The sequence below is a fragment of the Mycolicibacterium llatzerense genome (assembly GCF_000878195.1).
GTDB classification, from domain to species: Bacteria; Actinomycetota; Actinomycetes; order Mycobacteriales; family Mycobacteriaceae; genus Mycobacterium; species Mycobacterium llatzerense.
The window spans coordinates 1-41,156 of sequence record NZ_JXST01000049.1; the positions used below are offsets into that span (position 1 = coordinate 1).

39 protein-coding genes are annotated in these 41,156 nt (G+C 65.3%); 20 read left to right on the forward strand and 19 right to left on the reverse strand.

Going from position 1 to position 41,156, the window contains the following annotated elements:
- The 3 genes from TL10_RS31805 to TL10_RS25440 all read right to left on the reverse strand — a co-directional run.
- On the reverse strand, positions 1 to 260 hold a 260-nt coding region (locus TL10_RS31805; protein ID WP_234711538.1), incomplete at its 3' end, for a hypothetical protein.
- Between the two features lie 50 nt (positions 261 to 310).
- The gene (locus TL10_RS25435; RefSeq protein ID WP_079481877.1) at positions 311 to 952 is read right to left on the reverse strand and encodes a cadmium resistance transporter; all 642 of its coding nucleotides are present in this window, start codon (positions 950 to 952) and stop codon (positions 311 to 313) included.
- A gap of 138 nt (positions 953 to 1,090) precedes the next feature.
- Positions 1,091 to 1,480, reverse strand: a complete 390-nt coding sequence (locus TL10_RS25440; RefSeq protein ID WP_005148625.1) for a heavy metal-responsive transcriptional regulator — start codon at positions 1,478 to 1,480, stop codon at positions 1,091 to 1,093.
- 56 nt (positions 1,481 to 1,536) lie between these two features.
- Between TL10_RS25440 and merA the strand changes: the two genes are divergently transcribed.
- From merA to TL10_RS25465, 5 genes are read left to right on the forward strand one after another with little or no spacing between them, the layout of a single operon-like run.
- A complete protein-coding gene (gene merA / locus TL10_RS25445; RefSeq protein ID WP_005148655.1) occupies positions 1,537 to 2,940 on the forward strand; it encodes a mercury(II) reductase in 1,404 nt (467 codons plus the stop codon).
- A 26-nt stretch (positions 2,941 to 2,966) separates the two neighbouring features.
- Entirely contained in the window at positions 2,967 to 3,608 is a 642-nt protein-coding gene (merB, locus tag TL10_RS25450; protein WP_005148656.1) for an organomercurial lyase MerB, read from the forward strand.
- Between the two features lie 32 nt (positions 3,609 to 3,640).
- Entirely contained in the window at positions 3,641 to 3,931 is a 291-nt protein-coding gene (locus TL10_RS25455) for a mercuric ion transporter MerT (protein ID WP_005148657.1), read from the forward strand.
- A 46-nt stretch (positions 3,932 to 3,977) separates the two neighbouring features.
- Positions 3,978 to 4,478: a TlpA family protein disulfide reductase gene (locus tag TL10_RS25460; RefSeq protein ID WP_225433764.1), complete on the forward strand. Its 501-nt coding sequence runs from the start codon at positions 3,978 to 3,980 to the stop codon at positions 4,476 to 4,478.
- A complete protein-coding gene (locus tag TL10_RS25465) occupies positions 4,475 to 5,323 on the forward strand; it encodes a cytochrome c biogenesis CcdA family protein (RefSeq protein WP_024444598.1) in 849 nt (282 codons plus the stop codon). The genes TL10_RS25460 and TL10_RS25465 overlap by 4 nt, the downstream gene beginning before the upstream one ends.
- Before the next feature lie 136 nt (positions 5,324 to 5,459).
- On the opposite strand, the gene TL10_RS31810 is transcribed toward TL10_RS25465, so the two are convergent.
- The 4 genes from TL10_RS31810 to TL10_RS25485 all read right to left on the reverse strand — a co-directional run bounded on the left by TL10_RS31810 (position 5,460) and on the right by TL10_RS25485 (position 10,148).
- The gene (locus TL10_RS31810; protein ID WP_226522004.1) at positions 5,460 to 6,005 is read right to left on the reverse strand and encodes a hypothetical protein; all 546 of its coding nucleotides are present in this window, start codon (positions 6,003 to 6,005) and stop codon (positions 5,460 to 5,462) included.
- Positions 6,006 to 6,303: 298 nt separating this feature from the next.
- On the reverse strand, positions 6,304 to 7,332 hold the full coding sequence (locus tag TL10_RS25475) for a TniB family NTP-binding protein (RefSeq protein WP_005148661.1): 1,029 nt from the start codon (positions 7,330 to 7,332) through the stop codon (positions 6,304 to 6,306).
- A complete protein-coding gene (locus tag TL10_RS25480) occupies positions 7,320 to 9,284 on the reverse strand; it encodes a TnsB C-terminal domain-containing protein (protein WP_005148662.1) in 1,965 nt (654 codons plus the stop codon). Before TL10_RS25480 ends, TL10_RS25475 begins: the two co-directional genes overlap by 13 nt.
- A 123-nt stretch (positions 9,285 to 9,407) precedes the next feature.
- A complete protein-coding gene (locus tag TL10_RS25485) occupies positions 9,408 to 10,148 on the reverse strand; it encodes a TnsA-like heteromeric transposase endonuclease subunit (protein WP_011894084.1) in 741 nt (246 codons plus the stop codon).
- A 366-nt stretch (positions 10,149 to 10,514) separates the two neighbouring features.
- Here TL10_RS25485 and TL10_RS25490 point away from each other — a divergent pair, with 366 nt between their 5' ends.
- From TL10_RS25490 to TL10_RS25505, 4 genes are all read left to right on the forward strand, one after another.
- A complete protein-coding gene (locus TL10_RS25490; RefSeq protein WP_016895040.1) occupies positions 10,515 to 10,721 on the forward strand; it encodes a hypothetical protein in 207 nt (68 codons plus the stop codon).
- A complete protein-coding gene (locus TL10_RS25495; RefSeq protein WP_016895041.1) occupies positions 10,712 to 11,137 on the forward strand; it encodes a PIN domain-containing protein in 426 nt (141 codons plus the stop codon). Before TL10_RS25490 ends, TL10_RS25495 begins: the two co-directional genes overlap by 10 nt.
- Positions 11,138 to 11,400: 263 nt before the next feature.
- Entirely contained in the window at positions 11,401 to 12,693 is a 1,293-nt protein-coding gene (locus tag TL10_RS29825; RefSeq protein WP_052506537.1) for a PPE domain-containing protein, read from the forward strand.
- A gap of 5 nt (positions 12,694 to 12,698) precedes the next feature.
- Positions 12,699 to 12,992: a hypothetical protein gene (locus TL10_RS25505; protein ID WP_131630808.1), complete on the forward strand. Its 294-nt coding sequence runs from the start codon at positions 12,699 to 12,701 to the stop codon at positions 12,990 to 12,992.
- Between the two features lie 127 nt (positions 12,993 to 13,119).
- Here TL10_RS25505 and TL10_RS25510 read toward each other — a convergent pair whose 3' ends face one another.
- From TL10_RS25510 to TL10_RS25520, 3 genes are all read right to left on the reverse strand, one after another.
- Positions 13,120 to 13,425 carry a hypothetical protein gene (locus tag TL10_RS25510; protein ID WP_043987852.1) on the reverse strand — a complete coding sequence of 102 codons (306 nt, stop codon included), beginning with the start codon at positions 13,423 to 13,425 and terminating at the stop codon, positions 13,120 to 13,122.
- Between the two features lie 21 nt (positions 13,426 to 13,446).
- Positions 13,447 to 14,265: a hypothetical protein gene (locus tag TL10_RS25515; RefSeq protein WP_131630809.1), complete on the reverse strand. Its 819-nt coding sequence runs from the start codon at positions 14,263 to 14,265 to the stop codon at positions 13,447 to 13,449.
- Between the two features lie 200 nt (positions 14,266 to 14,465).
- Complete coding sequence (locus tag TL10_RS25520) at positions 14,466 to 15,080, reverse strand: hypothetical protein (protein WP_131630810.1); 615 nt, start codon at positions 15,078 to 15,080, stop codon at positions 14,466 to 14,468.
- Between the two features lie 609 nt (positions 15,081 to 15,689).
- Between TL10_RS25520 and TL10_RS25525 the strand changes: the two genes are divergently transcribed.
- The 5 genes from TL10_RS25525 (at position 15,690) to TL10_RS25545 (ending at position 20,542) form a co-directional block, all read left to right on the forward strand.
- The gene (locus TL10_RS25525) at positions 15,690 to 17,606 is read left to right on the forward strand and encodes a hypothetical protein (RefSeq protein ID WP_043987854.1); all 1,917 of its coding nucleotides are present in this window, start codon (positions 15,690 to 15,692) and stop codon (positions 17,604 to 17,606) included.
- 152 nt (positions 17,607 to 17,758) lie between these two features.
- Positions 17,759 to 18,466, forward strand: a complete 708-nt coding sequence (locus TL10_RS25530; RefSeq protein ID WP_131630811.1) for a hypothetical protein — start codon at positions 17,759 to 17,761, stop codon at positions 18,464 to 18,466.
- Positions 18,466 to 18,786, forward strand: coding sequence for a hypothetical protein (locus tag TL10_RS25535; protein ID WP_043987856.1), 321 nt, complete (start codon positions 18,466 to 18,468; stop codon positions 18,784 to 18,786). The genes TL10_RS25530 and TL10_RS25535 overlap by 1 nt, the downstream gene beginning before the upstream one ends.
- Before the next feature lie 299 nt (positions 18,787 to 19,085).
- On the forward strand, positions 19,086 to 19,880 hold the full coding sequence (locus TL10_RS25540; RefSeq protein ID WP_043987857.1) for a hypothetical protein: 795 nt from the start codon (positions 19,086 to 19,088) through the stop codon (positions 19,878 to 19,880).
- Positions 19,877 to 20,542 carry a hypothetical protein gene (locus tag TL10_RS25545; RefSeq protein ID WP_043987858.1) on the forward strand — a complete coding sequence of 222 codons (666 nt, stop codon included), beginning with the start codon at positions 19,877 to 19,879 and terminating at the stop codon, positions 20,540 to 20,542. Before TL10_RS25540 ends, TL10_RS25545 begins: the two co-directional genes overlap by 4 nt.
- Positions 20,543 to 20,662: 120 nt before the next feature.
- On the opposite strand, the gene TL10_RS32055 is transcribed toward TL10_RS25545, so the two are convergent.
- From TL10_RS32055 to TL10_RS25580, 7 genes are all read right to left on the reverse strand, one after another.
- A complete protein-coding gene (locus TL10_RS32055) occupies positions 20,663 to 26,770 on the reverse strand; it encodes a helicase-like domain-containing protein (protein ID WP_110789218.1) in 6,108 nt (2,035 codons plus the stop codon).
- 257 nt (positions 26,771 to 27,027) lie between these two features.
- Complete coding sequence (locus TL10_RS31820) at positions 27,028 to 27,636, reverse strand: hypothetical protein (protein WP_234711539.1); 609 nt, start codon at positions 27,634 to 27,636, stop codon at positions 27,028 to 27,030.
- A gap of 193 nt (positions 27,637 to 27,829) precedes the next feature.
- Positions 27,830 to 28,759 carry a hypothetical protein gene (locus TL10_RS25560; RefSeq protein ID WP_131630812.1) on the reverse strand — a complete coding sequence of 310 codons (930 nt, stop codon included), beginning with the start codon at positions 28,757 to 28,759 and terminating at the stop codon, positions 27,830 to 27,832.
- Positions 28,760 to 28,919: 160 nt separating this feature from the next.
- On the reverse strand, positions 28,920 to 29,585 hold the full coding sequence (locus tag TL10_RS25565) for a Fic/DOC family protein (protein WP_052506540.1): 666 nt from the start codon (positions 29,583 to 29,585) through the stop codon (positions 28,920 to 28,922).
- Positions 29,586 to 29,609: 24 nt separating this feature from the next.
- On the reverse strand, positions 29,610 to 29,846 hold the full coding sequence (locus TL10_RS25570; protein WP_043987860.1) for an antitoxin VbhA family protein: 237 nt from the start codon (positions 29,844 to 29,846) through the stop codon (positions 29,610 to 29,612).
- 91 nt (positions 29,847 to 29,937) lie between these two features.
- Positions 29,938 to 30,648 carry a hypothetical protein gene (locus TL10_RS29830; protein WP_052506541.1) on the reverse strand — a complete coding sequence of 237 codons (711 nt, stop codon included), beginning with the start codon at positions 30,646 to 30,648 and terminating at the stop codon, positions 29,938 to 29,940.
- A gap of 9 nt (positions 30,649 to 30,657) precedes the next feature.
- Positions 30,658 to 31,572: a ParA family protein gene (locus TL10_RS25580; RefSeq protein ID WP_052506542.1), complete on the reverse strand. Its 915-nt coding sequence runs from the start codon at positions 31,570 to 31,572 to the stop codon at positions 30,658 to 30,660.
- A 2,004-nt stretch (positions 31,573 to 33,576) separates the two neighbouring features.
- Between TL10_RS25580 and TL10_RS29835 the strand changes: the two genes are divergently transcribed.
- On the forward strand, positions 33,577 to 34,437 hold the full coding sequence (locus TL10_RS29835) for a hypothetical protein (RefSeq protein ID WP_131630814.1): 861 nt from the start codon (positions 33,577 to 33,579) through the stop codon (positions 34,435 to 34,437).
- A 17-nt stretch (positions 34,438 to 34,454) separates the two neighbouring features.
- Entirely contained in the window at positions 34,455 to 35,060 is a 606-nt protein-coding gene (locus TL10_RS25590) for an RES family NAD+ phosphorylase (RefSeq protein WP_157850394.1), read from the forward strand.
- A gap of 62 nt (positions 35,061 to 35,122) precedes the next feature.
- Here TL10_RS25590 and TL10_RS25595 read toward each other — a convergent pair whose 3' ends face one another.
- Positions 35,123 to 35,581 (reverse strand): hypothetical protein, encoded by a 459-nt coding sequence (locus tag TL10_RS25595; protein ID WP_082068087.1) that lies wholly within the window; start codon positions 35,579 to 35,581, stop codon positions 35,123 to 35,125.
- Positions 35,582 to 35,837: 256 nt separating this feature from the next.
- Between TL10_RS25595 and TL10_RS25600 the strand changes: the two genes are divergently transcribed.
- Positions 35,838 to 36,134 carry a hypothetical protein gene (locus TL10_RS25600; protein ID WP_043987863.1) on the forward strand — a complete coding sequence of 99 codons (297 nt, stop codon included), beginning with the start codon at positions 35,838 to 35,840 and terminating at the stop codon, positions 36,132 to 36,134.
- 56 nt (positions 36,135 to 36,190) lie between these two features.
- Here TL10_RS25600 and TL10_RS25605 read toward each other — a convergent pair whose 3' ends face one another.
- On the reverse strand, positions 36,191 to 38,158 hold the full coding sequence (locus TL10_RS25605) for a hypothetical protein (RefSeq protein WP_043987865.1): 1,968 nt from the start codon (positions 38,156 to 38,158) through the stop codon (positions 36,191 to 36,193).
- Between the two features lie 761 nt (positions 38,159 to 38,919).
- Between TL10_RS25605 and TL10_RS25610 the strand changes: the two genes are divergently transcribed.
- From TL10_RS25610 to TL10_RS25620, 3 genes are all read left to right on the forward strand, one after another.
- Complete coding sequence (locus tag TL10_RS25610; protein WP_043987866.1) at positions 38,920 to 39,369, forward strand: hypothetical protein; 450 nt, start codon at positions 38,920 to 38,922, stop codon at positions 39,367 to 39,369.
- A gap of 68 nt (positions 39,370 to 39,437) precedes the next feature.
- On the forward strand, positions 39,438 to 39,752 hold the full coding sequence (locus TL10_RS25615) for a hypothetical protein (protein ID WP_043987867.1): 315 nt from the start codon (positions 39,438 to 39,440) through the stop codon (positions 39,750 to 39,752).
- A gap of 9 nt (positions 39,753 to 39,761) precedes the next feature.
- A partial coding sequence (locus TL10_RS25620; protein WP_043987868.1) for a hypothetical protein occupies positions 39,762 to 41,156 on the forward strand: 1,395 nt, incomplete at its 3' end.

The window sequence follows — 41,156 nt, forward strand, 5'->3', positions numbered from 1 at the left end:
ACCCTGCTTCCGCGCCCGGCTGCGAGCGCAGCAGGGTAGCCGGAATGGTCTCCTGTCGATTCCGTTGGCTCGGGTACGTCTTCGGTATAACTACTGTGATCGTGTCTCTCGTGACACACGATCATGATTCTGTGGTGCGCTCGCTCGTGTTGGTAGTTCGGGTGCCGGCTGCGGCCTTTGAGCACCTTGGCCACCGCCCGTTTTAGATTGTCATAGCGGATACGGGCCGGGACATCACCAAAGTGGTTGAACGCCAACACATGCCGATGCAGGAGCGCCTCCTGGCCCTGAGTGGTGAAGTTGCTCCGAGCTAGAGGGCGAACGCTCCGCCTTTGATGAGGATGAGGGCCCCGATTGTGATCAGTGCAACGGGCAGAACGATGTGGCCCCAGCGTGAGAGTGCTTTGGCGATGATCGGGTGGGAGGCGAAATATCGGCCGGCCGCGCACCAGATGGCCACACCGATGAGGAACACGATGATGTAAACACCGATGGTGGCGATCGTTGAGACGGCGAAGATCGGAACGTACACGCCGATGTTGTCGCCGCCGTTGGCGAAGGTGATGACTGCGACCTGCCAGGTGCCAGGCGTCAACAGTGTTGCGGGATCATCGGTCGGCGCCGGTTGGGTGCGGCGATCCCGCCAGGCCAGCCATGCCGCCCGCAGCCCCAACACGATGGGCAGCAGCCCGAAGTACGGCAGTGCGGCTGGAGGAAGCAGCGTGGCACCCAGGAGTGCGCCGCCGACCGAAACTGCCAAGATGGCGGTGAAGCCGAGGTACTGACCGGCGGTCACTCGGATGGCTGCGCCACGATGACCGGGCGCCTGGCCGAACATCACCGCGAGGACCACGATGTCGTCGATATTGGTGATGGCGAAGGTGGCGATCGCCTGAACGAGTGTGGCTGGGCTCAGCACGGCCAATGCGACCAGCTTCGAGTGAAATCCCACCGCATCGGGTGAGCCTACTGCTCAGCAGGCCCCGCGCTCCCGCGCACCAACGACCTCCAGTGGGGCGGAAATTCATGACGACTGCCGGGGTCAACGGACTTGACGAAATACATGCCTCCGGTGCCACGGAGGTGGCTCCTAGAGGTATCGACATACGTCATCGGCGCTGCATGATTCCGGGTCGACGCTTTCGGCGCCCTGCCGCAGCCGGGCGATGGTCTCGCGCAGTGCCACCAGTGCGCTGATCTGCTCGTCGAGGTCGGTCAGTCGGATGTCGAGCAGGTCGCGCACGTGCGTGCACGGCGCGTGGCCGCTGTCACGGATGTCGAGGATCTGCCGAATCTGGGCGAGGCTGAACCCGGCGGCCTGTCCCCGTCGGATGAAGCCGACCCGGGCGATCGTGTCGGCGGCATAGTCGCGATACCCCGCCGGGGAACGTTCGGCGGGCGGGAGCAGGCCTTCGTCTTCGTAGTAGCGCAGCGTCGCGGTGGTGGCCCCGGTCGCCTCGGCGAGCTTCCCGATTCTCACGATGTCTCCTCAGAACACTTGACCTTCAAGCCTACTTGAAGGTCAAGGATGGGTGCATGAGTCAGGGATTGGACCTCGCGGTCATCGGTTCCGGCGGCGCGGCGATGGCCGCGGCGATCCGCGCTACCGCGCTCGGCAAGTCCGTCGTCATGATCGAGCGCGGCATCTTCGGTGGCACGTGTGTCAACACCGGCTGCGTGCCGTCAAAGGCCCTGATCGCAGCGGCCGAGGCCCGGCATACCGCAGCCGACACTGCCCGGTTCCCGGGGATCGCCACCACGGCCGGCCCGGTGGACATGGCGGCCCTGATCGCCGGCACGCACGATCTGGTGGAGTCGCTGCGCTCAGAGAAGTACCTCAACGTGGCCGAATCGTATGGCTGGCAGCGCATTCAGGGCCAAGCGCGGTTCGCCGGAACCCCGGACGCGCCCGTCATCGAGGTCGGCGATGCCACCATCGAGGCCGAGCACTACCTGATCGCCACCGGCGCGAACCCAGTCATCCCGCCCGCATTCGAGGGCGTCGCCTACCTGACCTCGACCACCGCGATGGAAGTCACCGAGGTCCCGGAGTCGCTGCTGGTGATCGGCGGCGGCTACGTCGCGTTGGAGCAGGCGCAACTGTTCGCCCGGCTCGGGTCAACGGTGACGGTGCTGGTCCGCTCCACGCTGGCATCGAAGGAAGAGCCGGAAGTCGGCATGGCGCTGCTGGAGGTGTTCGCCGACGACGGCATCCGGGTGGTGCGCCGCGCCACGGTGAGCGAGGTCGAGCAGGCCGACGATCAGGTCACGGTCACCGCGACCATCACCGGCGGAACGCAGCAGTTCCGTGCCGCGAAAGTCCTCGTCGCCACCGGCCGCCGTCCGAACACCGACGGCCTGAATCTCGAAGCGGTGCAGGTCAAAACCGGCGAGAACAACGAGGTCGTGGTGAGCGACGGGCTGCAGTCGTCGAACCCACGGATCTGGGCGGCCGGCGACGTGACCGGGCACCGCGAGTTCGTCTACGTCGCCGCCCATCACGGCGCGATGGTCGCCGACAACATCTTCACCGACGCCGGCCGCAGGGTCGACTACCGCCATCTGCCCCGCGTGACGTTCACCAGCCCCGCGGTCGGTGCGGCCGGGACGACCGAGGCCGAGCTCCTCGCCGCCGGGACACGGTGCGACTGCCGGGTGCTGCCGCTAAAACATGTGCCGCGTGCGGTGGTCAACCGAGACACCCGCGGTTTCATCAAACTCGTCGCCGACGCCGGCACCGGCCGCATCCACGGCATCACCGCCGTCGCCAAGGATGCTGGCGAGATCGCCGCCGCCGCGGTCTACATCCTCGACGCCGCGATGACCGTCGACCAGGTCGCCGGGTCCTGGGCCCCGTATCTGACCATGGCCGAAGGCATCAAAATCGCCGCCCAGTCCTTCAGCGCCGATATGTCCCGACTGTCCTGCTGCGCATCCTGACGCATGGCTCACTCGAAAGGTTCCTGATGCCCAATTTCCTTGACCGCCTGACCATTCCGGAAGAGTCCGGGCTCGACCCGACGATGCTGGTGCCGTTGCTGCGGCTGCTCGCCGCCGGCGAGCCGGTCACCGTGGAGGCGCTCGCCGCGGCCGTCGGCCTCCCGGTTGACGAGGTGACCCGGCGTCTGGCCGCGGTACCCGACACCGAATACGACGAGCAGGGCCGCATCGTCGGCCAGGGCCTGACCCTGCGCCCGACCCGCCACCGATTCACCGTGGCCGGCCAAGAGCTCTACACCTGGTGCGCCCTGGACACCCTCATCTTTCCCACCATCCTGGACCGGCCCGCCAGCATCGAATCCGAATCACCCGTCAGCGGGCACCCGATCAGGGTCTCGGTCGGCGAAAACGGTGTCACCAGCGTGCAGCCCGAGACCGCGGTGGTCTCGCTGGTCAACCCCGACGACCTCACCTCGATCCGGTCCTCATTCTGCAACCAGGTGCACTACTTCACCTGCGCGCAGGACGCCGCGCCGTGGCTCGCCGAGCACCCCGAAGGTCAGATCGTCAGCGTCGCTGAGGCCCACCAACTCGGCGCAGCCCTGACCACACAAATCCTTACCCAGCTCCATACCCCGCCAACTGCCCACCCCGGCTGCTGCAGCTGACCAGCCGCACCCAACCTGATGAGGAGAAATCAATGAATCAACGTCCACGAAGAAATCCCGTGCTGCTGGGTGCGGCAGCGGTGCTGGTGACGGCCCTGTGTTGCGCCGCGCCAGTCCTGATCGCCGGCGGCGCGCTCGCCGCCGTGTGTGGACTGCTCGAGAATCCATGGGTCATCGGGGCAGCCGTCGCGCTGCTGCTGGCGGCTGTGGTCGCCTTCGCCCGCCGCGGTCAACGCGGCGATCACTGCTGTCCCGCCGACAGCCATTCACCCGCGACGCACACGCTCGACGACCTGACGAAAGGAAGCATCGACAATGTCTGAAACGCGTTCGTTTACACCCCACAGGTGGGCGGGCGTTACGGCTGTGATGCTGGCAGCGGGCGCGCTGACCGCGTGCGGCCAATCGGCCACAACCAGCAATCCGACCTCACCGCCACACGCCAACGCCACAACCCAGGCGACGGCGGCGACACTGACCACGGTGGACGGCAAAACCGTCGAACTGCCCGCTGCCGCCCCGACCGCGATCCTGTTCTTCTCCTACGGGTGCGGCGAATGCGTCGGCGGCGGTAAATCCCTGGCCGCTGCTCGGGCGGCCGTGGAGAAAGCCGGAGGCAGCGCCAAGTTCCTAGCCGTCGACATCGTCCCCACCGAGAAACCCGCCGATGTTCGCCACTTCCTGGACCAGATCGGCGGCACCAGCCTGCCCGCGGTCGTCGATACTAACGGGGCCCTGACCAGCCGCTACCAGGTGACCGCGCCGACCACCGCCCTCGTCATCGACCCGTCCGGGCAGATCAGCTACCGCGGCCACGCCCCGTCCCAGGATCAGATCCTGGCCGCCCTCGGCAGCAGCGCCGCACGGTGAACCTGCTCGCGCTCGCGTTTACCGCTGGCATGCTCGCCCCGGTCAACCCCTGCGGGTTCGCGCTGCTACCGGCGTGGATCACCGGCACCATCGCCACCGGCGGCACCGATGCGGTGCTCGTGCGGCTGGCCCGGGCACTGCGCACCGGGGCCGTCCTGACCATCGGGTTCACCGGCACCCTCACCCTCGCCGGTATCGCGATCAGTGCCGGTGCCCGGACCCTGGTGACGGCTGCTCCCTGGCTCGGGATCACGATCGGGCTCACCCTGGCCATCTTGGGCGGCTTCATGCTCACCGGCCGCACCATCGGTCTGCGTATGCCTGCCCGGACGCGTCATCGGCCGGACTCCCCAACAGCCGGTGGTGTGCTCGCGGCCGGAATCGGCTACGCCCTGGCGTCACTGTCCTGCACCTTCGGGGTACTGCTCGCGGTGATCGCCCAGGCCCAGGCCACCAGCGGATGGGGCGGTCTGCTGGCAGTGTTCACCGCATACACAGCCGGTGCCGCCACCATCTTGATGCTGGTCAGCGTCGGCACCGCCATCGCCGGCACGGCCCTGACCCGGCATCTGGGTATCCTCGCCCGCCACGGGACCCGCGTCACCGCCGTTGTCCTCATCGCCACCGGCGCCTACCTCGCGTGGTACTGGCTGCCCGCGGCCACCGGGCACACCGCCAGCGGCGGCAACCTGCTCACCGGCTGGTCGGCCACCGCGACCGGATGGCTGCAGGACCACGCCCTCCCGGCCAGCGTCATTGCCGCCTTCGCTGTGGTGGTCAGCGCGGTGGCCGCGTGCTGGACCACCCACCGCCGGCCAATCACCGGCAAGCAGCGCCGCCGGTGATGATTCACCGGCCGATACACCCAGCCAGATACCACTGTCCCTAACGATTAGAAAGCCGATAGATACAACCGTCGGACACAGTCAGATGCACACCACAAGTGCCTTACTGATAAGGCACATTCAAGACTGCCGACCCCTAAGCGCGACACGCCAGTTCTGCGCCGTCTGAGCGTGTCGTCAATACGGCAGTGGCGAATAGGCGTCGGTACTGCGCCCATTGCTCGACGGGGGTGGCGTCGGCATGGTGGGCGCCGGTGCGTTCGTTGATGCGGTCGAGCAGTAGCGTCGGCCAGGCGGGTTCCGTTGGCGTCCTGGGCTGTTCAACCCGAGGGCGAGCTGTGAGCAATGTTGCGGCTACGGCGATCACATCGGGGTAGGCCACCACGTGCGCTTCTAGGCCATTCTGCAGAATCCCCGCCGCCACGTGACGCTCTGCGTGAGCCCAGAAGACCAGGATGTGGCGGGCGTCGCCCAAGGCGTCATGAAGGTCGACCTCTGAATACTGACGGGCCAAGCGCCGATGCGTGCGCCCGGCACTGAGCACCGTGGGCCGGTCACGAAGATCCACCTGGTCGTCAAGAACGCGCGTTGGTGAACCGATCCAGCGTCGGTGACGGTGGCATACGGAGACATGTGCAGGCAGGTAGCAGTAGACGGGTTCGTGTATTCCCTTGCGTGCCATACATCTTTGACACAAAGGGCGGCGGAGATATTGCTTGAGCGCGGTGGGGTCGCCAGCAAGCCCGCAGAGACGGGACCGGATTACCTGCTCAGGTTGGCCGCTGACGACGGCCAACCAGTCCGGTCGCGGCCGGGCTGCGCATGATTCGGCGACATGGCCGCGCAGTGTGGAGACGCCGATATGGTTGGCGCGGGCCAGCCTGTCGATGTAGGACGATACGGCTTCCCAACGGAACGGTGCGATCGTTCGCGGGAGCCGCTGGCGTGGTCCGCGCGGCCACGGCCTGACAGTTGCCACGTCAGCTGGCCGTGCGGGCCGCGGCCGTGTGGGCGGCGTAGTCGATCAAAATATCGTCCATGGCCTCGCGGGTGATGTGCTCGGTGCCGTCGAGCATCGCTTGGATTGCTGAAGCCCGGATCAAGTGGGCCAGGCTGCCGATCATCCCGCCGGTGCGGCGGTGCAGGTAACGGGCCTGGGCGACAAGGCTTCCCGGTTCGTGTCGATGCAGACGCAAGGTACCTTCCATGGCGGCGACGAGTTGTCGCCACTCCTTGGCGTCGGGGAATGCGCTGGTGTGGATCACCCCGCAACGGCCGGCCAACTGCCGTCCCCGCGTGCCGGTGAACAGCCCCGAGCGTTCCACTTCGATCCCGGCGTAAACGAATGTCGCAGGCAGATGCTCGGTGAAGTATTTGAGGTGGTCGGACAGTTCTTCGCCGGCGCGGGTGTCGAGGTTGAGGTTGTGGATTTCATCGACCACCACGATGTCGGTACGGGCATCGATGAGCACCTGGCACACGGCATCGGAAATATCGGTCACGTTCATCCGCTGATTGAGCGTGGGAAGCCCCAGAAACCGTGCGAACTCCATCGCCAACTTGCGGGGCGACCCTTTCGGCGGGGCCGTCACATACACCACCGGAATCCGGCTCTCATCGCCGGGAAACCGTGCACGGGTGCGCAATTCGTGAAACCGACCCAGTTGCTTGATCGCCGTAGTTTTCCCCGTCGCTGCCCCGCCGGAGATGATCAGCCCGCGCCGGGCCCCGATCTCGCGCTGGTTGAGCAATGTCAACAGCCGGCCCTGATGGGTGATCGCTTCGATCGCCGACGTGGTGACCACCACCAGCTCCGAATGATGCGCAACCCGGGCCTCGTTGTAGGCCGTCCGCTCGTCCTCACCGAGGCTGGCCCACTCGTCGTCGGCGAGCAACGTGAACTCCGGCGGATCGGCATCAACAAAACGCCGCCAGCCCTCCAGCGTCGTGGTCGGCTGGCGGCGATCCTCTAACTGACCCACCGCCGCAATCTCGGTCACAGTCGCCACGTTTGGGCCTCCTTGCGTGCATCAAACACCGGCAGGGGTATGACCTCCGCCATCTCGCCGTCATCGTCGAAAGTCTCGTTGTCGGCGGCCCGTTCCGACGGTGACGGGCCATGATGTTCGGATGATTCCGTCGGGTCCGGCCAGTCCCGGCCGGCGCTCGCGGCGCTGGTCCGTCCAGTCACTCGGCGCTCGGCTTTCGTCTGCTGCTGCGGCCCAGCGGCGGCGCGGTCCAGCAAGTCCTCCGCGATGGCCGCAATCTCCGCTTCCTGGGTCTTCTGGGCCCCTCTGCGGTCGGCTACGGAGCGGGCGTGGCGCCACAGTGTCTCGCCGAACGGCACCGGCGAGGACCGAAGGTGCGTCCACGTCGCGGCCAGCCATCCGTCTTCGTGGTGATTGCGCACCCAAATCCTCGACACGTCATACGGGTCGTAGTGCACTTCCCACTGTCCGTTACGGGCATCGACCCCGGAATGCTGGCGCCGGTATGGGTTGAGCGCCTTGGCGTCATAGGTGCGATGGTTGATCCGGACCCCGTAACTGTTGATTGTGCGCCACTGCACGGGAAGCAATTCGATATAGTCGTCGGCGTCCAGTGGGACCGGTACATAGCCAGCCACCTCAACGAGGGCAGTGTATTTCTCGTTGGGAGACAACGCTTTCCCCGGCGTCACCGGATCCCGCAGGCCATCGTGGGGGCGGTTCTGCCACACCGCGATGATCCACTCGTCCAGCAGCGCCTGCAGCTCAATCATCGACCACACCGCGTCGTCCTCGGCGTTTTTCCCACGCCGCTCCACCGATGAACCGACGTAACCGGCCACGTACTGTGCGAACAGGGTGCCCACCGACTGCAATGTCCGCTCGATCTTCGGCTTATCGGTCGGGCAGTCGGGATGAGCCGGCTGCAGATTGATCCCCAATGTGCAGCACGCTTGCCGAAATGTTTGGGACAGATACGCTTTCCCGTGATCGCAGACGATCGTCTCGGGAGCGATCACCGGCCTGGCCGCAGCATCGGCCAGGCGCTGATCGACACTGGTCAGGCTGTGGTGCGGAAGTACCGACCGGGACATCCGCAGCGCATCGGCCCATCCCGGGCGCATCGGTTCGGGCGTCAATGCCCGCGCCAAGAGCAGTGACGCGTCCACTGCTTTGGTCGTCGGTCGCAGCACCGCGGCCGGGATGGACCGCGTAGCGTTGTCGACCATCGCAGTCAGCTCGACTCGGTCTACCATGCCGTCATCGAGCACTACCCGTACATCCAGAAGGGTTGAATCGATTTCCACCATCTCGCCGGGGCGCACCACGGTGATCGACCCGAATGGGCCATCGGGCTGCTTGGACAGCGATCGCCGCGTCCGTGCTGACCCGAACGTGTGCCGTCCTTCCGCGAGGCGCTTGACCAGCCGGTAGAAGGTGGGCTGCGACGGCATCGCGGGCGCGTCGTCGGCACCATAGGTGGCCACCAGCGTCTTGGCGACCCGCCGTTGCAGACGCTGCACCGTTCCCGTTGACAGGTCGGTCTCGCCCTCGATCGCATCCCGCACCGCGGCGACGACACGGTCGTCCACACGGCCGAATACCGCGCGCCGCCGATTATGGCGCCCGTCAACCACTCCCAGGAGCCCGTCCCGTTCGTAGGCAAATCGGCGACGCTGCAACGCATTCCGACTCACGTCGTGGCCGGCGGCACGCAGCTCGTCCAACTTGGCCAGCTCACGCTGCCGCAGAGATCGTTTCGCCGTGTCGAACTCTGGGCGGGGACGAATGCCCGCGGCCGTCCCAGGCGGGCGGCCGCTGAGGATCTCCACGATGTGGCGCTCCCACCACCGTGCTTGCTCGACGGCTGCCTCGGGAATGCCAGCCAGCATTTCCTCAGAACACAGTGGCGGTCGCGACCCCGACACCAATTCCAATGCCGGATCAACCATCAGCTGCGAGAGCGGCACCACAATCTGCTCGCCGACAGCGTCAACCAGTCGAGCTGATCCGCCCGACAGGGTTACGACGGTGAAAACACCTGCTGATAAACGGATTTCGTCTCCCTCTCGGACGACACCCGTTCGCACGTCAGGTCACCACCCGGTCCCGAGGCCAATCGCCGTGTCGTCGCCAAGTGCCGCTCCTTGCAGATCGGCAACTAAACGGCCGTGCCAGAGCAGATGAAACAGTACGGGCAGCACCACCAAAGGAGTCCCGACCGCGTGCACACCAGCCATCAACGGACGGACCCGAGCGAAGACCTCCGCCAGTTGATCAGCCAAACCGATCTTCAATACTCGCGGATGCCGATAACCCGACAACCAACGTAGATTCGCCCGCAGCACTGGATCGAGGGAACCGACACGCAGGTAATCCCAACCGACCATCGCGCACGTGGCGGCAGACCGATCGAACACGTCCCGATCAGCGTCAGAGATCCGGTCGTCCTCACGAACGTCGACTACGACGACAGATCCATCGCGGCGCCGCACGAAGTAGTCAGGAGCATGCCGCGTGCCGTCACGCCAATGAATCCAAAATGGTTGCGACAGAACACCAACAACATCCGGATCGGCATCCAACGCCATCAACTGGTCACGTTCTACCCAGGACTCGTGACCTACATGTGCGCCGGTTGTGGCGAACCACCACAGCCCGGGAAAGTTACGCTGACCTCGAAACGAGGGGAAATTCCGCACTGGTGAACAGTCCAACTCAAACCGGGTTGCAGCACATCGGTCCAGCGATTGCCGCGTGCATCCCTCGCGGGTGTTGAACTCCAAGTCCACTGCACTCGCTACACCTGGCCCAGCCGAAACAGCCGACGTCAGCACACATAAACGCTAAGCCTCGTGCCCCAGATTCAATGAGAAAGACACGCACTTACCCCAGATTCAATGAGAATGCCCCAGAATCAATGAGAACGGACAATCAACTGCGGACTCCTGTTCCCGAGGATGATGACGATCGGCGATCGATGTGCCCCTGTCGATCAGGTGTGCGGGTCGACCAGGAGTGGATTGGTGATGGGTGTCGGCCCCTGGTCGGACGACAGTGGACTGTGGCCGTTGGCGCACAGGGACGCCCGCAGAAACGTCACTGTGACGAATCGGTGCCCGCCCGAGGATCGGCCGCTAGCCCGACGCGCTACCACGCTATATACTTATTTGACATTCGATATATACCCTTGAGGCTGGCTGATGACGAAACGCTTGATCGACTTAGACGACGACCTTCTGGCGGCAGCGCAGAAGGAGCTGAAGACGACCGGCGTGTCTGACACGGTCCGGGTGGCATTACAGCAAGCCGCAGCTCGGGCCGCCCGTGCGCGCCAGGTGGCTTGGTTGAGATCTGGCGGTCTGGACGAGATGGCCGGCACCGAACAGCGAGGCGACGTGTGGCGCTGATCGCGCGTTACATGGTCGACACCAGTGCCGCGGCGCGGATGAAATCGCCCACGGTGGCTGCCCGATTGGCACCGCTAATCGAGGCTGGGCTGGTCGCCACGACGGCCCAACTCGACGCCGAAGCCCTGTACAGTGCACGCAATCCGGCTGAGTACGAACAACTTTGGGCGGACCGGAGACTGGCCTACGAGTACCTGCCAACAGAAGACGAGCACTGGCAGACAGCGTTGGGTGCGCAGCGAGAGTTGGCGAGGGCCGGCCGGCACCGCGCTGTCGGCATGGCTGACCTTCTTATCGCCGTGTTGGCAATCGCCCATGACCTGACGCTGATCCACTACGACTCCGATTTCGACATCGCATCCGATGTTCTGCCGCTGCAGCACCGTTGGGTGGTCGCACGTGGCGTTGTTGATTAGGTATCCACCAAGGTTGACGTCCTCTCCTGGCTGAAGCCCGGAGAGGACGTCAATGGCTCCTAGCTGCAACCGCACCGCATTTGCCGTCGGTTCGGGTGCAACAGCGGCGATACGATCGTGGGGACCAAGGGGGCCACCACATGAATGTTCGCGTCGACACGGCTGCGCTCGCTGCGGCCGCTGGACAGCTGTCAGCGAGCGGCCAGTCGCATGCGCCTGTAGTCGCTCAACCGCCTGGCGTTGATGCGACATCAGTCGCCGCTGTGGCGCAACTGAATACCGGGTCTGCGGCGCTGGCGGCGCTGCTGGATCACGGCAGCGCGTTGCGCACTGTCGGTGGCCTGGCTGTGGCCAATACCGCAACGTTTCTGGAGGGCCAGGACGACGCCAACGCAACCGCGATCCGTAGCGGAAAGTCCCCCGATTCCGCTACCGGGCTTGCCTCATTGCCGACGGTCTCCCAACCGCAGGTGCCCGCCATCCCTGCCCTTCCACCGACGGCGCCAGCCATGCCGGGTGAAGCCCACGCCCGGGCGCTGTACGGCGGGCCGGGTACTCAGTCGTTGTACGCGTTCGCTGATCACTGGTCGAGCATGAGTGGGCAGCTACGCGAGCTGTCGGCAACGGTGTCAAGCGCAGCGCACGCGATCGACGACGGTTGGGAGGACGGCACCCAGCAGGCCGGCGCTAACACACGCAACCACGCTCAGTGGGTGTCAGATATGGCGGACCACGCCAATGCCATGGCGCGCCATGCCCGCGACGTGGCGGCCGAGTTCGAGTCCGCGAAAGCGAACACACCTAGCCCCGAGGAGTTTGCGCGGAGCCGCGAGAATCTGGCAGCTGCGATGCGGCGTTTCGCGGCTAGCCGTGGGGCTAACGCCGTAGAGGTGCAGCAGTGGACGCAAGACCTGGCGACCAAACAAGCACAAGCCACTTCGTCAGCAATGGACTATCACGCCGGCGTGACAGCAGCGACCTGGCAGTCGATGAACTCGACGTTCAAAACTGCCCCGGCGATCGCCACGGGGGGCGGCCCTGACGACACGATCGTCGGCCCACATCAGGGTCCGCACGTGCAGTTGGTGGACAACGACAACGGTGTGAAGTTCTCCGACGACCCTGGTAAAGCCCCCCAGATCGGGCCATTTCCCGTCCCGCCGGAGATCGCAAAGGCGGCCGAGAATATGCCCTTGGTGCCACCGGACAATCCGCTCAACAGGACGCTGCTGCCGACCATGCCGGCGCCGTTCACCATCCCCGGCGGCGCTCAAAAGTTCTACGACGAGCTCACCGCGATCATCAATCAACACGGCCCGGGTGACGCGGCGCTCGAGGAGGCGCGCCAGGCGCGCCAAATCGCCGAACAGGCGCTGCACCAAGGCTGTAGCACGCTGACCTGGACGGGAAACTCGTTGGCATTTGTCGGAGCCTCCGGGGCGTTTCTGCTGACGCTCCCTGTCGACTGGACCCCGCCAGGCATCGCGGCTGCGCTGGCCACGGGGACCGCCGCACTCGGCTCTGGTGCGGTCCTAGCCGATTGCTTCGCAAAGTGATCAGTGTGGGTAAGTACAGGCTTGTGTGGCTGGGCTTTCTAGTGTTAGGTCTCGTCGTCGGAGTCGGATTCTGGTTTCTTGTGACCTTTGTCCTCGCCGCCGCGGGATTCTCCTTTTATGCCCTGCATATCGGCTCTTATGTCGCATTAGTGCTGTGGCTGATTGCGGGTCCGTTGATCTACATCCGCGTCAACAGGGCTCACCCTCACACCGCCACCTACCGGATCGCGCCCCTGCTCCTAGGGATGGGTCTGGTGGTCACCTACTTCGCCGTCGCCTGGGCAATCTCTCACGGCTAAAACCGCACCGGGTGAGCCAGGGTGCTCGCGCGAGTACCTGGGCGTGGTTGTCCATCGTGCCGACCATTCGCGAACGCTCTATTTCGATGGCGTTACGGCTCAACCAATCTCAACGAGACAAGGGCAACTAGGCGGTGCTGCCGTACATCTGGTTGACGTCGATAGCTTGTTGAACCACGCACCACATGCCCCACATGTGGGGCTGAATGTACACGTTTGTCGCGTGAATTTGGTTTGTGAAACGCACTGGTATGCAGACGAATTCACCGGGTTGTGCAGCTTTTAGCGCCGCTTCAACCGCCTTGGCGGATTCGTCGCTGTCTTCGGCCAGCGCGTAGATAAGAAAGTCGTTGCCCCTGGATGTCGGGTGCTGCAGCGCCACCGACCAGCACAGCACTGTTCCGCCGGCCATGGCACCGTCCAGTATCCCCATATGCGGTTCTCCTTGCCGTAGTTATGGACGGCTTAGCGTCTGACTTTCGGTGCGTAACGCGTCTGTGACACCGGGCCACGTAGTCAAGTCAAGGTCGCCGATCATTGTTCTGATCGCATCCGCCCATTGCGTTCCGTGGATGCCTTCTCCTGCGGTGATGGCCGCGGTGAGTGCATCAACGTCGATGTTCTCGTCAATCTCCGATTCAGGGAACACTGTGGCGGGGTCGGCATTCTCCGAACCCGAATGGGTCTCGATGATCCACGTGGGCCAACCCTGGCACAAGTTGCGGCCGAGCAGCTCACGCCTCAGTGCCACAGCGAGTTTCGCTTTGGCCTCGTCGGACAGTGGGGTGACCGCTGCGATCGTCTGATTGACCCAGTGGGAGCCAACGAACCCAGACGCCCCCCTGTGTGGCACGCAGTCGACCCAGATGGTCTCGCCTTCGGCGTTGCAACCGATCGGGATGCGCAGGTACTCGGGTTGCGCCGTGGGTGTCAGGCGTGTAATGACTTCGTGCAGCAGTGGTGTTGTGTCGCATGCGCGCAGGCCGATCCACCAGTTGGGGTGTTCGAGCCGTAGTCGCCACGTCTGGTATCGATTGTCGTCGCTCATCAGCGGGATGAGGTCGGCGCGACTGTGGTGGCTTTCAACCAGGGCTGAGGCCACGGGGTCGGACATGTCCATGTGGAGGTGATAGTGGAACCCGGGATTGCCGTCGGTGAGTCTGGCGTAGCGGGAGATGAGCAGATCGGCTCTGCGTTCTGCTTCCGACGGCACGGGTGAATCGGTAGCAGGGTCCCCTTGACCGCCACCAAATCTGTTGTGCGACATGCCCATTGTCCCCTCTGTTGATGTCGCGGGTTACGCCACGATCCCTATAATGATGCCGAGCAAGATTGATCCGGGGATCACCCAGGCCTGCGGGAGCGAGATGCCCGATAGCGCAAGGCATATCACCACCAGGACACCGATGATTCCGGCCCCGATAGATTTCGCCAATACCTGGCCCATTGTGGTTTCTCCTTACGAGTCTCGGCTTACGTAGTGATGGCCTGCGCCGGCGTGCCCTGCGCGGGAGTCAGGAGTGGCCGCAGGCGAGCGTCGTTGACCCACGCCGGGCCGTAGATCGCGTGCGCGCACCAGAGTGCGATGGCCGGCGCAGTGGGACCGTCCAGGCGCAGCGGGGAGCAGCGATCCCCGAAGGCGAACGTCACGGATCGGGCCATCAGATCGGGGTAGAACTCGGTGACGTACTGAAACCAGAAGTCGACGAGGGTGCCGTCGGACCCGCTGCACATGATGCGTTCGTCGGTGACGACAACGGTTGCCTGACGCGGGTCGCGCCATTGTGCGACGAGGTCGCGCTCGGCCTGCTTGCGGCGTCGGCGGTTCATAACGCCCTGGGCGGCAAGCATTCCGAACATGAGTCCGGGGCTGCCCATCAGGAAGCTGGACGATCGGCGGTAACTCCCGTCGCCGGCGATGAGTCGGCTGGCCACCGCGGACGTGCACAGTCGAGCGACCTCGCCGTCTTCGAGCACGGGGCCGTACACCTGCGCGGCTGGAGCCGGCTCCCCGCGATACAGGGCAACGGCGCACGCACGTGCGTAATCCCACCAGGGATCGCCGCCGGGAAAAACCTCGATGCTCATCGTGTCCACCCCCGTGGATGTAGCTGATGTCCTGACCGTACCGCGACGGTATGACAAGCGCCGAAACTGGCGTCACGGGCGGAATCCGCGAAGCGGGGAGAGTGCCCAGCGGCATAAGGGTCAGGGGGTGAGACCCGTCCGCCCGTGACGGCCACCCCGACGATAACACCGTCGGTGCACAGTTTCGGCGAATTTGGATCGCGACCCCATGAAGCTATAGGTGAACAGCAGACAGTCGCACCATTCTGTTCCAGTGGCAGCAGCATATCCGCGCATGTTCTCCAAATGCGCCGCGTCACACTGGCAGATATGGTCATCACCCGAAAGTGTAACAGGACTGTTCACGGATTGCATGATCTGATGTATCATCCGAACCAGAAAAATTGGTGCCGCCACAACCAGCAAACCGGTTGAAGGGCACTGGACACTCGGGGGCTCTATGGGCGGCGGTGCACGGCACGCGACAGCGCGCCTCTCGTTGGTCGCCTTCCCCTACCCGTGGCGCGCCATTGCGCCTCTCAGACCGACGCATCACGACCGTTGTCCGGGTTGCGTCACGCCATAAACGCTCCAAATCCCCTCTACCCCACTGCTATTCGGAAGGCCATCATGGAAATCACCACACGCCCGTATCTGAATGCCGGCCTGGCGATGTCGTCAGCGGTGCTCATCGCAGTCACCCCACTCACCGCCGCGGGGAACGGCGCCGCTCCCCCGATCCACACCCCGCACATCGCCACCACGAACGTGCACTTGTCCGCACTCGTCACACAGGCCGACGTCGACGCACTGGTGGCGAACCTGGACACTGTGCTGCACTCTGTCGACTCGACGCTGGCCTCGATCGCGTCGGTACCAGGTACTACCCTGCAGGATGCGCTCAATACGGCTGCGACGCTGAACAATTCGTTCTGGACGGGTTTGATCGGTGCCACAAACAACTCCGCACTGTCGGCTCTGCTGGCGGGGCTGCGCGCATCGTCGAACGGGGGCCTCACCAGCCTCGCGGCCACGGCGGGATCGCTGTCGGGGACGCTGACGTTGACCACCGGCCAAGTGGCAACCCTGCTGACCTCGGTGCTGACCGGCTCGGCCGGGACAGCCGCCCAAGCGGTCGCCTCCGTCGTCAACAACCCGCTGGCACTCTCGAGCTACACGAACCTGGTGAACGTGCCGCTCAACCTCGTGGGCCTGGCGGCGAACGCCGCAATCACCGCGGCCGATCAACTCGGTGACAACGCACTAACGGCGGCCAACACCCTGGTCCACGGCGTGACCGCGCAGATCAGCAATCTGCTGTCCGTGGTCAACGGGGTGGTGAACTCTGCCGAGGCTATCGCGGACAACAACATCATCGACGGCTTTCTTACTGCCGCTCAAGGCATCGTGATCGCACCCACCTCGGCGGTTGTTGAACTCGTCAACGGGGTGTCCTCGGTGCTCACCACGTTCGGCACCACGGTGCTGGACAAGGTCGCCGCCGGAGCATCGGCCATTGCGACCGATTGGGTGGGCAACGGAACCGTGCCGGGCGCCTTGCAGAACGTCGTCACCGCCATCGGCACCAATCCCCTGTCCCCCGTGAGCTACACGACCGCCGTCGGAGCCCTTGTCAATGCGGCAGTGGACACCGGCTACCGGGTGATCACCACCGCAGGCTCCCTAGTCGCCGCACCGATCTACGCGACCGCCACGGCCACAATCGCGGCCGCCAAGGTCGCCGGGGCGTTCATCAACGGCGCGGCGTACGTCGCGTCCGGCCTGTTGACGATGCTCGGAACGCCGCGCTTCATCTCCAACCTCCCCCATGACCTTGCCGGCACGGTCATCACGGCCATGAACCTCACCGCGCACGCTGTCGCGGCCGCCATCAACGGTGTGGGCAACCTGGTGAGCACCGGGGTCTCGGCCGCAAACGCGCTGGCCGCCACAACAATTCCCGCCACCACGAAGATCATCTCCGCAGCGGCGGCCACGCCGGTAGTCTCATCGGCCGGAGCATCGGGGGCGAAGGCGAAGGCGATCACGGCGACCGAGAGCCCGTCGAAGACCGCCGCGGCGGCTCCCGGCGCGGCGGGAGAGTCCGGCGCAACGACGACCAACCCCGGTCACAGCGCGGTGGGGTCCTCGACGAAAACGCAGGAACCGGCGGTCAGGGTGAACCCATCCAAGGCTGCCGCACCGGCCTCGCCCACAGGACCAGACGCCACAGCAACGAGCAAGTCCACAGAGCAGTCCGGGGGCACCGCAGCGCCTGGTAAGTCAGCACCCGGCAGCCATGTCGGTGGTAACCAGACCACCCGGCACGATGCCGACGGCAAGGCGTCGACCGTGAGCCGCGCCCCCGCCGACAGCGGCACGGGCAAGCATCGGGCGCCGGCGAGCGCATCCGCCAGCAGCTCCGCAGCGGTCGTATCGTCGGAGTCGGGTGGGCGGCACCGTCGCAACGAGAGCCCCTCCCGGCCGACGTCCGGAGGGGGCGTCAACGCGGCGCACGGGCATACCTCCGAAGGTGGTACCCGGTGAGCGGCTGCTGGTAGGACCGGGCCCTGGGTGTGGCAGCGCCGCCAGTTGGACGGCAGCTGCCACACCCAGAGACCTTTCCAAGTGGGGACCAGATGGTCTGGACGGCAACGCTTTTGGCGACCGGAGAAGACGTTCAAAGGGGATGGGACGTGATGGATCAGTGGACACGGTACTCGCGGTGGGCTTACCGGGACATGTACCCGCAGCTGGTAGCTGACCTGTTCGACATCAGCGTCGAAACTCTGTTGCGGGACGTCGCGGCGGGCTCACCGGTCTATCCACGTCCGCGGGAGGTCGGGTTGGGTAAACCCATATGGTCTGAGCTGGCGGTGTTCAGCGCGATCTGGGATCGCTTCCCCGCGCTGGACGCTCGTATTCCTCGGCTGTTCCCTGATCCTGGGTCAAGCAGTGCCGCAAAATTCATCGGCACACAGGTCCTGGGCGGCGGGCGCAATGTGCACCGCTACGCCGTCCACCTGTGGTTGCCCGGGGATAGCCGGGGCGCGGTGGCCGTTGCGTATCGGGCCGGCGTCGACGACGTGCCCGCCCCTGCTGGCCGGCTATTGCGCCAGTTGCCGACGGTCAGTGCGGTCATCATCCCCGAGGTGCGGGCGATGACGATCCCCGGAGGTCAATTCGGGGACCACCAGCCTTCGGTTGAGGTGGCCGAGCGCGGGACCTCTCCGCTGAGTGCGTGGGCATGGTTCGACGTGGTCGCCCTGCTGCGCACGGACATTCCCTGGTTCGCTGATGCGGCCGACCTCGACGCGATCGTGTCCTGGCGCCCTGGCGGGCCGACGAGGCCTTCCCGAGTTCACGAGGTCGGATGTTCGACCCTGATCACGACGGTCAGTGCCTGATGAGTGAGAGCCCGCGCCGACGCGGCAGCCAGCCGTTCGACGAGCTGGACACCGTGTTCGTGCTGCCGGGCCGTCTACCGATCCGGGTCGGTCGCTGTCTGCTCCTGGCTGCGTTGTTCGCTGGTGGGATGTGGAATCTTGCCACTGGTGCCGGCGGCTGGGACACGGTTCCGGCCATCGTGCGCATCCTTGGGGTGATCGTGTGTGCTGGGCTGGCGCAAAGCTGCGTGCGCGGTGCGTTCGGCCTTTGGCAGGCTCGCGGGCGAGATGGCCTGGGGCCGGCTGCCGAACGCATCGACTCGCCCGACACTTTGTACTGACCGACCGATGTGCGCGAAATCGAGAGTCCATCGTGGTAGTGGCGCGGTTGTGCTGTGCGGCAGGCGAGTTCGCGAACGCGCCACGCGGATCATCAACAGGTCAGGATGCCGGATCCGTGTTGTACGCTGGGAGATGGCATTCGCGGGTGCCACGAATCTCGACATCCGGCTGCACCGCCCACATCGGTCAGTCACCTTCACGATCGAGACAAGACCTCTGGTTTCCGCACCACCCAACGAAGATCGTTCTGCGCAGATGTGGGCTGGCAGAACACTCTCTTTGAAGGGATCGCCCTGTAATGCGTAATGACGAATCGTCCTATCGGGCCGCTCGGCAGTATCAGGCCGACCATCCAGGGGTGTCGTACACCCGGGCCAAGCGGATGGTCACGGCCGCCACGTCCTCCACTCGCGCGCCTCTGGTCGCGTCTTTTCCCGGCGAAGACGGTCAGCCCGTCGCGGTGAACTTGGAGTGGGCGTCCGGTCCGCACGCTTTGCTGATCGGGGCCGACGCGCCGGCGTTATTGCCAGCGCTTGCGGACACGTTGTCGGCTGAACAAGACGAGCGTGACCTCGAAATCATCTACAGCACAGCACAGTTTCCGGGGTACCGCATACGTGCTGAGCACACGCATATCCCCCATCGGCAGCTCGTCGACCATGTGGACAGTCTGGCGTGCACGCGCCAGAGCATGCTGAGGGAATTCGATGTCCCTGACATCGAAAAGGCCCGCGCCCACGGGCACCGCATCCCGACCGTGGTCGTTTTCATCGACCGTCCTGACCTGGAGTTGACGGAAGCTATTCTCGGCTGGTCTCGGATAGGGCGATCGCTGGGCATCGACTTCGTGGTGGCCGGCGCTGCGGCTCCAGTCCCAGAGGGTGCCGGTGACGTGGCTGAGGGCGATCGGTACTGCGGCAATCTCGATCGGGCGGTACCGGAGATGGACTATCTGCGTAAGAGCGGCATGTTTCGGGTGATCGTTTCCGTCGTTAGCGTCGGCCGGGCCGCGCTGGTTATCGATGACACCCGTCCCGGGGCCGACAGGGTCATACGGGAATTCCGGTATGGATCGGCGGTTGCACGTCCATGAGCGCCGGCGAGCGCACCGTCACCGGGGCGAAATTGGGTGCCGAGCCCTCCCACGCCGACATCATCGTCGCGGAAAGGACTGGGCACCTACGCGATTGCACTCTGATCGCCCGGTCGGGCGGCGTCGCGATCTGGCGCACCGACAAGTCAGCGGCCTGCGCCGTGCCGCTGTGGTTGCCGCCATTTGGGTGGGAGGCACCGCTCGGGCTGTATCGCGGCTTCGGTGCCGACGCGTTGGGTGACGTCCTCGAGCATGGCCTCGACGTTCCTCCAGGGTCCGCGTTTTTCGCGACTGGGCATGCCGACAAAGCTTGGGAGTACCCGCCCACGAGGAGCATCGCTGCGATGCTCGTGCTCGACAGCACCCAGGCCAAACCCAGTTACGTGTGCACGCCTTCCGGCACTGACGACGCGTGGCGACCCGATAAATCGTTATACCCCAACGAATATGTCGATGACGGACGGCGAGTCCACACGCGATTCGACGCTGACCGCGGTACCCGGTGCTTCCGGGATGAGCAGATGTACGGCCACTGGATTCCCGGCGACGCCCGCGACGCGCTGATCGCCATCGTGCTCGGAGGTCCTCGAGCGGCCATCCGCGCACGGCTCGGGGACCTCCGTGGTGGTGGTTCGTACCGCGTAGAGCTGCTGCCTGAGTAGCGGCGGCCGTCGGGTACCCGCTCGCTGCGTGGCTTGCATTCCCGTTTCAGCCGAGCACAGGTCGCCCCGCAGCCGAACAAGCCCAGCAGGCAGCACGAGTTCCACCAGTGGACCGGGCGCTCACCGACCGAGGCCGGTGTTCTCCTGGGGATTGCGGTCACGGTCGCTGGTTCGTCCTGAGTGGTCATGGCCGGCACTGTTGTGACGGTCGATCAGGCGCTGGAGCACGGTTTTGGCCCCGTCGGGTAGGCCTGTGTCGCTGAGGTCCAGTCGTTCGAGTGTGTTGTCCGGCAACGGGACTGGCCGCAGCGTCTGCGCCACGGTGTGCAGGTCGGTGCCGTTGGCGGCGATGTCTCGCAGGCGCTCTGCGGTGGTTTCCGGTGTTGAGCGGAATTCCACGATCACTTCCAGCGAGTCCTCGTCGGGCGCGGTGACGGTGACTTCGTCCACGGGGATGTCGGCGTCCTCGCAGCCGTTGAAGAATTCTTCGGCGTCGATTTCGCTCTCGGCGCGGAAGGAGAACACGCTGTGTTCGGGGCCGGGTTCGTCGCGCGCGCTGCCGTCGTTGGTCTGCATGGCTGCTTGTTCCCTCTCCCGCTCGCGTTCGCGTTGCTTGTTGACGTATTCGGTGGCGCGGTGCTGCTCCATGAGCAGTGTGGCGGCCCGGTAACTCGTGGCGTCGGGTAGGCCCGATTCGGCGATCAGCGCTGGTGTTGGATTGAGTTCGAGGCTCCAGCCGGGTTGACGGCCGGCTTCGAGCATCCGTTCTTCTGCGGCGCGGGCTTTGGCTTGGGCGGCTTCGCTTTGGGCTTCCATGCGCAGTTGGGCGCTCAGGGTGCTCAGTTCGAGGCGTTTGGCTTCAAGTTCGTCGGCGTGCTCGAACTCGCCCAGGCTGGTGTTGTCGAAGTCGTCCAGCTCGCCTTGCAGTCTGGCCGCGCGTGTTTCCAGGCGGGTGCGGTGGTTGGGAATGTCCTTGTAGGCGTTCTCCATCCGCTGTAGGAGCCCTCGGGCTTTCGCGGCGTGGGTGTCGCCGCCGATGGTGGGTGCGGTGGCCAGAACTTCGGCGTCCTCGATGGTGACGGTGGTCGATGGGACGTCGAGCTTGAGCCACAGTTCGCCGCGGACGTAGCTGCGGCTGGCGGTGATGGTGATGCCGTTGATGGTGGCGTCCAGGGGGCGGGATTGCAGGCTGCTAGCGTTTTTCAGTTTCAAGAAGGCATCACGGCAGGCGGCGGCGAACGGTTCGGCGGCGTCTTTGCGTTCGGCGAATGCCTGGCCGGCCACGGTGACGTGCACGGGTTTGTCAGCGCGTGCGGTGACGTCGGCGAAGATCGGCTCCATGTTGGCGAGTTCTTGTTTCGTGGCGGCCAGTTCGCGTTCGGTGTCGCGGCGCTGTCGGTCTCGTCGGGCGCCGGCGTCCAGGTGGGCGTTTTCTAGGGCGGTGAGTCGTTTGACGTCGTCGTCGAGCTGGACCTGCTTGACGTACCGGGGATCGCCGGTGGCGATGGCTTTGGTTTCGGCCGCCGCGCCTGAGATATCCCCTCCCCCAAGGTCTTCGATTTCGTCGACGTCGACGTTCTCGCGCTTGACCTGTTCGATGAATTTGGCTTTGGCTTCCACTTTCTGCCACATGACGGTGTCGAACGCACCCTCGGTGACGTAGGTGAGGATTTCGATTTCGTCGTTCTGGTTGCCTTGGCGGATGATGCGTCCTTCGCGCTGTTCTAGATCTGCTGGCCGCCAGGGGACGTCGATGTGGTGCAGTGCGGTGGCGCGTGTTTGGACGTTGGTGCCGGTGCCCATCTTCTCGGTTGAGCCGATCAGCACAGAGATTTCGCCGCTGCGGCAGCGGTGCTGCAAGGCGAGCTTGTCGGCCGGTTTGACAGCTTCGTGGATGAACGCGATCTTGTCGGCGGGCATGCCGCGAGCGACGAGTTCGTCGCGGATCGCGCCGTACATGGTGAACTGCCGCTTGTCTTTTGATGGTGTTCCACGGTCGCAGAACACGATCTGCAGGCCGCCGCGAATGGGTGAAATGTCCCCGGTGTCGGCGTCGCGGTAGACGCGGTCGGCGGTGGCATGGTGGATGCGCATGATCTCGTCGGCCGCGCGGCCTGCTCGGGACTCTTGCGGTGCGGGCAGGTTCGCCATCCGGGGGTCCAGGCTGACGTTGCGGCCGTCGTTGGCGCACTTGAGGGTGTTGTCTTTGTCGGGTCGGCGCGGGTCCAGGTGGTCCAGGCGCCAGCCGAGGTCGGTGATGAAGTCTTTGACGACCTGGTCGGGGGTCAGGCTGATGACGCTGCGGTGGCCATCGACCAGTGTCGGCAACTGCATGGGTACTTCGTCGCGGGTGACGACGTCGGTGAAGATCGACGACAGCGCGAGCAGCTCGGGCAGGTTGCAGAACTTTCCTACTCGGGTGACCGGGCGCAGTGATGTTCCGGTGGCGTTGAATTCGACGGTGCTGACGGTGGTGGTGAAGTTGGCGCCCCAGTCGTTGATGTCGGCGACGCCGGCGGCCGCCAGCAGGTCGGGTCGCAGATAGTTTTGCATCACCCAGAGTTCGCCGAGGCTGTTGGCCACGGGGGTGCCGGTGGCGAAGGTGGCGACACGTTCGACGATCTGGTCCTCGCGCAGTCCTGCGGCGCGGCCTTCCTGGCGGCGCCGTTCGCGCAGTACGTTGAGTTTCATGGCGAGGTCTTCGGCGCGCTGCGCACCGCTGGCGCATGAGAGTTCTTCGATATTGCTCAGGCGCCCTTTGTTTTTGAACATGTGGGCCTCGTCTATGACGAGGTAGTCGCACCCGCTTTGCTCGAACCGCAGACCCTTGTCTTTGCGCTCCTGTTTGGTCAGGTCTTTCAGTCGAGCGTCCAGGCGCTTCTTCTGCGCCTCGATGCGTTTCTTGCTGACCGAGGTCGCTGCGCGATCCTTGTTGTTGTCGAGTTCGTCGAGATGGCGCTGAATGTGGTCGCGGAGGGTGTCGTCGTTGACTCCGATTTTGCTGAAAAGACTTTGGGGCACGATGACCATGTCCCAGTCGGCGGCCGCGGATTGGGAGACGAACCGGCGACGGTCCTCGGGGTCGGTTCCGGCGGCGCCGAGCAGGATGCGTGCCGCTGGATACCACTGGGCGGCTTCGCGGCCGACCTGCTCGATGATGTGGTTGGGCACCACGAACCAGGGCTGCGATACCAGGCCGAGGCGCTTGAGTTCCATCATGCCCATCAGGGCAGACCCTGTCTTGCCGGCGCCCACGACGTGGTCCAAAAGCACTGTCGGTTCGGCGATTATCCTCGCCACCGCGTCGCGTTGGTAAGGGTGCGGGGAGAATTTCTCGGACAGTCCCGGCAGTGTCAGGTGCTCGCCGCGGTGCTTGGGGGCGACCAGGCTGTTGAATCGGCGGTTGAACTCGGCGACCAAGATGTCGCGGCGGGTGTCGTCGGCGAAAATCCATTTCTGGAATGCCTGGGTGATCTTGGTGGCTTTGGCCTGCGCTGCCGATGTAGCCTCGAAATCCATGGCTGGTCCGCCGGTTTCGGCGACGACCTCGGCGGGACGGTTGACCACAATGGGTTTGGAGTTGCACAGGGCGTCGAGCAGTTCGATTGCGTCTTTGGAATCGGTGCCCCAGGTTTCGGTCATGGCGACTGTGCCGCGTTCACGCTGCGCGCATTCGATTGACCAGGACCCGGCGACGTGGTCGGCGGTGACCCGCTCGGCGCCGAACGTCTCCTTGGCGAACTGGGCGATGTATTTCGCGTCGATCCACGGGGCTCCGGGCCGCGTCTTGATCTGGGAGGCTTCCTTATCGCGGGGCATCACCTCGCGCAGCGCGGTCACGTACTCGTCGTAGACCGGGTTGCGCTGCGCGGCATCGGTTGCGGCGGCGAGTTTTTCGCGCACATTGCCTGATAGTGCCGTTACTGCCGGCACCAGTTCGTCAGGGTCGTACAGCGACGGGTAGGCCATGCCGCGCAGCTGCTCGTGGGCGGTGTCGGTGTCGACGCCCAAAAGCGTGGCGATGTAGTCGATGTCGATGCGGTGCCGCTGGTCCATGCTGATGGCCAGGGCGTCACTGATGGTGGCGGCGGCCTCGGGCACGGTGCGGGCGGTGAGGACATCGACTGAGAAGATCGGGGCCTTGGTGGCGACGCCGGTGAGCTCGTTGAAGATCTCCAAGCTGGCCACGTGTGCCCAGCCGGGATCGTCTTTCATCCCGCCTTCGAGGTGGGGCCGGCGCTTGAACGGGCTGGCCGGTTCCCACGCCTCTTCCGACCACTGCTCGCGCAGATGCTCGGGGACCGGCCCGCGATACGGAACACCGTCCTCGCCGTGGCTTTTGCGCCATCGCTCTTCGGCCTTGGCGACCTTTCGGTCGTGCGATTCCTGCGTGGGCGGGGCGGGGTAAATCCACTTGAACCGATTGACGGCGCCGTGTTCGGCGACGTAGGCGTCGTAGAGGCGGTTGAGGTGCGCGCGTAGCTGCTCGCGCACCTCAAGTGGCTGATCGTCGCGCTGGGAGGCGATCACCGACTGGGCGGCGTCGCGCAGCTCGATGAGCGAACGAGTCTCGCGCAAGCGCTTTTTCGGGAGACGCTGCTCAACCCAGGCGTATTCGTTCCACCGTTGGATGCTGTCGGTGGCTTCGTTGTAGCGCAGCGTGTCCGGGATGGGGCGTTCGGCACGGTCGGCGGCGGTGAGCAACCCGGGATCGAACACGGTGGCGTCAACGTCGATCAGCGATTCCGGGGTGGCCGTCAGGCCACGGCCGCGGTCCTGGGCGTGCTCGATGATCGCACCCAGCCGGTTACGCACCTGGCCGGCCAACTCGTCGGCGCTGTGGTCCCCCACGACTTTGAGGGTCGCCGATCCGTGGATGCCCTGGCCCAGGGCCAGCCGCCCCAGGACGTTTTCTGGGTGGTTGCGGAAGTACTCGTTGATGTTGAGCGCGCCCTCGACATGCTCGGGCTTGAACACGCCGTCGTCGACGAGCTGCTCGACGTCCTCGAGGACGAGGGTTTCGGTGTCGATCCACCGGGTCATGTCCTCGTCGGCGGCGGCGTCAATGTCTTTGCGGCGCAACACCAGTATGTCGGTGACGACTTCGGTGCCGGCGACACGCTTGAACGCGGTCGACGGCAGCCGCACCGCGCCGACCAGCTCCGCCTGGGCGGCCATCGCGCGACGGGCCCGGGTGTCCATGCTGTCCATGGTGTAGCGGGAGGTGAGCACGGTGACGTACCCACCGGGCGCGGTCAGGGCAATGGCCTTGTTGATGAAATGGTTGTGGATCGAGAATCGGCCCGGATTGTGGGCCGGGTCCACCAGGGCGAAGTTGCCGAACGGGACGTTGCCGACGACGGCGCTGAACGACGCGGTCGGTACGCGGGTGGTTTCGAAGCCTTCGGCGCGGATTTGGGCGTGGGGGTACAGGGCGGCGGCGATGGCGGCGGTCATGGGGTCGTTCTCGACGCCGACCATCACCGCGTCCGGGGGTGCCAGGCCGATGAAATTGCCTGAGCCGCAGCCGGGTTCGAGGACGCGTCCGCCGCTGAATCCGGCGTCCCGCACGGCGTCCCACATGGCCTGGGCGATGGCCGGGTCGGTGTAGTGGGCGTTGAGGATGCTCGCTTCGGCGGCGCGGTAGCCGTCTGGGCCGAGGATGTCGCGCAGGTGCTCGCGCTCGCGTGCATAGTTGTCGCTGCGCCGATCGAACAGGTCCGCGCAGGCGCCCCACCCGGACCAGCTGGCCAGCACCTCTTGCTCAACGGCGGTGGCGGGCCGGTCCTCACGCCGGAGGCGTTCGATGACGTCGATAGCGGCGAGGTTGGCCTGGATTCGGGCTTTGGTGCCCGAGGGGACGCGGACGTTGGTGCCGGGCCGGAACGTGATGGGTTCGGCGGCGACCGGGGCCTCGGCCGCGGGCGTTTCTGCCGCGTCGGCGACGATTTCGGTTCGGGCAGGAGCGGTTTCGACGTTCGCGGGTGTCGCCGCTGCGGCAGCAGTGGTGACCGTGGTTGGCGAGAGTGTGGGCGTGGGGGCCGTGTCAGTGGGGTGTTGGTGCCGGGGCTCCGGTGGGGTCCGGCGCTCGGATGGGCCGGTGAAGAGCCGGCCGACGACCGGTTCGGGTCCGGTGGCGGCTTCGATGTAGGCGCGTCCGGTGGCGCTGTGGAACTCCGCGGTGGTCTCGTCGCGGGTGTACTCGTCGTAGCCGCCAAGGTCGCGCACCGTGGTGACAGCGGCGGCGATGTCGCCGGCCAGGTCGGTGGCAGTGATGGTGCCGGTGGCCAGGTCGGTGTAGACGATCCGGTAGCCCCGGGCGGCCGGGGCTGGCGCCGGGATCGGCCGAATGGGAAGGTCTGCCGGCGCCGCGGTGACTGGGGTGGGGATGCGCGGCGGCGGCAGCGGGGTGCCGCCGGGGTCGATGCTGCGCGGGTCGGTGGGCTGGTCGAAGTCCTCGAAGAGGGAGAGCTGTGGCTCGGGTGTTACTGCTCGGGGTAGCCGTCGGCCACCAGGTCCGCGTACACCAGCGGTGCCAGTTCCGCTGCCAACGGATGTCGGGGGCCGTCCGGTACCGGAAGCTGGTCCTCGATTCGGGCGATCAGCAGGTACGCCGCCTTGATGCGGAACATCACCGAGAAGTCCGGGTCCGGCCACACCATCTCGGCCAGCGCGTCGATCTGCTCCCCGGGGTCCGTTCGGTAGCGGGCGTCGTTCCACCGCAGATTCCACGGCACCTGGCTCGCGGGCACCGGCTGGTGCAGCGGCGGGTCGACCGGCACCGTCTGCTCCGGTTCCTCCTCCTGCTCGATCAGGTCGTACAGCTCCTGGCGAACGATCAGCTCCCGGGCGTTCTGCAATGCGGTCTCCCGGAGCCGGACTGTGGTCAGGTAGTCCGGGTGTGCTCCCTGTCGTTCGGTCCAGCTCTCGATCGCGGTGCTCGCCAGCTGGTCGGCCAGCTCCGAGGCCATCCGGTCCAGCCGTGCTGTCTCGGCGGCCAGGTGCTGTTCGGTCTGTTCGGGCGTCCAGTCCTCCGGCAGCGGCAGCCACCTCGGGTACACGTCGTTGACCGCCTGGCGCATCCATTCGGTCACGGGTGTCGTCGCCTTCCTCGATGCTGAACAGATCCGGCTGGTTGGTGTTGTGCCTGCGCGCCATAGCGTTCTCCCGGTACCGCTGGTCATGAGTTGTCCTCGTGATCTGCGGCATCGACCGGGATGGCCGTGCCCGTGCCCGGCGCCACCGTGGTGGTCGCCTGTGGTGTGCGCCGCTGGGACGCGGTCGTCGTCATGATGATGGCGACGATGGTGTTGTCGGGGTGCTGACTGGTCTGGGCGAGCCCAAATCCTCGACCACCAAGTATGCCTGGGTCAGTGCTTGGTCGATGTCCTTGATCTGTTGGTCCAGGGTGAGTTGCTGTCGCTCGGCGCGGCTTTTGAGCACTTTGAGCTTGTCGATCACGGAGGTGACCGGGACCAGTGCGGGGTGCGGCTTGATTTCGATCCGCCGGTTGACGGGGGTACCGCCTTTGAGCGCGGCCAGCGCCGAGCCCGGCTCCCACATCAGGTGGGTGTCGAGTCGCTCCAGGGTTTCAGGGCTGGTCTGATACCCGCGTTTGCCGAGCGTGGCCAGTGTGGTGCGTCCGGGTCCGCCCACGGCAGCGAGCCGGCTTTTGGTCATCTGGAGCTCAAGGAGCCGCTTTTCGATCCACATTCCGAGGTTCTCGAAATCGTCTTCGGCGTCGGGGTTGATCACCGGCCGAGGGCGCTTACCGACCTGAGCCTCACGGGGCGTGGGCATCGAGCCGAACATGATGGCGTGCGCCGAGCCCGACTCCCACGAGCACAGGTCGTCGAGTTTGGACAGCACGTTGCGGCCCGGGACCCGGATTTCTTTGCCGTCACCTCGTGGTTTACCGAGCAAGTTGAGTGTGGAGCGGGACACCAGGCCAAGTTTGCTGGCTTCGAGTTGACTCATCCCGAGTTCGCGGAGCCTGTCGTTGACGAACTGCGCCAAACGGGGCACGTCAGGTTTGACGCTGCTGCTGGCCAGCATCTCCACGTGGTTTTGGGTCAGGCCCGTGCGGGCCACAACCTCATCTACGGGGTGGCCTTCGCTGAGCAAGGACCGCGCCAAATCGACTGCGGCATCCTCGTCTAACGGCGCGGCGGTGATGGTCGCCTCCTGGTCTAACCGGTCCGGTGGTCCCCCGTTCACAGGGATAGTACATGTTTCAGTATGGCACCAATAGAGCAACCGCGACACGCCCGCAACACAGTGGTGTTTACGAAAGTTAAGCAAATGGGGCCGGATTTGCAAGACGCATGTGATCGGATGCCGGCGGCGACGGGTCTACCGCTTGAGATGAGCGGCGTAGCTACAGGCCTCGATCGTAGCCTTGCGACTGTGATTTGGGTGGCAGAAACTCTGTGGGGGCGCTGAGGTCGCTGGCCGGCCGGCTGATCTGCTCGAAGACCGGGACCATCCATTCGTGGGTCGGCTCGGTCTGAGACATGTCCGGACACGAGAACGCGGCCCGCTGGACGAACACCTCGCGGGGTATCGCGCTGTAGTCGAGTCCCCGCCCGGCCTGGGCCGCGACAGCGTTCATGAACGCCCGGGTGGCCCGACCGTTTCCCTCCCGGAAGGGGTGTGCGTAGTTGATCCAGCAGTACGTTTGGGCGGCCTTGTCGGCGAATTGCGCGTCGTCCAGGTCGGGCCAGGACGTCTCGGCGACGATGGCCGCTGCGCGGTCGATGCAGGCCGCGATGTTGTCGGTGCTGGCGAAGCTGCTCCACTTGGACACCTCGACTTCACGGAATTCGCCGGCGAAGGGGTACACGTCCTGGAAGAGCCACCGATGCACGCGCCGTAGATGCTCGGCGTCGAAGGTTTCCGGTACCGGTGCCTGGCCGCGCGCGAGCTCCATCCCTCGGCTGTAGGCGAAATGCTGCTCGAGGCGTTCCAGTTCCGCGGCGTCGCGGATACCGAGGTGATTGCGCAGAACGGTGGTGCCCGGCCAGAAGTAGTCGCTCCACTCCACGGGGACGCGAAAGCGAGGCGTGTCTTACGGCTGCGCGTGGTGACGGACGCTGGCGAGCAGCTCGGCCCGGTACTGGTCGCCGGTGATCTTCCCGCTCGCCAGGTCCGCGAGTCGGGCCACGGACTCGCGGTCGGGTGTGTAGCCCTCGATCGCGCCACTGACCACGACGTCATGCACGAGGCGGCGTTCCTGGGGTGACAGGGCGGCCAAGATGTCCTCGTAGGTATCCGCTGGATGCGTGCTGGTGCTCGCCGGGCTCATGTCGCCAAGTCTACCCGCTGGGGGCGACATCCACTCCCCCATTTGCGGCTGTGACGTGCGCATTTGTAGGTCCCGCCTCGGCGTTGGGCGCTCAAGAGGCGGCGGCTTCCTCTGCGTCAACAGCCTTCTTGGACCGGGCCGGGCCGCGACGCCGCTTGAAGTACAAGGTCAGCGCCTCGTCCACAAGAGCACTGCGTGACGGTGCACCCCACTGCGGCACCAGCTGCTCATCGATCGTCCTGGCGTCAGCGGGATTGAGCCCGGTCAGTGCAATCTTCGCCGGCGGAGCGATGTGTCGACGACGCTGCCGAACCACAGGCTGGCGGGTGAACAAGCTTCCCGGCGCTTTCTGGGCAGTGTCCGCTTGCTTCCAGCGGCGGGCCAGCTCCTCCTGGCCGGCGTCGATGGCGTCCAGGACAATCTGGCCGTAAGTGCGAGCCTTGGCGGGGTTCTTCTTCTCGGCCAGGTTCAGGTTGCGGAGCTTGGTCAGGTTGTCGGCGGAGATTTCCGCGGTGGGGTTACCTTCGCCGTCACGGTCGATGGCTTTGGCGACACGGGGGGGCCGGGGAGCCGGCGGGGTGGCAACGCGTGGCGCCCTCTCCCCCGCTGGCCGCGTGGTTTCCACGGGTGCTGGGGGCGTCGGCGTTTCGGCCGGTGTCGTCTGTTCGGCAGCTGCAGGCTCGACGGGCGGTTCAGCGGGGGGTTCCGGCTGTCCGGCCCGGTTGCCGAGGCCAACCCTCGGCATGTACTCATCGAGCTCGTCGTCGTAGGCGGATTCGTCAAAGACACTCTTCTTAGCCATGGGACTCTCCTACTCCTGAACTCCAGCCACAGCCGCCGCCGACCGCTCTTTGACTCGCCTCAGAATCTCGCCTCTGAGCTTCAGGAAATCCTCGGCAACGGCGGCCGGGTCTTTGGCCCAGAGCCTGTCGGTTGCTCCGGCTTTGTTCCGGTTGCGCAGCGCAGTCAGCAGGCCCGCTCTCTGCTCTTCGCTCGGCTTGGCCAGTTCCTGGGCGGTTAGATGCCGTTCCCGCATGTCGACGGCGAGTGCCTGGGAGCTGCGGATGGTCGCTTGGAACGGCTCGATTTCAGATCCGAGCATTTCCTTGACCTGGTTGAAGACGTGTGCCAGCCGCACCGAGGCGTTGGGGTTGACGTCGAAGAGCACGACGCCGATCAGGGTGATGGGAGAACCGTAGCGCTTGGCCCGCCGGTAGCTGGCGGCGAGCTGGCGCACACCGTTCAGGGAGCCGTTGTCCTCTTTGGTTGGCACCACCAGGTAGCGGCAGACCTGCATCAGCGCGATGAGGAGCACTTTGTCGCCGTGCCCAGAGTCGACAAGGATGATGTCGTACTGTTCGCGTGCGCACAGTTCAGAGAGTGCAACTTCGAAGTTTTCCGCCAAGTCGACAGTCTCGCCAGCTGCGGCAACAGCCGTGGACACCTGGCCGATCGCAGGCCCGCCCATCAGAATGTCCAGGTTTGGGCGGATGTTGCGGTACGGCTCGAGCTTTACCCCGCCACGCAAGCCGTATTGCAGGACGATGGCGAGGTTGCGGCCCTGGTCGGACTGATCTTCCGGTACCCCGAGATCGTCCGCGGTGAGGTTTCCCTGCTGGTCGGCGTCGATGACCAGCACTTTTCTGCCGGTTCGGGCAATCGCGACACCGAGGTTCGCCACCGTTGTGGTCTTGCCATTGCCACCCTTCTGCGTGGCGAAGAGCACGGAATCTGGGAGCTCTGTCATGCGGCCGATACTAGCTCCACATGCGAATTGCTGTCCACGTCGCACTACCCATGGTGACACGATTGTTACATCGTTAGGCCACACGCGTCACTATACGGACCGGTATCCGTGTCGCTGACTGCGTCGCATCACTCATGAGCGCACGTATCTCCAAAGCTGTCGAACTGCGCTTGTATGTAGGAATCGTGACCGGGAGGAAGACGCGGTTCCCTACACGCACCTCTGTACGGCTGACGAGACCTGTACTCCAACGCTTTATGGCGGGGCTTACCATCGACGTCAGCAAACGGGTAGTAGCGGGTTCCCACGCATGCATCGCGAAGCGGGAAGTGAACCACTTCCCTACTGGGATATCGACACGGGTCCCGACGTGATCAGCAAAACCGCACGGTTTCAGGTAAACGGCACGTGTCGTGCGCCGTACATCCACAGATGACGGAATACGTTGCTGAATCCCCTTAACAACATGGCTGCCAAACCGTTTCCGACTACGGCTAGCTATACGCTTACTGTTACGGCTGACCATGGGTTATTTCTCCCCTAAGTGCAGCTAGCTGCAGAGCCGTGCCAGCATTCGTGGTACCTGCCGCGTGATTAGCGGCGTTAGCCTGGGTGTGATTATCCGGCTGCATAGCGGTCTGCGCATAGCTGGCGTGTAGTGCATGGGGGAGTGGAGGCGGCCCCCCAGCGTGTGCCAGAACGTCCGCCGAGTGCGTACAGGGGCTGCGGATACGCATCAGGAGCATCATCACGCCTGATCAGGAGCGGTATTTCCCTGCATTGCACTCATCGAACGTAAACCCGACAAGCGCTAGGGTGCGGCAGCGACACGGACAGAGCAGGCCACAACACCTCAATCCTCACCGCTCCCAGTGCTTCGCGGTGCAGCCGACGGCGGCCAACGCCGAGGGGCTGGACCCGCTCGGCATAGATAACAGGTGACGCCTGCTTGGCGCAACGGACGAGCAGGGGAGGGGTTGCACGAAACCAGAACTGTCCGATCACCTGGTGACAGCAACGCCCGGCGAACGCAATCAGTTGCCGTCACGAACACACTCAATGGGACGGAAAGAGTGAGGCGAGATTCGCACAATCGTGACAGACGAGAACACAGGTTCTTCGCCATCATTCGCACTGGTACCGCGCACCCTCGTTGGACGTTCAGGAGACAGTTAAGTGGAGTCAGAAGGTGTCCCTATCTGGGCAGCATGTGGCCCTCACAAAGGAACGCTGCATCGCAGCCCTCCAGGGGTCGCGCGTCGAAACGCCGGGACCTTCCTCGGGGTCCGCAATTTCCACCTGATAGTCCGCCGATGAGGGTCACACGATCGGTCAGGAGTGCCGACCACCGAGAGGCAACAACGGGGACCGCCTCAACTGATCTTGATTGGGCGACCAGTGCCTCGATGCCGTGGCGCTGTACGACGGTCGTGCATGCAGTCTGCCTCGTCGTAGCGAGCAAGGCTCCATCGTCATTACGGCCACGGAATGCTCGCGAAGCGGCGCGAGGTCACACCCCTGCTGTTCGAATGCCGCCGCCCGCGCGCCCGCACGCGGTGGCCGGACTCGGCGGTCCGCCAGAGCCGCCCGCGGAGTTGGATTTCAGACACTATGTCGGCAGGGCGGAAGGGAAGGGGCTGACTACCCGAAAACGCGCCGACCTGCGGAAACGCCACACTCCGATAAGGCGTCCACACCGCCGGACCCGCGGAATCACGCCTGATCTGTCGGCTACGGCACGCAGGGCGCTCTCGGCACCCGACCCCTTACCTGGGCTGTGTTTGCGCCGCTGCGTGGACACCAGCGGGTTTTCCCAGGTCGCGGCTCTCAAGCGTGTCCTGGCCGGGCCGGTCATCAGTTCTCGACGCCGCGCAACAGAGTGAGATCGATCCTCCGCGGCGGCGCCGGCTGGCGCATCGTGTTGAGCCACGGTGGCGGCGCGGCCGATATGGTGGACGTGGCAAGGATCGGAGGTGAGTGGCCATGGCGGACGATGTTCGCGGCGAGGTGACTCGCGTTGGCGCGAACTTGCGAGCAGGTACTCACTACATTGTCGTGCCCGACGGGATGCTCAAGCCGAAAGGCTTCGATCGCGAGGTCGCGCTGCACCGTGCCAAGGACGCGAAGCTTGTTGCCACGCAGGGGAAGAGGCGGCGGCATCGTCAGATTCGTGGATGGAAGCGCGCGGCCCCCGTGCGGGAACCGTCACCGCCGATCGTGGTCGAGGGCATCAGGTACGCGCAACCAGACTGGGTTGCCAATATCCCTGGCACGCCCAAGCTGCTCGTCGCCGCGCCTGGCCACGACGTGACCACCGAGGCCCCGGCCAACGTGCGGGAATACGCCGACCAGCTATTGGCGATCATCGAAGTCAAGTTGAAGGCCCAGCTGAGCACGATCAACGCTGCTGACATTGATCTAGCCGTGCTCGGCCCAGTCGATGCCGTAGCCGAGAATATGCTCTCTCAGCTGCCTGCAAGTCACCCATTCGACAAGACCATCGGACCGTTCTACGACCTCACCGGCGCGGCCAACCGGATGCACGTCTCAGAGGACACGGCGCGGGCTCGGGCGGCTGCTCATGAGGTTCTGGCGTGCCCCACCGCCGAGGGCGACATGGTGTTTCCGACTTTTCAATTCAATTCCGACGGCGCCGTGGTGGCCGGTCTGGATCGTGTGTTGACCGCGCTGGCGGCGGGTACGGCCGATCACTGGCAGGTCGCGCTGTGGCTCACGACGCCCAACGAGCAGTTGAAGGGCCGCACGCCGGTTGCGGCCTTGCGGGAGGGGGCGTCGGTGGTGCAGGCGGTTGCTGAACAGACTGCCGAGCGCTGGTGCCACTGAGTCGCACAGGACTGGGGTTGCGCAAGCCTCCGGCCAACATCGATGGGTTTCCAACCAAGCAGCTCCGTAAAGGCAAGGCGCTCTATCGGGCTCACCGCAGGGACGTGGGGCCGTGGTGGTTTGCCAGCGACGACGGCGGCCGCTTCAACCTGGACCCGCCGGCGGGAACCTGTTATCTGGCGATCGACGAGGAAACAGCGCTGCGGGAGCGCCTGGGCCGCGCGATGGTCCGGCGGGGAGTGGTGTCGCAGGGCTGGGCTGACGAGACGGTGGTATCGAAGGTGGCTGTGTTCAGGGGCGGTCGCGTCGCGAACACGTGCCACCGTGAGGCGACCAAGCACGGTCTGACCCGCGAGATTGCCACCTACGCCCGGCGCGGCTACGGGCTGACCCGCTTGTGGGCGCGGCGGTTCCACGCACTGGGGCTGCGCGGCATTCTGTACGAGTCCAGGTTCACCACGGTCACCAAGCCGAACGCGTACGCGCTGTTCGACGATGCCGGGGCGAAGTCGTGGCCGGATGATCCAGCCCCGGCATCGGGTGCCGATGCGTGCAGGCGGGCCGGTCTCCAAGTCCTCGGGCCGCCGTCAGGCAAGTCGCTGCGTGTTGTCCGCGGCGTCTGACTGTTGGTGGCCGTGCCAGCGTCGCGATACGAGGGCTGGACGTTGCCGATCGGCGGCCGTTTCTACGTTTTCGCGACCTGGCTCAGGGTAGTGATGGTCTGGCTCAAGGACGCAATCGTGTTCAGGAGCTCGTTCTTATCGTGTTCGAGTCGATCAATGCGCGCTTGAAGTTCATGCTCCCGTCGGCGGGAGGCCTCCAAGTCCGCGCCTTGCAGCAGCACAAGGTGCTCCAAGTCCTGCGTGGGTGCGGCCGTGGCGGGCGGCCACCGTCCGATTGTGCGCAGGTGATTCTCGAAACTGTCAGCGTTCAAGAACCATTGTTCTGCGCCCCGGCGGCCTGCGATGTGCCCGCGCTCGCTCTGCACGGGGGAGTCGTCGCGGCTGGCCAGATCAGTGGCCCAGCGTGGTGTGAAGCCGGCGAGCTTTCCGGCTTGTCCGGCGAGGTAGGCGCGGCGGCCTGTTGGGCTGATCACCTCGCCATGCTCGCCGCCTGGCCACGGCGTCCCCGCTGGGCCGTTCATGGGTGCAACTGTAGCTTATTCCGGAATGATTCCGGCTTTGGTGCAGCAGCTTTCCGCAATCTGAGCACTGTTGCCGTAGCCGCGACACGACTTCCGGCTTCATTCCGGAATCACGCGCGCTCGTTTAGACTCTCAACCAGTAACAAAATGACGTGTGACCTGCTTCAACAGCCCGGCAGTAGAACGGAACGGATTCCGGAATCGGCTCCGTCGCCGCGGTAGTGGATGCACGTCGCAGACAGGAAACGGAGCACGGATGGCCGACAAGTCCAGCACCGCGGTACTTGATGAAGCCTCAGCTCGCCGCAAGCGGCGCCAAGGCTCGGAAACCCGCAAGTTGAATGCGACCTTGCAGGTCCGCTACAACCAGGATGCTCTTGAAGCTCTGTCTGCGCGCGGGGGCAACCGTCTACCCGAGCTGATCCGGCAATACGGGGATTACCTGACTGAAATGCTGCCGGTTGCCGATGCCATGGGTGTTGACCCGTTGGAGTTGTTGCGGAAGACGGCGAGCGCCCTGATCGACGGCGAACAGCACAGGCAAGCCTCCTAACTGCTGCGCGTTAGCCCTTTCTGATTGGGACTGCTGGCGGTTGAGCCTTCCGTCGTCTAGCGGCTAGCGACGATGCGGCCGCCGAGAATTTCGGCCACGAGGTCGAGCGCTTGGCGTTCAGCCTCGATGTCGTTCTCAGCTGGTGGGCCGTGGGCGAGCGCGGCGGCCCAAAAGGTCCGGTCGACCTCGGGGTCCTCGGGGGGCATTGCTCGGGTGATTTTGTTCATTTCGGCGTCGGCGCGGCTCTGGTCGCGATCGGCGAGCCATGCTTGCCATTGGTCACGTTGGGCCCGGTAGCGGGCGATGCGTTCCTGGCGAACGCTGTCGGTGTCGTGGGCGGCGGCAAGGCTGTCGAGTGTTGTTGCACCGGGGGCAACGGTGCCTCGGCCGGTGCGGGTGATCAAGCCGAGGATTTCCAGTGCCGTCAGTGACTCGTCGCCGGCGGTTGCAGACACTCGAGCCGCGGCGAGAATGTCCGCGCGGTTGGTCAACCCGTAGTAGGCGACGAGCTCGTAGACGCGTCGCAGGTGATGGCCGGCGACCCACCAACCGTCGTGGACGGGCTCGATCCGTACCTGTTCGGCCCTGGCCGGGTCGCTGGCGATGCCGTGTGGCGTTGTGAGGGCGTAGTAGTCGGCGTCCCCGTTCACGGCTTGTCGAGTCAAGATGAGGGGTGCTCCCGGGCGGTCTCGCAAGTCGCGCAGCACGCGCCATACCGCATCCGGGCTGAGCAGGCCGGCGCCGAGTGACAGGTTGCGGCCGCCTACTCCTACCACCCAAACCCCGTTGATGAGTTCACCGGCGGTCAGGGCGTGCCAGGCGAGGGTTTGTAGGACGGCGTGCACGGTCCAGCGGTACCGTTTCCCGGCGTATTCGTAGTCGGCCCATTCCATAGCCGTGGACAGCCAGCGCCGTAGTTCTGCCGGTCCCCACGGACCGGTCCGGTTCTCCCCGCTTCCTGCTGTACCCCCCGGTGAGTTCTTCCCCTTGTGCTGCGGGTGGCGGTATTTGAGTGTGTTGGTGCACAGCCAGGTCAGGGCCTTGGTGAAGTCCCTGTCGAGGGCGTTGCCGGCGCGGTGCTGGTACCGGGCGAAGGCTTGGCCGAGGCCGTGCTGCCATGGCCCGCCGGGGGCCATGAGTTCGGCGATGCTGGCGCGGCTGTGGCCGCGCGCGATGGCGGCGCAGATGACGGCCATCCGGGCTTCAGAGGGGCTGTCCCATTGGCGTTGCCCGTTGGCGATGACGCCGTGGACGGCGAAGTCGGTGATTTCCGGGTCGATGGGGTCGTTGCGTACGTAGGCCGGCGCCAGGCGCTGATCGTCGCCGGTGCCGGTGCAGTACGCGTCGATGGCGACGGTGCCGGCCTGTGTTGGGGCGTCTGGTTCGGCGGGGTCGATCGGTCGGGGCTTGACGGCGCCGAGCAGCTCGTAGAGGCGGGGCAGGAGGCTGGGCTCCGAGCGGGTGGCGAACGCCTCGACGGCGTCGGCGAGGGTCCCGTCGAGTTGGCGGTACCCGCCGTTCTTGGCCGGTGTTCCTGGTGCGCTCAGGCAGGCGTATTGCGGGTCGGTGGTGTTGGGGTTGGAGTCGAGTGTGGGCAGCCGCGCGGCTAGCAGTCGGGCGATGTTTTTCAGCTCGGCGAAGCTGGCTGTGGTGCCGATGGCCAAGGGGCACAACAGGTGGCCGCCGCTGGGGGAGTGGTCGCTGACCACTTTGCCGCCGCAGCGGGTGATCCATTCGGCTGCGGTGGCCATGTCGGCATCGACCTGGGCGCGATCGCCGCGTTTGTCGTCGAAATCCAGGTACAGGAGTGCGGTCCGCAGGCCTTTGCGCGTGAATGGGTACAGCGCGGCGGGCCGGGTGGGCAGCGTCTTGGTCAGGTCCGCGGTGTCAGAGAATTTGCCGGTAGCCGGGTTGTAGAGGCGCATCGAGCGCCGGCCAGGCGCGCTGATCAGTGGTGCAAGGGTCTTCCAGACACGCTCGGGTGACTCTGGAGCGACCGATGGGTGGGCTGCGGTCACCGTCATGGCTGGTGCGGCAGCGCTGTATCGGCCGCCGGGCGGGTGGGCCAGGCGGTGCGGTGGTTGTCTCTGGGTGAGCAATCCGGTTGGTCACAGTTTGCGCAGTCCCCTAGACCTGGTTGTGGGTATGCGCTACCGTGAGGACTGCTTGAGCTGGTTGGCATCAAAGCGCCCTTCTAAAGGGTGGTGCGGAGGCACCGAACACCTGAGCTGCTACTCGGGTGACAAGTTCAGAAGCGTTTACCCTCGGCCGCTAACCGGGGGTTTCGCTTTTTCTGGGTCTTGGTGGGCCTACCGCGTATGGATATGCAGTTGTGGTGTGCTGACTGTTGGTGACGCCCGATGCTGCGCGGGCTGGCTTGATGTTCCTCTCGTTACCGGTGGGACTCGTGTTGCGGGCAAGTCTGACACTCGGTGCGCGGTAATACCGCGTAGACACGCCGGTCAGGTGGCGAAAGCCAACCCACTGGGCGACCGCCACGCACGGCGGCTCGTTTGGCCCCGGTTGGTAGGTGCTTCGGACTAGGTGCTTTTTCGGCCCTTCTCGGGCGGATGTGAGGGAGGCGGCCGTCAGTGGCCGCACGGATCGCATTTCTCACGGTGAGTTCCCCCTGGATGTGGCCGAAGCCGTCGTGTGGGTCGAGCCGGGACGAACCTGATGCACTCAAACCTTGCGCACTAGACGAATGATGCTACACACTAGGCAATGAGTAAACGCAAGTGACGCAAATTGTTGATTCGCATCTGTGATGTCGAAAGGATTTGGGATGACCGAACCGATAACCCTCGATACCGAGCCCGCGCAGCAGGCTGCCCTGGCCTGGCGTGACTATGGTGACCAGGTGCGGGCCCACGGCCAGAACCACCACCTGACCCTTGATGAGCTGCGCGCGACGGTCGGTGACGCGTACAGCCCCTACGTCGATGCCAAGCAAGCCGAATTGCGGGCCCGCCAAGCCGCCTATGCCCGGGCCGCGGCCATCGCTCATGGCCACGCGCAGCGCCTGTCCAACACGGCCACCATCTTCGAGACCACCGACGATGACGCCGCAGTACGTATGAACGCCCTGCTGGCTGACGGCCCGGAATTCCCTGGGACGCAAAGCATTCGGCCGGTGAGCAACAACACCGTCAGTGACGAGGAAGCCCAGTTGAACGTGGAGAACATGGACCGCATCGCCAAATCCGATCTTCCTGGCGCGGGCATGCAGTTCTAACGGTTCCTCTGTTCAGGGTCTGCGCGACCAGCGACTATTACGAGACGAACTTTCGAAAGGGGTCAGAGATGTCGGAACCGATTTCTCTTGATGACGAGGCCGCCAAGCAGGCGGTCCAGGAGTGGCATGCCTATGCGGACAAGGTGCATGCCCACGGCCAGAACCACCACATGACCCTCGAAGAAATCCGCGTCGCCGTGGGGGACACCTACGCCCCGTTCGTCGCGGCGAAGCAGGCAGAGATGCAGGCCCGCGAAGCGGCCTACGCCCGGGCTGCGGCCACCGCGCGTGGTCACGCGCAGCGCCTGTCCAACACAGCCACCATCTTCGAGACCACCGACGATGACGCCGCGGCGCGGATCAACCGCATCGTGGACGCGTAGCCTGCGATTATGGACTTGAAGGTCGATCCCGACGGTCTGCGCGCCGACGGTGCTGCCCTGGCTGATTCAGCAAGCCAGGGCAGCACCGTCGCGCCATGCCCGGCTGCCGCATCCGACACCGTCTCCACTCATCTTGCAGACACGCTGACGACGTGGATGCAGTCATTGCACACGCTGATGGACCACGCCGGGCAATTGCGGGTCGCCGGCGGGCTGGCGCTGTCCGGTACCGGCACGGACCTGCAATCCATGGACGACACCAACGCCCACCACATCTCCAATGTGATCGACAGCGCGGGATCGGCCCCGGCCTCGGCCCCCGGCGGTCCCGCCGCGTCGCCGCCGATCGTCCCAGCCCCGACGTTGCCGACGCTACCGACGTTGAATCCTCTCGCTCCGATGACCGGCGAACAGGTCTCAGCCCTGGTGCACGCCGGACCGGGGCCGGCCAGCCTGCGCGCGTTCGCAACCCACATCCGGACCACTATCGCCCCGGCGGTGATGACGACAGCGCAGGACGTCCGCAATTCCAGCCAGTCGGTGCACAACCACTGGGATGACGGCCAGACCACGGCGGCCCAGAAGGTCGGCGCGCACGCAGACTGGCTGGAATCGACCCTGCATCCAAGCTTGATGTCGGTCGCTGACGCCGCCGACGCGGCCGCCGATCACACCGACACGCTGATCAAGAACACGCCCACGCCGCAGGAGTTCACTGACCTGCACCAGCGGCTCAATGTGGCGATGGCGAATTACCGGGCTACCGGTGGCCGCAACGCCGCCCAGGTCGCATCCCTGCAATCCGATCTGGCCAACAAGCAGTCCACCGCACTGTCCAGTTATGAGACATTCGCGGCCGCCGCCCCGGCCACCACAGCGGGCGCGGCGCCCCCGGCCCCGGCGCCGCCGATCGTGCACGCGGGCGGCCAGGTCGAGAAGCTCAACCAGACGGCGCACCTCAAGCAGGATGGCCCTGGCCACGGCCCGGCCCATCATGGTCACGGCCCTGGTGACGAAGACTCGCCCGTACCGACCGACGCGCCGCCGGGAACCCCGACCGGTACCCCGCCCGCTGCTGCCGCCGCGGCCGCCCCCGCCGCCGCGGCCGACCAGGCGGCTCCCGGCATGGTCGCCAACGTCGCCGGCATGATCATGGGCGCAGGGGCAGGTGCAGCCGGGCAGGTCGCGGGTACCTTGCATGGGCTCACCGGCGGCGGCTCGCCTCTCTCAGCGTTGTCGAGTCTGTCCTCCCTCCCCGGTTTGGGTGGGATGCCGCAGATGGAGACCCCTCAGCTGCCTGGCGGACCTGGGGACGGCAACGGAGGATCGCCCGAGGGTGACCCGACCGACTTCGGCCCGGGCGAGACCAGCCCGGCATCCGGCGGCGGGGGAGAAGGGGGTGGC

What these genes read in the sequence shown, in the direction of transcription:
- TL10_RS25545 (WP_043987858.1), top strand. Translation starts at nt 19,877, where the DNA reads ATGAGCGCCGGCGAGCGCACCGTCACCGGGGCGAAATTGGGTGCCGAG.
- TL10_RS25520 (WP_131630810.1), bottom strand. Translation starts at nt 15,080, where the DNA reads ATGAGCATCGAGGTTTTTCCCGGCGGCGATCCCTGGTGGGATTACGCA.
- TL10_RS31810 (WP_226522004.1), bottom strand. Translation starts at nt 6,005, where the DNA reads ATGGCACGCAAGGGAATACACGAACCCGTCTACTGCTACCTGCCTGCA.
- TL10_RS25510 (WP_043987852.1), bottom strand. Translation starts at nt 13,425, where the DNA reads ATGGGGATACTGGACGGTGCCATGGCCGGCGGAACAGTGCTGTGCTGG.
- TL10_RS25490 (WP_016895040.1), top strand. Translation starts at nt 10,515, where the DNA reads ATGACGAAACGCTTGATCGACTTAGACGACGACCTTCTGGCGGCAGCG.
- merB (WP_005148656.1), top strand. Translation starts at nt 2,967, where the DNA reads ATGCCCAATTTCCTTGACCGCCTGACCATTCCGGAAGAGTCCGGGCTC.
- TL10_RS25530 (WP_131630811.1), top strand. Translation starts at nt 17,759, where the DNA reads ATGGATCAGTGGACACGGTACTCGCGGTGGGCTTACCGGGACATGTAC.
- TL10_RS25455 (WP_005148657.1), top strand. Translation starts at nt 3,641, where the DNA reads ATGAATCAACGTCCACGAAGAAATCCCGTGCTGCTGGGTGCGGCAGCG.
- TL10_RS25515 (WP_131630809.1), bottom strand. Translation starts at nt 14,265, where the DNA reads ATGGGCATGTCGCACAACAGATTTGGTGGCGGTCAAGGGGACCCTGCT.
- merA (WP_005148655.1), top strand. Translation starts at nt 1,537, where the DNA reads ATGAGTCAGGGATTGGACCTCGCGGTCATCGGTTCCGGCGGCGCGGCG.
- TL10_RS25460 (WP_225433764.1), top strand. Translation starts at nt 3,978, where the DNA reads ATGCTGGCAGCGGGCGCGCTGACCGCGTGCGGCCAATCGGCCACAACC.
- TL10_RS25540 (WP_043987857.1), top strand. Translation starts at nt 19,086, where the DNA reads ATGCGTAATGACGAATCGTCCTATCGGGCCGCTCGGCAGTATCAGGCC.
- TL10_RS25525 (WP_043987854.1), top strand. Translation starts at nt 15,690, where the DNA reads ATGGAAATCACCACACGCCCGTATCTGAATGCCGGCCTGGCGATGTCG.
- TL10_RS25615 (WP_043987867.1), top strand. Translation starts at nt 39,438, where the DNA reads ATGTCGGAACCGATTTCTCTTGATGACGAGGCCGCCAAGCAGGCGGTC.
- TL10_RS25595 (WP_082068087.1), bottom strand. Translation starts at nt 35,581, where the DNA reads ATGAACGGCCCAGCGGGGACGCCGTGGCCAGGCGGCGAGCATGGCGAG.
- TL10_RS29835 (WP_131630814.1), top strand. Translation starts at nt 33,577, where the DNA reads ATGGCGGACGATGTTCGCGGCGAGGTGACTCGCGTTGGCGCGAACTTG.
- TL10_RS25605 (WP_043987865.1), bottom strand. Translation starts at nt 38,158, where the DNA reads ATGACGGTGACCGCAGCCCACCCATCGGTCGCTCCAGAGTCACCCGAG.
- TL10_RS25600 (WP_043987863.1), top strand. Translation starts at nt 35,838, where the DNA reads ATGGCCGACAAGTCCAGCACCGCGGTACTTGATGAAGCCTCAGCTCGC.
- TL10_RS25535 (WP_043987856.1), top strand. Translation starts at nt 18,466, where the DNA reads ATGAGTGAGAGCCCGCGCCGACGCGGCAGCCAGCCGTTCGACGAGCTG.
- TL10_RS25570 (WP_043987860.1), bottom strand. Translation starts at nt 29,846, where the DNA reads ATGAGCCCGGCGAGCACCAGCACGCATCCAGCGGATACCTACGAGGAC.
- TL10_RS29830 (WP_052506541.1), bottom strand. Translation starts at nt 30,648, where the DNA reads ATGGCTAAGAAGAGTGTCTTTGACGAATCCGCCTACGACGACGAGCTC.
- TL10_RS25610 (WP_043987866.1), top strand. Translation starts at nt 38,920, where the DNA reads ATGACCGAACCGATAACCCTCGATACCGAGCCCGCGCAGCAGGCTGCC.